The 57,671-nt window shown below is 49.1% G+C and carries 52 protein-coding genes and 2 tRNA genes (1 of these 54 running past the window's edge); 45 read left to right on the top strand and 9 right to left on the bottom strand.

Annotated elements, in window-relative coordinates; genetic code table 11:
- From FGS84_RS16105 to FGS84_RS16050, 12 genes are all read left to right on the top strand, one after another.
- On the top strand, positions 1 to 23 hold the final stretch of the coding sequence (locus FGS84_RS16105; protein ID WP_138309561.1) for a GGDEF domain-containing phosphodiesterase. It extends 1,297 nt beyond the left edge of the window; the window shows 23 of its 1,320 coding nt (coding positions 1,298-1,320); its start codon lies off the left edge, out of view; the stop codon is at positions 21 to 23.
- A gap of 12 nt (positions 24 to 35) precedes the next feature.
- Positions 36 to 548, top strand: a complete 513-nt coding sequence (locus FGS84_RS16100; protein ID WP_138309560.1) for a hypothetical protein — start codon at positions 36 to 38, stop codon at positions 546 to 548.
- Positions 549 to 600: 52 nt separating this feature from the next.
- Complete coding sequence (locus tag FGS84_RS16095; RefSeq protein WP_138309559.1) at positions 601 to 2,004, top strand: sugar transferase; 1,404 nt, start codon at positions 601 to 603, stop codon at positions 2,002 to 2,004.
- Between the two features lie 248 nt (positions 2,005 to 2,252).
- Positions 2,253 to 2,915: a GntR family transcriptional regulator gene (locus FGS84_RS16090; protein ID WP_138309558.1), complete on the top strand. Its 663-nt coding sequence runs from the start codon at positions 2,253 to 2,255 to the stop codon at positions 2,913 to 2,915.
- A gap of 135 nt (positions 2,916 to 3,050) precedes the next feature.
- Positions 3,051 to 4,226 (top strand): mandelate racemase/muconate lactonizing enzyme family protein, encoded by a 1,176-nt coding sequence (locus FGS84_RS16085; RefSeq protein ID WP_138309557.1) that lies wholly within the window; start codon positions 3,051 to 3,053, stop codon positions 4,224 to 4,226.
- 46 nt (positions 4,227 to 4,272) lie between these two features.
- The gene (locus FGS84_RS16080) at positions 4,273 to 5,811 is read left to right on the top strand and encodes a sugar ABC transporter ATP-binding protein (RefSeq protein ID WP_138309556.1); all 1,539 of its coding nucleotides are present in this window, start codon (positions 4,273 to 4,275) and stop codon (positions 5,809 to 5,811) included.
- A complete protein-coding gene (locus FGS84_RS16075) occupies positions 5,804 to 6,733 on the top strand; it encodes an ABC transporter permease (RefSeq protein ID WP_171042651.1) in 930 nt (309 codons plus the stop codon). The genes FGS84_RS16080 and FGS84_RS16075 overlap by 8 nt, the downstream gene beginning before the upstream one ends.
- Position 6,734: 1 nt before the next feature.
- Complete coding sequence (locus FGS84_RS16070; RefSeq protein WP_138309554.1) at positions 6,735 to 7,712, top strand: ABC transporter permease; 978 nt, start codon at positions 6,735 to 6,737, stop codon at positions 7,710 to 7,712.
- A 54-nt stretch (positions 7,713 to 7,766) separates the two neighbouring features.
- Complete coding sequence (locus FGS84_RS16065) at positions 7,767 to 8,897, top strand: ABC transporter substrate-binding protein (protein ID WP_138309553.1); 1,131 nt, start codon at positions 7,767 to 7,769, stop codon at positions 8,895 to 8,897.
- A 52-nt stretch (positions 8,898 to 8,949) separates the two neighbouring features.
- On the top strand, positions 8,950 to 9,729 hold the full coding sequence (locus FGS84_RS16060) for an SDR family NAD(P)-dependent oxidoreductase (protein ID WP_171042650.1): 780 nt from the start codon (positions 8,950 to 8,952) through the stop codon (positions 9,727 to 9,729).
- A 29-nt stretch (positions 9,730 to 9,758) separates the two neighbouring features.
- Complete coding sequence (locus FGS84_RS16055; protein WP_138309551.1) at positions 9,759 to 10,694, top strand: amidohydrolase family protein; 936 nt, start codon at positions 9,759 to 9,761, stop codon at positions 10,692 to 10,694.
- A gap of 1 nt (position 10,695) precedes the next feature.
- Positions 10,696 to 11,142, top strand: coding sequence for an RbsD/FucU domain-containing protein (locus FGS84_RS16050; protein ID WP_138309550.1), 447 nt, complete (start codon positions 10,696 to 10,698; stop codon positions 11,140 to 11,142).
- 126 nt (positions 11,143 to 11,268) lie between these two features.
- Here FGS84_RS16050 and FGS84_RS16045 read toward each other — a convergent pair whose 3' ends face one another.
- Positions 11,269 to 12,621, bottom strand: coding sequence for a nucleobase:cation symporter-2 family protein (locus FGS84_RS16045; protein WP_138309549.1), 1,353 nt, complete (start codon positions 12,619 to 12,621; stop codon positions 11,269 to 11,271).
- 381 nt (positions 12,622 to 13,002) lie between these two features.
- On the opposite strand from FGS84_RS16045, the gene FGS84_RS16040 reads away from it, so the two are divergent.
- The 6 genes from FGS84_RS16040 to FGS84_RS16015 all read left to right on the top strand — a co-directional run bounded on the left by FGS84_RS16040 (position 13,003) and on the right by FGS84_RS16015 (position 19,913).
- Complete coding sequence (locus FGS84_RS16040) at positions 13,003 to 13,977, top strand: LacI family DNA-binding transcriptional regulator (RefSeq protein ID WP_138309548.1); 975 nt, start codon at positions 13,003 to 13,005, stop codon at positions 13,975 to 13,977.
- A gap of 230 nt (positions 13,978 to 14,207) precedes the next feature.
- Complete coding sequence (locus tag FGS84_RS16035; RefSeq protein ID WP_138309547.1) at positions 14,208 to 15,869, top strand: glycoside hydrolase family 32 protein; 1,662 nt, start codon at positions 14,208 to 14,210, stop codon at positions 15,867 to 15,869.
- Between the two features lie 17 nt (positions 15,870 to 15,886).
- Complete coding sequence (locus tag FGS84_RS16030; RefSeq protein WP_138309546.1) at positions 15,887 to 17,185, top strand: sugar ABC transporter substrate-binding protein; 1,299 nt, start codon at positions 15,887 to 15,889, stop codon at positions 17,183 to 17,185.
- Between the two features lie 49 nt (positions 17,186 to 17,234).
- A complete protein-coding gene (locus FGS84_RS16025; RefSeq protein WP_138309545.1) occupies positions 17,235 to 18,122 on the top strand; it encodes a sugar ABC transporter permease in 888 nt (295 codons plus the stop codon).
- Between the two features lie 12 nt (positions 18,123 to 18,134).
- The gene (locus FGS84_RS16020; RefSeq protein WP_138309544.1) at positions 18,135 to 18,977 is read left to right on the top strand and encodes a carbohydrate ABC transporter permease; all 843 of its coding nucleotides are present in this window, start codon (positions 18,135 to 18,137) and stop codon (positions 18,975 to 18,977) included.
- A 96-nt stretch (positions 18,978 to 19,073) separates the two neighbouring features.
- Positions 19,074 to 19,913 carry a CAP domain-containing protein gene (locus FGS84_RS16015; RefSeq protein WP_138309543.1) on the top strand — a complete coding sequence of 280 codons (840 nt, stop codon included), beginning with the start codon at positions 19,074 to 19,076 and terminating at the stop codon, positions 19,911 to 19,913.
- A 79-nt stretch (positions 19,914 to 19,992) separates the two neighbouring features.
- Here the strand turns inward: FGS84_RS16015 and FGS84_RS16010 are convergent, their stop codons facing one another.
- From FGS84_RS16010 to FGS84_RS15995, 4 genes are read right to left on the bottom strand one after another with little or no spacing between them, the layout of a single operon-like run.
- The gene (locus tag FGS84_RS16010; protein WP_138309542.1) at positions 19,993 to 20,556 is read right to left on the bottom strand and encodes a 2-oxoacid:acceptor oxidoreductase family protein; all 564 of its coding nucleotides are present in this window, start codon (positions 20,554 to 20,556) and stop codon (positions 19,993 to 19,995) included.
- 2 nt (positions 20,557 to 20,558) lie between these two features.
- Positions 20,559 to 21,311: a thiamine pyrophosphate-dependent enzyme gene (locus tag FGS84_RS16005; protein ID WP_138309541.1), complete on the bottom strand. Its 753-nt coding sequence runs from the start codon at positions 21,309 to 21,311 to the stop codon at positions 20,559 to 20,561.
- A 1-nt stretch (position 21,312) separates the two neighbouring features.
- A complete protein-coding gene (locus FGS84_RS16000; protein WP_138309540.1) occupies positions 21,313 to 22,374 on the bottom strand; it encodes a 3-methyl-2-oxobutanoate dehydrogenase subunit beta in 1,062 nt (353 codons plus the stop codon).
- A gap of 3 nt (positions 22,375 to 22,377) precedes the next feature.
- Positions 22,378 to 22,596 (bottom strand): 4Fe-4S binding protein, encoded by a 219-nt coding sequence (locus tag FGS84_RS15995; RefSeq protein ID WP_138309539.1) that lies wholly within the window; start codon positions 22,594 to 22,596, stop codon positions 22,378 to 22,380.
- A gap of 319 nt (positions 22,597 to 22,915) precedes the next feature.
- Between FGS84_RS15995 and FGS84_RS15990 the strand changes: the two genes are divergently transcribed.
- The 6 genes from FGS84_RS15990 to FGS84_RS15965 all read left to right on the top strand — a co-directional run bounded on the left by FGS84_RS15990 (position 22,916) and on the right by FGS84_RS15965 (position 30,644).
- A complete protein-coding gene (locus FGS84_RS15990; RefSeq protein ID WP_138309538.1) occupies positions 22,916 to 23,680 on the top strand; it encodes an IclR family transcriptional regulator in 765 nt (254 codons plus the stop codon).
- A gap of 241 nt (positions 23,681 to 23,921) precedes the next feature.
- The gene (gene buk, locus FGS84_RS15985; RefSeq protein WP_138309537.1) at positions 23,922 to 24,983 is read left to right on the top strand and encodes a butyrate kinase; all 1,062 of its coding nucleotides are present in this window, start codon (positions 23,922 to 23,924) and stop codon (positions 24,981 to 24,983) included.
- Positions 24,980 to 26,458: a Na+/H+ antiporter NhaC gene (gene nhaC, locus FGS84_RS15980; protein ID WP_240305295.1), complete on the top strand. Its 1,479-nt coding sequence runs from the start codon at positions 24,980 to 24,982 to the stop codon at positions 26,456 to 26,458. Before buk ends, nhaC begins: the two co-directional genes overlap by 4 nt.
- A gap of 31 nt (positions 26,459 to 26,489) precedes the next feature.
- Complete coding sequence (locus tag FGS84_RS15975; protein ID WP_138309535.1) at positions 26,490 to 27,395, top strand: phosphate acyltransferase; 906 nt, start codon at positions 26,490 to 26,492, stop codon at positions 27,393 to 27,395.
- 49 nt (positions 27,396 to 27,444) lie between these two features.
- Positions 27,445 to 28,770: an MFS transporter gene (locus FGS84_RS15970; protein WP_138309534.1), complete on the top strand. Its 1,326-nt coding sequence runs from the start codon at positions 27,445 to 27,447 to the stop codon at positions 28,768 to 28,770.
- Between the two features lie 380 nt (positions 28,771 to 29,150).
- A complete protein-coding gene (locus tag FGS84_RS15965; protein ID WP_138309533.1) occupies positions 29,151 to 30,644 on the top strand; it encodes a carboxypeptidase M32 in 1,494 nt (497 codons plus the stop codon).
- Between the two features lie 127 nt (positions 30,645 to 30,771).
- Here FGS84_RS15965 and FGS84_RS15960 read toward each other — a convergent pair whose 3' ends face one another.
- Positions 30,772 to 32,700 carry a P-loop NTPase fold protein gene (locus FGS84_RS15960; protein WP_138309532.1) on the bottom strand — a complete coding sequence of 643 codons (1,929 nt, stop codon included), beginning with the start codon at positions 32,698 to 32,700 and terminating at the stop codon, positions 30,772 to 30,774.
- Between the two features lie 201 nt (positions 32,701 to 32,901).
- Here FGS84_RS15960 and FGS84_RS15955 point away from each other — a divergent pair, with 201 nt between their 5' ends.
- The 7 genes from FGS84_RS15955 to FGS84_RS15925 all read left to right on the top strand — a co-directional run bounded on the left by FGS84_RS15955 (position 32,902) and on the right by FGS84_RS15925 (position 42,832).
- Positions 32,902 to 33,942, top strand: coding sequence for a M42 family metallopeptidase (locus FGS84_RS15955; protein WP_138309531.1), 1,041 nt, complete (start codon positions 32,902 to 32,904; stop codon positions 33,940 to 33,942).
- A gap of 164 nt (positions 33,943 to 34,106) precedes the next feature.
- Entirely contained in the window at positions 34,107 to 35,060 is a 954-nt protein-coding gene (locus FGS84_RS15950; protein ID WP_138309530.1) for a SpoIID/LytB domain-containing protein, read from the top strand.
- Between the two features lie 40 nt (positions 35,061 to 35,100).
- Complete coding sequence (locus tag FGS84_RS15945) at positions 35,101 to 35,856, top strand: M23 family metallopeptidase (protein ID WP_138309529.1); 756 nt, start codon at positions 35,101 to 35,103, stop codon at positions 35,854 to 35,856.
- Between the two features lie 316 nt (positions 35,857 to 36,172).
- Positions 36,173 to 37,522, top strand: coding sequence for an ABC transporter substrate-binding protein (locus tag FGS84_RS15940; RefSeq protein WP_243129995.1), 1,350 nt, complete (start codon positions 36,173 to 36,175; stop codon positions 37,520 to 37,522).
- A 141-nt stretch (positions 37,523 to 37,663) separates the two neighbouring features.
- Positions 37,664 to 38,563, top strand: coding sequence for a sugar ABC transporter permease (locus tag FGS84_RS15935; RefSeq protein WP_138309527.1), 900 nt, complete (start codon positions 37,664 to 37,666; stop codon positions 38,561 to 38,563).
- Positions 38,560 to 39,393, top strand: a complete 834-nt coding sequence (locus tag FGS84_RS15930) for a carbohydrate ABC transporter permease (RefSeq protein ID WP_138309526.1) — start codon at positions 38,560 to 38,562, stop codon at positions 39,391 to 39,393. Before FGS84_RS15935 ends, FGS84_RS15930 begins: the two co-directional genes overlap by 4 nt.
- 10 nt (positions 39,394 to 39,403) lie before the next feature.
- The gene (locus tag FGS84_RS15925) at positions 39,404 to 42,832 is read left to right on the top strand and encodes a glycosyl hydrolase (RefSeq protein ID WP_138309525.1); all 3,429 of its coding nucleotides are present in this window, start codon (positions 39,404 to 39,406) and stop codon (positions 42,830 to 42,832) included.
- Here FGS84_RS15925 and FGS84_RS15920 read toward each other — a convergent pair.
- Positions 42,779 to 44,122 carry an MATE family efflux transporter gene (locus FGS84_RS15920; RefSeq protein WP_138309524.1) on the bottom strand — a complete coding sequence of 448 codons (1,344 nt, stop codon included), beginning with the start codon at positions 44,120 to 44,122 and terminating at the stop codon, positions 42,779 to 42,781. The two genes, FGS84_RS15925 and FGS84_RS15920, sit on opposite strands and share 54 nt — an antisense overlap.
- Before the next feature lie 171 nt (positions 44,123 to 44,293).
- Here FGS84_RS15920 and FGS84_RS15915 point away from each other — a divergent pair, with 171 nt between their 5' ends.
- The 6 genes from FGS84_RS15915 to FGS84_RS15890 all read left to right on the top strand — a co-directional run bounded on the left by FGS84_RS15915 (position 44,294) and on the right by FGS84_RS15890 (position 46,708).
- Positions 44,294 to 45,244 carry a LysR family transcriptional regulator gene (locus FGS84_RS15915; RefSeq protein ID WP_138309523.1) on the top strand — a complete coding sequence of 317 codons (951 nt, stop codon included), beginning with the start codon at positions 44,294 to 44,296 and terminating at the stop codon, positions 45,242 to 45,244.
- A complete protein-coding gene (locus FGS84_RS15910) occupies positions 45,231 to 45,692 on the top strand; it encodes a GNAT family N-acetyltransferase (RefSeq protein WP_330640754.1) in 462 nt (153 codons plus the stop codon). The genes FGS84_RS15915 and FGS84_RS15910 overlap by 14 nt, the downstream gene beginning before the upstream one ends.
- Positions 45,693 to 46,072: 380 nt before the next feature.
- Positions 46,073 to 46,145, top strand: a tRNA-His gene (locus FGS84_RS15905).
- 25 nt (positions 46,146 to 46,170) lie between these two features.
- Positions 46,171 to 46,419 carry a helix-turn-helix transcriptional regulator gene (locus FGS84_RS15900; RefSeq protein ID WP_138309522.1) on the top strand — a complete coding sequence of 83 codons (249 nt, stop codon included), beginning with the start codon at positions 46,171 to 46,173 and terminating at the stop codon, positions 46,417 to 46,419.
- A gap of 6 nt (positions 46,420 to 46,425) precedes the next feature.
- Positions 46,426 to 46,498: transfer RNA gene (locus FGS84_RS15895), tRNA-Lys, on the top strand.
- Between the two features lie 12 nt (positions 46,499 to 46,510).
- Positions 46,511 to 46,708 (top strand): hypothetical protein, encoded by a 198-nt coding sequence (locus FGS84_RS15890; RefSeq protein WP_279232816.1) that lies wholly within the window; start codon positions 46,511 to 46,513, stop codon positions 46,706 to 46,708.
- A gap of 80 nt (positions 46,709 to 46,788) precedes the next feature.
- On the opposite strand, the gene FGS84_RS15885 is transcribed toward FGS84_RS15890, so the two are convergent.
- Both FGS84_RS15885 and FGS84_RS15880 read right to left on the bottom strand, forming a co-directional pair.
- On the bottom strand, positions 46,789 to 47,457 hold the full coding sequence (locus FGS84_RS15885) for a hypothetical protein (RefSeq protein WP_138309521.1): 669 nt from the start codon (positions 47,455 to 47,457) through the stop codon (positions 46,789 to 46,791).
- Between the two features lie 19 nt (positions 47,458 to 47,476).
- Positions 47,477 to 48,175: a DUF5058 family protein gene (locus FGS84_RS15880; protein WP_138309520.1), complete on the bottom strand. Its 699-nt coding sequence runs from the start codon at positions 48,173 to 48,175 to the stop codon at positions 47,477 to 47,479.
- Positions 48,176 to 48,693: 518 nt separating this feature from the next.
- Between FGS84_RS15880 and gcvPA the strand changes: the two genes are divergently transcribed.
- The 8 genes from gcvPA to FGS84_RS15840 all read left to right on the top strand — a co-directional run bounded on the left by gcvPA (position 48,694) and on the right by FGS84_RS15840 (position 57,415).
- Entirely contained in the window at positions 48,694 to 50,085 is a 1,392-nt protein-coding gene (gcvPA, locus tag FGS84_RS15875) for an aminomethyl-transferring glycine dehydrogenase subunit GcvPA (protein WP_243129994.1), read from the top strand.
- 128 nt (positions 50,086 to 50,213) lie between these two features.
- Positions 50,214 to 51,782 carry an aminomethyl-transferring glycine dehydrogenase subunit GcvPB gene (gene gcvPB / locus FGS84_RS15870; RefSeq protein WP_243129993.1) on the top strand — a complete coding sequence of 523 codons (1,569 nt, stop codon included), beginning with the start codon at positions 50,214 to 50,216 and terminating at the stop codon, positions 51,780 to 51,782.
- Positions 51,782 to 52,894 (top strand): ATP-NAD kinase family protein, encoded by a 1,113-nt coding sequence (locus FGS84_RS15865; RefSeq protein ID WP_138309519.1) that lies wholly within the window; start codon positions 51,782 to 51,784, stop codon positions 52,892 to 52,894. Before gcvPB ends, FGS84_RS15865 begins: the two co-directional genes overlap by 1 nt.
- A 41-nt stretch (positions 52,895 to 52,935) precedes the next feature.
- Entirely contained in the window at positions 52,936 to 53,829 is an 894-nt protein-coding gene (locus tag FGS84_RS15860; protein WP_171042649.1) for a MerR family transcriptional regulator, read from the top strand.
- Positions 53,830 to 53,849: 20 nt separating this feature from the next.
- Complete coding sequence (locus FGS84_RS15855; RefSeq protein ID WP_138309517.1) at positions 53,850 to 54,560, top strand: DUF5058 family protein; 711 nt, start codon at positions 53,850 to 53,852, stop codon at positions 54,558 to 54,560.
- Positions 54,561 to 54,573: 13 nt separating this feature from the next.
- On the top strand, positions 54,574 to 55,242 hold the full coding sequence (locus FGS84_RS15850) for a hypothetical protein (RefSeq protein ID WP_138309516.1): 669 nt from the start codon (positions 54,574 to 54,576) through the stop codon (positions 55,240 to 55,242).
- A 70-nt stretch (positions 55,243 to 55,312) separates the two neighbouring features.
- On the top strand, positions 55,313 to 56,569 hold the full coding sequence (locus tag FGS84_RS15845) for a peptidase (protein WP_138309515.1): 1,257 nt from the start codon (positions 55,313 to 55,315) through the stop codon (positions 56,567 to 56,569).
- Between the two features lie 261 nt (positions 56,570 to 56,830).
- Complete coding sequence (locus FGS84_RS15840) at positions 56,831 to 57,415, top strand: sugar O-acetyltransferase (protein WP_347563849.1); 585 nt, start codon at positions 56,831 to 56,833, stop codon at positions 57,413 to 57,415.
- Positions 57,416 to 57,671 lie beyond the last annotated feature (256 nt).

Below are 57,671 nucleotides of genomic sequence, written 5' to 3'. Positions count from 1 at the left end.
TTTACAGGGTGAAAAAGAAGTGAGGAGGCCTTCAGATGAGTCGGAATGAAAATAGGAATGATAATGGGGATGCAGTCAGGCAGACAGAGGATTTCATTGTACCGGACCGGGCCAGCACAATGCTGGTCTGTATACACGGAGGCCGGGAGGCAGGCATATATGGGGATATATGCAGCTGCTATCTTAAGGATGCGGTGAAGTTTGAGGGGGCAGGGGATTTGGTATTAAAGCTGGACCGGATATGCAGCTGGCTGGGAGCGCCCTGCTCCAAGGCAGAGCCCCGGTTTCTGAACAGGGATATGGAAAAGCAGTATCAGACCATGGCGGCTGCGCCCCTTGAAATAATCAGGGATAAGCAGATGGGAGGTCTGGACCAGATACCGTTCCATCAGGCCCTTCAGGCCCGGGAAGTGCTGGCGGTATACATAAAATTCAGGGAGAACTCCAGTATACAGGGCAGTATCAGGGGAAGGCTTACCGGTGGTAAAATAGTGAGTTTCAGAAGCGGACTGGAGTTAATGCGCATGCTGTGCATGATACAGACGTGAACTTCCGGGCCATCAGACAGTTCCGGGAGCAGCAGGGAAGAAGGAATAAGGTATGAGGAATGCCAGGACAAAGCATCTGGATTTCATAATAGGCGACATTACGGCCTTGGAGCTGGCCCACGGCCTGGTGGTGATACTGAGCCAGGAGCGGGTGCAGGGGGAATGGTATATCAGCTATGTCCAGCTGGGAATCATGCTGGCGGCCATTACACTGTCGGTAGCCTTTTTTTCAGATGGCTACAGAGGAATCCTGTACAGAGGGTATCTGAAGGAAATGGAAGCAGTATGCAGACATATGGCCGTTACCTTTGCCATAGAGGCGGTATGCCTGTTTGCCTTTCGAATCAGCGGGATTTTCTCAAGGGTGGTCCTGTTTGCCGCCTTTTTTGCGGGAATTCTCTTTATGTATGGGGAACGGCTGCTGGTTAAACGGTACCTGACCAGGAAGTTCCGCAAGATTAAGTATGCCAGGACTCTGCTGGTGATTGCCACTGAGCAGCAGGCAGGCATCTTGCTTGAGCGGCTTTGCGCCCATCCCTTCACGGTTTTCCACATCCAGGGCCTGGCAATAGCTGACCGGGACATGAAGGGAGCAGAAATCCATGGGACAGCCGTGAGCTGCACCATGGACGAGGTGACGGAATATGTGAGGGGCCATATCATTGACGAGGTATTGATAAGCATGCCGGGAAAGCCGGAGGAAGAGGCGAAACTGGCGAAACAATTTCTCTCTGTAGGAATGGTGGTACATATCTATATGGAACAGTATCTGGAGGAAATTCCGCACAAGGAGCTGGAACGGGTCAACGGCATGAATGTGATATCCTGCTTTAACCGGGAGATTCCCATGCAAATGCTGTTCTGCAAGCGGATGCTGGATATAGCGGGAGGACTGGCAGGCTGCGTTATGGCCTTTTTAATTGGAATCATCGTGGGACCGCTTATCTGCATCAGGTCGCCGGGACCTGTCCTGTTTTCCCAGATAAGGGTGGGAAAGAACGGCAGAATGTTCCGCATCTACAAATTCCGTTCCATGGTCAGGGACGCAGAACAGCGGAAGGAGAGCCTGCTGCCCCAGAATAAGGTTAGGGGAAACATGTTTAAAATGGACGATGACCCCAGGGTGATTCCCGGCATTGGACATTTTATCAGAAGGACCAGCCTGGATGAATTCCCGCAGTTTTACAATGTGCTGAAAGGCGATATGAGCCTGGTTGGCACAAGGCCGCCAACGGTTGATGAGTACGAGGCATACAGCTTTGCCCACAAAAAGCGTCTGGCCATGAAGCCGGGAATCACCGGTCTGTGGCAGATTAGCGGAAGAAGTGATATCACGGATTTTGAGGAAGTGGTTAAGCTGGACAGCCAGTATATAGATGAGTGGAATATAGAAATGGACATAAAAATCATACTGAAGACCCTTCTTGTGGTTATGGAGCGCAGAGGGGGAGTGTAGGTACGGAACATGAATCCGTCATGGCATTGGCTGTGGCGGATTCTTTTGTTTTCTGGTATGATATAGAATGGTTTGGAGGGATTTAAATGAATATCCTGGACGAAATTGTGCAATATTCACAAAAACAAAAAAGAAAAACTGGTAAAAGTAAGCATTGATTATGGTTGAAACGAATAGTATACTGATTGTATACAATAAGTAAAACAATTTCGTGTCTGTTATAATATAAATGGAATCAGGAGGAAGGCATGAAGGAATCGAAAAAAGCAATCATATCCAACGAGGTTTATGAGGCAATAAAAGGCAAGATACTGCGTATGGAATTAAAAAGCGGGGAACCTCTGGTGGAGGAGGACCTGGCCAGGGAATTTGATGTCAGCAGGACTCCAATCAGGGACGCCCTGAAGCGGCTGGAGCATGACGGTTTCGTGACCATCATCCCCTACAGAGGGAGCGTTGTCAGGGAAATCACCGAAGGGGATATTGTGGAGATATATACGATTCGCCAGGCTCTTGAGAGCATCTGCGTGAAAAACGCGGTCCCCATCATATCGGAGGCCAATATCCGGCAGATGGAGGATGACTGGAACAAATCCATGGAGGAATTTGAAAGCCGGGATTACCATAAGTCTGCGGACACGGGAAACCAGATTCACCACATGCTGATATGTGTGGGAGGCAGCAGACGGATTCTTCAAATCATCAATAATCTGCGGGAGCAGACACAGCAGCTCAGTATCATGGCCTCATCACTGCCCGGGAGGATGGAGAAATCCAACCAGGAACACAGGGCCATCATTGATGCGGTAAAGGAGCGGGATGCACAGAAGGCGTCCAAGCTAATGGAGGAACATATTTACAGTACGCAGCAGGACATGTTAAGTGCCCTGAGAAATACCAGGTTGTGGTGATTTCCGCAGCCATATCATTTTAATTACCGGTGAAAGGAGGTTTCCATCCTATAAATTGTATACAATCAGTATACTAAAAGTTCTAAAACATGCGGAACCAGTGATTCAGAACAAACATATAAGGGGTAGAACAAGATGAAGATTACAAAAGTGGAGTCAATGATACTGAGGGTGCCTTTGGGCGAAAAACGTTTCTTTTCATCCCAGTGCGGGTTCCCGGAGCGGAACAGCCTTCTGGTAAGAATCGAGACGGACCAAGGCATCTACGGATGGGGGGAGGGAGGCCAGTACGGCCCTCCGGAGCCGGTAAAGGCATGTGTGGACCATGTGCTGGCGCCCATGCTGCTGGGAAGGGACCCCATGGACAAGGGCATATTGTGGGCGGACATGTATAACCACACCAAGGATTTCGGGCAGAAGGGCACCTACATAGAAGCCATCAGCGCGGTGGACATTGCACTGTGGGATATCTGCGGAAAGCGGATGGAGGTATCCGTGGGACAGATGCTGGGGGGACTGAGGCGTACCCATGTGGCGATGTACGCAACCGGATGCTATTACCGGGGAGAGGATTACCTGGGAATGGGCAGAACCCTTGATGAGCTTAGGGAGGAGGCTGCAGGTTATGTTGAACTGGGGTTCCAAAACCTGAAAATCAAGGTGGGCCTGCTGTCTGTTGTTGAGGATGCCCGCAGGGTAAGGGCCATCCGGGAGAGCGTGGGGGACGGGGTAGGGATTTTCGTGGACTGCAACCACGCCTATAACAGTTATACAGCCATCCGTATGGGACGGGTATTGGAGGAGGAGAATATTCTCTTCATGGAGGAGCCGGTCATACCAGAAGACCTGGAGGGTTACAGGGAGGTGCGGAACAAGCTGGATATCGCTATTGCAGGAGGCGAATGCGAGTATACCCTGTATGGATTCAAGAATCTCATTTCCAGGGGATGTATCGACATTGCCCAGCCGGATATCTGTGTCAGCGGCGGGCTGACTGAGTTCCAGCGGATTCATGCCCTGGCCGCCGCCTATGGCATAAATGTGATACCCCATGTGTGGGGGTCCGGCATAGCCCTGGCAACGGCGCTGAACGCGATTTCCGCCCTGCCGCTGTCTCCCCATACCGCCAATCCGGTTCCGTTCCAGAATGAACCCATGGTGGAATATGACCGCAACTTCAATCCGCTGAGAGATGAGCTTTTAAAGGAGCCGATTGCCATTGAGGAAGGCAAGGTAAAGGTGCCGGAGGGATTCGGTCTGGGAGTGGACATCAACGAGGAGGTGCTGGCCAAGTACAGGGCCGACCTATAGAACAGAACGGTATAAGATACGGTATGGAGTACAGGAGGTGAGGGGAATGGAGAAGGTGACAGGCAATCCGGATTATGTGGTCCAGATGTACGGCATAACGAAGAATTTCGCAGGAATAAAGGCTCTGGACCATGTGGATTTTTTCCTGGAGCCGGGTAAGATTAATTGTCTGTGCGGGGAAAACGGGGCAGGAAAATCCACGCTGATTAAAATTCTCTCCGGTGCGTATCAGTGCGACGAGGGAATTATATTCATGGGCGGGGAGCAGGTAAAGCCGGCCAATCCCAAGGCGGCAAGGGCCATGGGTATTAATCCCATTTATCAGGAGCTGGATTTGGTGGACTGCATGTCCATTGCAGAGAACATTTTCCTGGGCAATGAGATAAAGAAAAATGCCTTTCTGATTGACAGGAAGAAGATGATACAGGAAGCGGAAGCCCTTATGGAAGAGCTGGGAATTGAGCTGGATGTGAGAAAACCTGTGGGCCAGCTCAGTGTTGCCCTGAAACAGATGGTGGCCATTGCCAAGGCCCTGTCCATTCAGAGCAAGGTGCTGATTCTGGACGAACCCAGCGATGTGCTGACCGGCAGGGAGCTGGAGGTGCTGTTTAAGACCATTGGGAAAATTAAGGCCAGGGGAGTGGGAATCGTGTATATCTCCCACCGCCTGGAGGAAATATTTGAAATCGGGGATGTGATAACAATTCTCAGGGACGGGATGCTGATTGATGTGATGGATGTCAGGAATACCACCAGAAAGGAACTGATTCAGAAAATGGTGGGCCATGAGGTGGACGAGGACATCACTCCTCAGTATGGCGACCCGTCTAAGCCCGTGGCCCTGGAGGTGGAGGATTTAAACCGCGGTACGGCATTGAACCACATATCCTTCTGCCTGCGTTCCGGGGAGATACTGGGGGTGGCGGGACTGGTAGGCGCAGGCAGGACAGAGCTGGCCCGCGCTGTCATCGGAGCAGACCCCATAGACAGCGGCACTATCAGAGTCTTTGGAAAGGAGGCCAGGGTGGATTCGCCATCCAGGGCGTGTGAATACGGTATTGGCTATATTCCGGAGGACCGAAAGAACGACGGTCTGGTACTGATACAGAGCGTTGGGAACAATGTGATTCTTACGGTGCTGGACAAACTGAGCCGTCTGGGCCTGCTTCAGAGAAAGAGGATAAACAGCACCATAGAGAAGTACATACGGCAGCTGAGCATTAAGTGCAGCAGTCCCGCCCAGCAGGCAAGGAACCTGAGCGGAGGAAACCAGCAGAAAATTGTAGTGGCGAAATGGCTGGCTACCGGTGCCAGGATACTGATTCTGGACGAGCCCACCAGGGGAATCGACGTGGGAGCCAAAACAGAGATATATAACATTATCCGGGAATTTGCAGAACAGGGCCATGCAATTATGCTGATATCCTCTGAGATGAGCGAAATCCTGAATATCAGCGACAGAATCATGGTGATGTCCGAGGGCAGCATAACAAAGGATTTTGACTCCAATCAGGTATCCCAGGAGGAGCTGCTGGAATACGCGCTTCCCAGGTCTTTAAGAAAAGGAGATGGGGCCAATGGTTAGTAAGAAGATACGGGATAATATGATTTATGTGTTCCTGGCAGTGTTTTTCATCGGAGCCTGCGGGGTATCGGAAAATTTCCGCACCATGTCCAACATCATGAACCTGTTCAGTCAGTCCTCCATCATCGGCGTGCTGGCAATCGGCCAGACCATTGTACTGATTACAGGCGGTTTTGACCTGTCCCATGGTTCGTTCCTGGCTCTGGTATCCGTATTGGTGGCCATTCTGATTCCTGTCAGCGCGGCGGGGGCCTTCGGAGCGGCAGCGGCTTCCCTGCTGGTATTGGGACTGGTCAATGCCTTCTTTGTAAACCGGGGAATCTCGCCCTTTGTGGTGACCCTTGGAATGCAGGGAATCGCCAGGACCCTGGCACTGTGGATTTCAGGGGAGAATTCCGTCAATATCTCCTGGCAGCCCATAAACGCCATTGCTTACGGCACCATTTTAGGAATTCCCTGCTGTGTGCTGATTTGGCTCATCCTGACCGTGGCGTTTACCCTGGTGCTGAACCATACGGCAACGGGCAGGCATATATATGCCATTGGCGGCAGCAGTGAGTCCTCCCGCTTATCGGGAATCCATGTGGAGCATGTCCGTTATACAGCCTACGCAATCAGCGCTGTATGCGCTTTTGTAGCCGGAGTTATTTACGTGTCCCGGCTGGGGGTGGGCCTGCCCGACAAGGCCGTGGGCTATGAGATGGATTCCATTGCATGCGCCATCATCGGAGGCACCAGCCTGTTTGGGGGTGTGGGCAAGCTCAGCGATACATTTGCAGGAGTCCTGATTTACGGAATCATAACCAACATACTGAACCTCATGGGAGTTTCCTCCTACTGGCAGAAGGTGGTAAAGGGGCTGATAATCCTGGTGGCTGTTTACTTCAATACCAGGGCAGGCAGAAAGAGGGAGGTGAAGTAGGATGACACAGGAATCAAACAGGAAGGCGCAGGAATCAGACCGGCAGGCGCAGGGGAGAAAGCTGTGGAGCGAATACCGTCTGTTTATTATCCTTTTGCTGATGGCAGCAGTTCTGACTGTCTCCACCAAGGGTCTTTTCCTGCAGAAGAGCAACATCGTAAATCTATTTAACCAGAACGCCATGCTGGGCATCATTGCCATCGGACAGTTCCTGGTTATACTCACCGGCGGTATTGATTTATCCGTTGGTTCGGTGATGATGATGTGTTCCGTGGCCTATGTGCTCTTTCAGGATATAGGGGTGGTGCCGTCCATGGCGCTGTCCGTTTTACTGGGAGCTGCCTTTGGCCTGATAAATGCGGTGCTTACCACCAGGCTGAAAATCAATTCATTTATAACCACCCTGGGAACCATGACCATTGCGGAAGGGCTGGGTTACATATTTGTGGACGGCCATACTGTGTTCAACATTAAAAAGGAGTTTCTGCTTCTGGGAAAGATGAAGATTGCGTCCATATCCATCTATGTGTATTTCTGGATTTTTGCGGCCATTGTCATCATAGCCATCCTTAAATATACATCCTTTGGTGTAAAGCTGTACAGTACAGGCGGAAATGCTTCCGCATCCAGGCTGTCCGGCATCCATACGGACCGCATCATAGGGTCGTCCTATATCATATCAGGGCTGCTGTGCGGCATCGTGGGCATTCTGTACACATCCAGACTGTCGGTGGGGGACCCTTCCGTGTCAGGCACCTTTAACACGGATTCCATTACCGCAGTGGTTATAGGGGGGACATCCATGGCCGGAGGAGAGGGCAGCCTGTTCAATGTGTGCCTGGGAGTACTGATACTGGGTATGCTCAGCAACTTCATGAATACAATCGGTGTGCCAAGCGCCCTCCATGTAGGCTTAAAGGGATGCATCCTGATTGCCACGGTGCTCCTGAACATTTACCAGGGGAAGAACTCAAAGTAACATAAATAATTATATACAGCATTAACAAACACAATCTTATGGAGGTAGAAAACAATGAGAAAAATGTATTCAGCATTACTGGCCGCTGCCATGGTATTATCCCTCGCAGCCTGCGGTTCTTCCGCAAATGAGACAAAGGCGCCTGCAGCGGCGGAAAATGAGACTACTGCTGCAGCCAGGGCAGATGAGTCACAGGCAAAGGGAGAAACCCAGGCACAGGGGAAGACCGGGGCAGCGGAAGCATCCGGGAATGGGGACAGCCATACGGGAACAAAGCTTCTGGCTTTTTCACAGGGGGACAACGGCAACTCCTGGCGTGTGACCAATACAGACGACATGCAGGCACAGGCAGAAGCCAGGGGATATGAGTTTATCTGGGCGGACGCGGGAGCCGACCCCTCCAAACAGCTGTCGGACATCCAGGACTTATTATCCAGAAAGCCGGATATCCTGGTGGTGGCCCCGGTCCAGACAGAGGCCCTGACCCCCTGCGTGGATATGGCTTCCCAGGCAGGCGTTCCCCTTATAACCATTGACAGGGCGGTAGGGGCTGACATTGGCACAGGTACATATGTGGCAAAGATTGAACAGGATTTCACCGAGGTTGGACGCCAGTGCGGCGAGTATGTGGCGGAATTCCTGACAGACAAGTACGGCGAGCCCAAGGGCAAAGTCCTGGAAATCAGCGGAACAGTAGGGGCGTCTGCGTCCATTGACCAGTCAAACGGCATACGGGAAGTATTAAAACAATATCCTGACATCGAAATCGTGGATTCCCAGTCCGGAGACTATTCACGCGCCACAGCCCGTTCCGTTATGGATGACTTCCTGAACAAGTATCCGGAGGGAAGCGTTGATTTTATCATCAGCTACAACGACGAGATGTCCTTTGGCGCAATGCAGGCCATGGAGGACGCAGGCCGTACCGACCTTTTGGGGGCTATCGTTTCCAAGGACGGCATGCGCGACGCTCTGGAAGCCATCACGGAAGGCAGGATTTACGCCTGTGTGCAGTGTACCCCATATTTTGGCGAGACAACCATGGACCTGGTGGAGAAGGTGTTAAAGGGCGAATCCTTTGAGAGCGCCATCAGCGTTCCCTTTACCCGTTTTGACATGACGGTGAACAAGGAAGCAACTGAAAAATATTATCAGTATCTTGTTGACAATGATATGTACTATTAATAGAGTAGATGTATCCGGAAAAATATCACAAAGAATGTATGGAGGTTTTGGCATGGGGTTCTATGAAGGTAAAAAGGTAGTAGTAACAGGGGCCAGCACCGGGCTGGGCCAGTATGTGGCCCAGGATTTCGCAAAAGAGGGTGCCCATGTTGTGCTGGTGGATTTAAAGGACTGCGGCGCCACGTCCAGGGCGGTTGCAGATGGAAAGGGAATAGTACTGGGAAGCGTGATGTGCGATATCTCCAAGGAAGAAGATGTCCGCAGAATGGGGAAGGAGGTTGCGGCCCTTACAGGCGGCCAGGTGGATGTACTGCTAAATGTGGCAGGCATCAATGGCAACAATGCCTGCCTTGTAAAGAATATGGAACTGTCTGACTGGAAAAGGACCATAGACATTAATCTCACAGGAACCATGATGGTGTGCAGGGAGATGATTCCCCTTATGGAGGAAAACGGAGGAGCCATCCTTAATGTTTCCAGCAATGTGGGCAAGAGGGGCCTGCCCTACCGTTCTGATTATGTATGCAGCAAGTGGGCTATTATCGGGCTGACCTGTACCCTGGCCCTGGAACTGGTGGACCATAATATCCGCGTCAATGCCGTGTGCCCGGGCCCCATTGAGGGTGAGCGGATTGGGGATATCCTGAAATGGCATGCAGATGCAGAGCATATTGACCAGGAGGTGTTGTACAAGGATTGGGAAAATGTGCCCATGAAGCGTTTTATGAAACCGGGGGAGGTGTCGGCGGCCATGAAGTTCCTGTGCTCCGACAGCGCCAGCGCCATGACGGGACAGGCACTCAATGTGACCGGCGGGTTCATCATGAGCTGATGGTCAGAGGACAATAAGAGGAAGAAATCATGAAAGCAATCGATATACATGCACATATATTCAGCAGGGTAAACGGACACAACAACAAAGGAACCGTGGTGTCTGAGCATTGGGGCAGAGTGATAAACGGAGGCACAACAGAGCCTTTCATGCCGCCCCTCAGCGACCATACATCCTTTTGCGCTGAAAACCTTCTGGAAATGATGAGGCGGTCAGAGGTGGAAAAGGCTGTATTGCTGCAGAATCCCACCATTGGATGCATCAACGGGGAAATCATGGATGTAGTGGAGCGTTATCCGGATGTGTTTGCCGGGGTGATTCAGGTGGACCCCTTTGGAGCCGGCGCAGTAAGGCAGATGGAGGAACTGGCGGATACGGGCAGGTTCAGGGCGCTGAAACTGGAGATGAGCGACGACTGGGGCTGGCTGGCAGTCCATCCCTGCACCATGTTTCATTATGAAACCATCTATCCCCTGATACGTGCGGCTGCGTCTAAGGGACTCCATGTTATCATTGACACGGGAGCAACCAGGGGAACCGCATATCTGCCGGAAGAGTTTAAGAATATGGTCCGGGAATTTGGAGGAACCTATTTCATATTTGAACATATGGGATATCTGACACCCGGAGGGGACCGGGAAAAGCACAGACAGCTTCTGAAGCTGGGGACCCTGGATAATGTGAGGTTCGGTATATCGGCCATGGGCCAGCTCCTGGCAGAGGAATACCCCTGTCCCACAGCAATCAGCAACCTGAGGGAAGCGTATGAAATAATGGGACCGGATAAGCTTTTGTGGGGAAGCGACTGTCCCACCACGCTGAACCGTTACACGTATCAGCAGATGAAGGACATGGTTGAATTTCACGCCCTTTTCCTGACAGAGGAGGATAAGAAGAAAATCCTGTACCATAACGGGAACAAGCTGTTTTTTGACCATGGGATGAATGGAGAAATGGAGGCATGATATGCTGAAGAATGTACCGAATATATTGTCACCGGAGCTGCTTAAGACCCTGGATGAGATGGGACATGGGGACTGTATCTGCATAGGGGACGGCAATTTTCCAGGAGCCTTCATTGCCAGGGCGCAGGGGGCTGTCTATCTCAGAGCGGACGGACACGGTGTGCCGGCCCTGCTGGATGCAGTGCTGCAGATGATTCCGCTGGACACAAATGTGGAGACGCCGGTCATGCTTATGGATACCATGGAGTGTGACAAGCATCTGGATATAGTTATCTGGAAGGAATATGAAAAAATTGTGGAGGCCCACGACAGCCGGGGAACAGGGGCTATAGGAAAATATGAACGCTCCGAGTTTTATGAACAGGCAAAGAGGGCGTACTGTGTGGTTCAGTCCGGGGAATCGGCTATCTATGGGAATATCATATTGAGGAAGGGGATTGTGTACTGACAGCAGAAATAGTATATCAATCTGAACATTGTGCAGTAAAAGAAACAAAAATGGCTGCGGCCCGTTATGCGTCTTGCATAGCGGGCCGCTTTGAGGTGCAGGACCGGCGTCCGGACCGTATTTGTCCTATGCTTTTCCTGACGTAGTTCCATTCTCCCCAGGGTCCTTTGGAAACACCAGATTAAGGATGATGGCAAGTATGGAGGTGAGGATTACGCTGTTCTCCTCCAGCATGGCGGCGATTCCGGCAGGGAACTGCGCGCTTGCGCCTTTGCAGAACTGGGTGCCCAGGCCAAAGGCAAGGGATACGCCGATAATCAGGCAGTTTCTGTTGGAGTAACCGGCTTTGGCCAGAAGCTTCATGCCTGAGGTTGCAATCATGGCAAACACGACTACGGTGCCGCCGCCAATGACGCAGTTGGGGATGGTTGACAGGACGGCTCCCACCTTGGGGCACAGCCCTGCCAGGAACAGGATGCCGCATCCAACCAGGATGACATAGCGGGAGCACACCTTGGTCAGGGCCACGATACCGGAATTCTGGCTGTAGGTGGCGGTGGGGAAGCTGTTGAAGACAGCGGAAATAATGGATGTGATTCCATTTGCAGTTGCGCCGCCGCCGATTTCGTCCGGAGTGGGTTCACGGTCCAGCCCGCCCATACAAGAAACATTAAAATCACCTATCATCTGTACGGCCACAATGAAGTAGAGCAGGATGAACATGAGGAAATACCCCATATCAAACTTAACGCCAAAGGCCAGGGGCCTGGGGACAGCAAACCATGCAGCTTCTCCAATGCCTGAGAAGCTGACCAGGCCCAGTATAACCGAGAGAATGTAGCCTGCCGTCATGCCGATGAGGATGGCTGCAACCTTGGGAAGGCCCTTGCCGTACACATTAAAGCCCAGGACCACCAGTACCACGAAGCAGCCAACCGCCCAATTCACAGGTGCGCCGAAATCAGGCGAAGAGGTGCCGCCTGCAATGTTTCCAATAGCCAGGTTGAAGATGGATACGCCAACGGTCATGACGATTGTTCCGGTTACCACCGGAGGGAAAAAAGAGGACATTTTTTTGAGCAGCGCGCCATAGCTGACAGCTACGATTCCCGCTGCAATCTGGGCGCCGAATATATAGGCAATGCCCTTGCTGCCGGCAATGGAAAGACAGGCCGGGAGAAACACATATGTAAGTCCCATCATACAGGGGAGTCCGGACCCAATCCGTATGCTGCCGATTTTGATTGGATAGAGCTGAATCACGGTTGAGATGGCTGCCCCCAGCATGCAGCACTGCAGAAGCATGTTTGCGTCACGGGCCGACAGGTTGGCTGCAGATGCAACCAGTATCATGGGAACTATGTTTCCCACGAACATGGCAAGTACATGCTGAAGTCCCAGAGGAACTGCTTCGCCCATTCCCGGCCTGCCGTCCAGTTCGAATTTGGAAGAACTGCTTGTGGTGTTAATTGGTGTCATTTTCTTGTCTCCTTTAAGTCTTTATGATTTTATCAAAAACAACATTTTGTGAAAGGTTGCCAAACTCAAAATAAAAAGAGAGCAGCAGCACTTTGTAAAAGGCTGTCAAACTCTCTGTTTAAACTACTTTATTAAATTAAATATCATTTATTTAATAAACATCTTGTTAATAAAATGACCAACACGTCAATTAGTGTAGCACAAATATTTAATAAATCAATATACGTTTGAAGAAATATTGAGTTTCGCTGAAAGTGACAATCATTTTTGTATAATTTGACCAGAGAGGTGATGAAACACATGGATGGGCCCTTGCGTTTTCCGGTGGCGCCTGTTAAGATACAAGGTAATGAATGCAGAGGACGGAGGACATTGGGAGACATGGCAAGTATCAGAGATGTGGCGAAAAAGGCAGGAGTCGGGGTCGGAACGGTTTCACGCGCTTTGAACGGAACCGGTTATGTGGCGGAAGAGACAAAGACAAAGATTCTTGCTATTGCAGAAGCGCTGGATTACCATCCCAATGAACTGGCCAGGAACCTGTTCCGCAACAGGACCGGTATCATTGGAATCGTAGTTCCGGACATGGAAAATCCATTTTTCAGCAAATTATTGAAGCACATGGAGATACAGCTGTATAAGAACGGGTATAAGGCCATGGTATGCAATACCATTGAAATCAGCAACCGGGAACAGGACTTCATCGACATGCTCCGGCAGAACGTGATGGATGGAATCATTACCGGGGCCCATTCCCTTCAGGACGATGCGTACCGGAACCTGAACAAACCGGTGGTGTCCATGGACCGTGACCTGGGACCGGACATTCCCATGATTCATTCCGACCACAGGGAAGGCGGACAGCTGGCAGCCAGGCTGCTGCTGGACGCAGGATGCCGCAATGTGCTGAATTTCGGAGGCTCCTTCCGGGTCCATACCCCTTCCAATGACAGGCATCATGAGTTTAACCGAATCATGGAGGAGAACGGAGTTGCGGTCAAGACCATTGAAATGGCGTGGAATATGATGGAGTATGACTATTACTGCCGTATCATGGAACAGTATATGGATATTTACCGCAATATAGACGGCGTCTTTACTACGGATATAGGAGCGCTCTACTGTCTGAACATAGCGAACCAGAGAGGGATAAGGGTGCCGGAGCAGCTGCATATCGTGGGGTATGATGCAGTGGACATGACCAGGCTCTTCACGCCGGAGCTGACCAGCATTGCCCAGGATATACCGGGACTGGCCAGGGCCTGTGTGGATACCATGATGGAACTTTTGGATGGAAGGCAGGTGGAAATGGAACAGGTATTGCCTGTTTCCATACAAAGGGGTGGAACGGTATGATGTGTTCCACAACAAGCAGGAGTGAACCATAATTCTGTTTTGGGAAAATATAGGAATGAAAGAATAAATAGTGCACAATATACCGAGCTATGAATTGTATATTGTGCACTATTTTTGTTTAAATTTAAAAACACCATTGACAGATTAAACGAATTATACTATATTGTGAATATGGAACGGGTTCCACATGGACAAAAAGGACAGACAAAACAGTAAAGGTGGTGGCGGGAATGTTGGAATTTGACAGAGGGGGGTATGAATGCATCTGCATATTTGCCCGGAGAACCAGTGAATCAGAGGGATGGATTTGTCTGGAAGGCCCCAGCGGGAAGGAACAGCAGATTCACATGGAGCCGGACTGGTACCGCCGGGTACTGCTTGCATTGCCGGAGGAAGGTATATACCGCATCAGTCAGGAGGGGGTATGTATTGTCCAATTATATTTAAGCGGCGGGCAGGACCTTGGAGAGCGGGGGGTCAGGTTTCTTGACACGGAAGACGGGACACAGACAGACCTGGCAGAATGGTATGACTCCCCTTACAGGGAACAGTATCATTTCGCTCCCTTCATGAACTGGGTAAATGACCCCAACGGGCTCTGCTGGTTTAAGGGATATTATCATTTGTTCTACCAGTCCAATCCCTTTGGCCAGGAATGGAATGATATGTACTGGGGACATGCGGTGAGCAGGGATTTAGTCCGCTGGACCCATATGCCCCATGTACTGGAGCCTCAGCCGTCCCTGTGGAGGGACCGGAAGCGCAAAGGCGGTGCTTTCTCGGGAAGCGCCCAGGTATCGGGAGACAGGATGTATATCTGCCTGACCCGGCACGACGGTCCGCTGGAGGATGGAGAGGATACCAGGGAATGGCAGACAGAGGCTGTCTGCGTGGACGGCATCCATGTGGAGGAGGAATGCCCCTGCATCGCGGAGAAACCAGCCGGCGTGTCCTTTGATTTCAGGGACCCCAAGATACAGAATATGGAAGGGAAGGACTATATGGTACTGGGGGCTGCCCTGGAGGGGGTGCCATCCATTCTGCTCTACGGCAGGGAGAATGGAACATGGCTCTACAAGGGGCCGCTGCTGCAGGAACATGAACCGGGCATAAGGACCTTTGAGTGTCCTGATTTCTTTGAGCTGGACGGAAAACATGTGGCGGCCGGGGCATGGATGTGCCACCGGGACCGGGAAGGCCGGTATCAGATGACACGGTGTTATATCGGAACCTTTGATGGCCGGAGGTTTCAGGCGGAGAGTCAGCAATGGTATGATTTCGGAAGCAATTTTTATGCGGCCCAGACCTTTGAACACAATGGCAGAAGGATTGCAGTGGGGTGGATATCTGATTTTTACGGTGAACACAGGCTGAGGCCGGGAGGGGCGTATGGGAGTTTTTCCCTGCCAAGGGAGCTGCACATCAGGAACAGCCGGCTGTATCAGGAGCCGGTCAGGGAATGTTACGGGCTGGCAAAGGAAAGGATACTGGAAATCAGGAATCAGAACCAGGTGAAGGGGATGGATATACCGGGCAATTCATTTCTTGTTAAGATATGGGTGAAGGGAGAACAGGATTTCCGGGTGATTGCTGCCAGGGAAGGGAAGGATACGCTCTCTCTGGTGCGCAGGAATGGAATTACGGGCCTGGTGTCCACCAGGAAGGAAGTGGAAGGAATCCATTTTCCGTCTGATATAAGGAATGTCCGTTATGTGGAACTGTTTGTGGACCGCAGAGTCACGGAGGTGTATCTGAATCATGGGGAATCCGCAGGAACCAAGCTGTTTTACCAGGAGGGCAGCACCGGATATCTGGAAGCCGAGTTTGAGGAGGGCGGACTGGAGAGACTGGAAGTATGGACCATGGAATCCATATGGAATCATAAAGCATGAAGAGAGGGAGATTATATATGAAGAATAAGAAATTGGCATGTGTTGCATTGGCAGGGGTTATGGCTGTATCTGTACTGGGCGGCTGCGGCGGTTCCAAATCCGGAGGAGGCAGGACAAACAGCGACGGCGCAAAGGTGGTGACAATCTGGAGTCCAACGGATGAACCGGCCATTGAGGAATGGTGGGCTGAAAAAATCAATGCATTTAACGAGGAGCATAAGGGAGCAATCCAGCTTAAAAGGGAGGCCATTGTGCGTGCGGACTCCTATGCTTATGAGGATAAGATTAATGCGGCAGTGACATCCAATGACCTGCCGGACATTCTCTATGTGGACGGTCCCAACATCTCCAATTATGCGGCGGACGGCATCATTGTTCCCATTGACGACTGCTTTACGCAGGAGGATTTGGATGATTTTGTGGAATCCATTAAAATTCAGGGTACATACGACGGAAAGCTGTATGCCATGGGAGCGACGGAGAGCTCCGTGGCGCTGTTTTACAATAAAGACATGACGGATGCAGCAGGCATTGCCATGCCTGATAAGATGGAGGATGCCCTTACCTGGTCTGAGTTTGGGGAGATTGCAGAGAAACTGACAACTGCAGAGGTGGCAGGCACCAACATCATCATGGACAAGGGCGAGGGACTGCCCTATGTGCTGGAGCAGTTCTGGATATCCAATGGCACGGATTTTGTCAGCGAGGACGGCGCGAAGGCGGACGGATATGTGAACAGTGAAAAGGGAATCCAGGCAGCCGGTTTCCTCAACAGCCTGATTCAGAACGGTTATGCCAATGTGGACCCCATGAAGCAGGAATTCCACAACGGAAAATGCGCCACCATGCTGGGAGGCTCCTGGGAAGTGGCAACACTGGAACAGTCATTCCCGGATATGAACTGGGGCGTTACCTATTTTCCTGTGGCTGACAACGGAGGCATCAACGCTTCCCCCACAGGAGACTGGGCAGCCTGCATCACAAAGAATGGGGACCGGGAAGCGGCCGGCGACGTTATATCCTATCTGATGAATAAAGAAAACGTGACCTCCTATGCGCAGGCCATAGCCAAGCTGCCAACCAGGGCTTCCAGCTATGACACACTTACGGAGTACAATGAATATCCGCGTTCCCTTTTTAAAGAGCAGTCTTTGAATACAGGTCATCCAAGGCCGAGGACACCGGGATATACGGTCCTGTCCCCAGGATTTTCCGAGGCAATGATGAACATATTTACAGGTGCGGACGTAAAGGAATCGCTGGACCAGCTGGCGGCTGATTTTGATTCCAATTACCAGAAGAACTATGCAGAGTAATGGATGGGGGATGACATCCCCCTCCCTCTAAGGGGAAAGGAGGCATATCATGAAGTATGGTACAAAGAGCAAGGTCCATGAAAGACATGCAGCGTTCCTGTTTGTCCTTCCGGCAGTGGTGCTCCTGGCAGCATTCCTTATACTGCCGGCCATATCCACTGTGCGCTATGCATTTACGGATTACAATATTCTGAGGCCGGACAAAATTAAATTCTGCGGACTGGATAATTTTGTGGACCTTTTCGGGGACCGGGATTTCAGAAAGTCCCTTGTGAATACAATTTATTTCACGGTTGTGGTGGTTCCCTTCCAGTGTGCCCTGGCTCTTTTGCTGGCAATGCTGATTTCATCCAGAAGAAAGGGGGTATCCATTTTCCGGGCCGCCTATTTCAGCCCTAACATTACATCCATGGTAGTGGTGGCCATTCTGTGGAGCGTACTATATAACCCCAATCCAAGCACCGGACTTCTGAATGCATTTCTTACAAAACTGGGATTTGGCGCCTGCGGATTCCTGACAGACCCAAAGACGGCCATGAACTCCATTATCTTTATGTCCGCCTGGCAGGCGGCAGGATACCAGATGATGATTTTCCTGGCAGGCCTTCAGGCCATTCCGGGGGACCAGTATGAGGCTGCATCCATTGACGGGGCAGGGGCGTGGCAGAAGTTTTTATACGTGACCCTGCCGGGACTCAAAAACGTTATCAAATATGTGGTGATGATAACCATGATTCAGGCGATGAAGCTGTTTACACAGCCATATGTCATGACCCAGGGCGGACCTCAGAATTCTACCAGAACCCTGGTGTATTATATCTACGAGCAGGGATTCCAGAGCCGGAATTTTGGGTATGCCTGCAGCGTGGCCACGGTTTTTTTCATCATTGTGGTAACCATGTCTCTGATGTTAAAGCGCATCATCAAGGCGGATTAAGGAGGGATAATCATGGGGAAAAAAGAGAAAGATACCCTGAAGCGAATCTTGTTTTACGGCGGAAATACAATTGTGGCCCTGATTTTTGTGTCGCCCCTCCTATGGATGATAGCGGCATCCTTAAAGCCTGAGGCACGGATTTTTTCGGATATGAGCACCATTAAGACGTTCTGGCCCACAGCAGCCACCCTGGGCAACTATATTGAGGTATTTACCAGGGTCAATATGCTTAAATTCATCCTGAACAGCCTGTTCTATGTATTTATCATTGTGATTTTGGATTTGGCCGTGAATTCCGTCTGCGGGTATGCTCTGGCAAAGTTCGATTTTCCGGGAAAGGAACTCCTTCTTACGGTGGTCATCAGCCTTATGGTGCTGCCCATGGAGGCCATCATGCTGCCGCTGTATAAGGAAGTGGCAAGTCTGGGCTGGGTGAACACCTGGGCAGGACTCATCATTCCCTTTGTGGGAAAATGCTTTTCCATCTATATGTTCCGCCAGTTCTTCATAGATATACCCGACGACTTACTGGAGGCAGCAGCCATTGACGGGTGCGGTCCTGTTAAAACATTTTTCACCATTGTCATGCCGATTTCAGGCACCGTATATGCCACTATCTTTATTCTGGATTTTGTGGCGCATTGGAATGACTTTATGTGGCCCATGCTGGTGGTGACAGGGGAAGATATGAGGACCATACAGCTGGCCATACAGACCTTTTTTGGTTCAAAGCCCATTCATTACGGCGCTATCATGGCGTCTCTGACCATATCAGCCATTCCTATGCTGCTGATGTTTCTATTTCTGCAAAAATATTATGTGGAGGGAATTGCGTCCACCGGAATCAAAGGATAGGTTTCCAGTTTTTCCCTAATGGCTTACCAAAAATTATGTGCTATTATAGTTTTGTAACAGAAATGTAATAATTATGTAACACATAAGGAGGTAACCATGAGAAAGATATCTATTTACACATTGTCCGCAGCTGCAGCCATGCTTGTATCCACAGCAATGCCGGTGACATCACTGGCGGCCGTATCTACATATCAGATTCCCTTTTCCAATGGAAGCGCATACGTGATTGGAATGGGAGGCCAGAACTGTCTTCCGGACAACTGGGGCCAGAATGGAAACTGGGGCCAGAACAACAACTGGGGCCAGAACAATAACGGGAACCAGAACAATGGCTGGGGCGCAGGCCCCGTGCTGCCGGATAACAGCCTGCCCCAGGTTACGCCGCCGGATTTTGTTTTCCCAACACCGGAGCTGCCGGGACCTGAGCTGCCGGACAGCCCGGACAACATGCTGCCGGACAGACCGGACAACTCACTGCCAGGCGAATCTGACAATCCGGGCACGGCTCCCGAAACTCCGGGTGATACAGTTCCCGGCAAGCCGGATAATGGCGGCAGCCAGGATGCATTTGCAGACGCAGTGGCAGAGCTGGTAAATGCAGAGCGCGCAAAGGCCGGCCTCAGCCCCCTGTCCGTCCATGAAGGTGTGGCAGAAGCGGCAAACACCAGGGCCCGCGAAATCAAGAGTACATTTTCACATACCAGACCGGACGGCAGCAATTTCAGCACAATCCTGACACAGGCAGGCATCAGCTACAGAAGCGTTGGTGAGAATATTGCCTATGGCCAGAATTCACCTGAGGCTGTTATGCAGAGCTGGATGAACAGCTCAGGCCACAGGGCCAACATCCTGAACAAGGATTTTACTTCCATCGGAGTAGGACATTATCAGGATGCCAGCGGAACGGATTATTGGACACAGCTGTTTATAAAATAATGATGTGAGTGAAGGAAAACGGAAAGAGACAGTGTGAAATAGCTGATAGCCATTTCATGCTGTCTCTTACATTTATGTTCTATCTGACGCAGGAATCTCCTGCCAGTGTTTCTACGGCATCATACCCTGCATTGAATGCCTTTGCATTGGCTTCATTGAAGCGGGATTTGCCTTTTTTCTCAAACATGTGGTTCATGGCTGCAATGGCGGCCTCCTTGGTGAAGTCTCCCATGAGCCTGACGATTGCGCCTGTCATGACAATATTTGCGCCCTTGGGATTGTTTAATTCCGTGGAAATCCTTGTGGCCGGAACTCTTACATAAGTTACATCCGTCCTGGCATTACCGGGAATTTCCACCAGGTCGCCAATCACCACTACGCCCCCCGGAGCTACCAGGGGAAGGAATTTGTGGAGGGACGGATTATTCATGGCCAGAAGCAGGTCGGGCTGTTCCTGGGATGGGTTGTAGATGGTGTTCTCGCAGTATTTTACGGTGCAGTTGGCTGTGCCGCCCCGCATGGCGGAGCCATAGGAGGGAACCCATGTCACATTGATGCCTTCTGTGGCGGCAATATCAGAGATAATTAGTCCGGCTGTCAACACGCCCTGGCCGCCGGAGCCTGCAAATACAATTTCCTTCATGTTTAATGCACCTCTCTTTTCTTGAATTCACCTAATGGATAGTAGGGAATTAACTTATTTTCAATGCGCTCCATTGCCTTTACCGGAGAGAGTCCCCAGTTGACGGGACAGGGGGAAAGTACTTCGATGACGGAATAGCCCTCATGGTTCATCTGGGCCTTAAGTCCGTTTTTGATATAACCCTTCAGCTGGTTGATTTTGGCTGGGCTGGTGACGGTTCCTCTGGCAGCATAGGCGGAGCCGGGGAATTCCCTGGCAACCATCTCCGGGAAACGAAGGGGATAACCGGTAACGCTGCAGTCGCGGCCATGGACGCTGGTGGAGGTTTTCTGCCCCTCCATGGTGGTGAGGCTCATCTGGCCGCCGGTCATGCCGAAATTGGTGTTGTTTACAACAATGACCGTGATGTTTTCATTCCGGTAAGCGGCGTTGAAGGTCTCGGCGATTCCTATGTTATATGCGTCGCCGTCACCCTGGTAGGAGACAACCAGCACATCCGGATTAACCCGTTTCATGCCCGTTGCCACGGCGCCGGCGCGGCCGTGGGAGCAGTGGAGGCGGTCGCATTCAAGGCCTGCCCCCAGGTTGGAGGAACACCCCACTCCGATGGGGAATATGATATTGTTATTTTGTTCCAGTTCGTCCAGGCATTCCATAATCAGCCTGCTGATGATTCCGTGACCGCATCCGGGACAGAAGTCCATTGGTTTATCTACCAGAACGGGAACCTTTTTTTCTTTCTTGGAAGCTGACATATTAATATACCTCCTTTTTACTGCCTGATTTTACTTCAAAATAGTCTTTTTTGATATTCCGTATTGTAGGTGTGCCAAACACATAGGTAAGGGCATATGCCGGTACATTGCGTTCCTTCAGCGCCTTTTTGGTGTATAGGGCAGCGTCATCCACCAGCTGGCCCGTTGCATTGGCTTCCACAGTGATGATTCCCTTGACCTCAGGATTGATTTTGCGGAACGCCTTTTCCGGGAATGGCCATACTGTAATGGGACGGATGATTCCCACCTTCTCTCCCTGGGCCCGCAGCTCGCGGACAGCTCCCAGGGTGCTGCGGCCCGGAACACCGTATGATACGAAAACATAATCCGCATCCTCCAGTCCCTCATCTTCCCAGCGCTGCTCATTTTCTTTGATGGTGTTGTACTTTTCCACCAGCTCCACGGCTTCCTTCATGGAGTCACGTTGGAATATGCCGATTTTCTTATATGTATAATGTCCGTTTAAAGCCCAGGGAGTCCGCTCTGCCTCCACGAAATCGGGAAGGGTAACCGGCTCCATCATTTGTCCCAGAGTAGCTTCGCCCATCATGACGGATACCACCCGGTACTTTTCTGCCAGCTCATAAGCAGGACGCATCAGGTCCACAAATTCCTGTACGGAAGCAGGGGCAAATACCAGACAGCGGTAATCACCGTGGCCGCCGCCTCTTGTCTCGCGGTTATAGTCGCACTGGGCTGAAAGCAGGGTTCCAAGCCCGTTTCCGTAGCGTACCTGGGTGATAACCACAGCAGACAGGCCCTCGTCGGACAGTGTGGATACACCTTCCTGCTTCAGGGAAATGCCTGGCCCGGAAGATGCCGTCAGAGCCCTGACTCCGGATGCTGCTGCGCCGATTACCATGTTGATGCCTGCAAGTTCGCTTTCAGCCTGCACGAAACTGCCGCCTACCTCAGGAAGACGCCAGGATAAGTATTCCATGATTTCGCTGGACGGCGTAATGGGATAACCTGCATAGAATTTCACTCCAGCCCTGATGGCTGCCTCTGCAATGGCTTCATTGCCTTTCATCATCTCTGCCATGAATCATTCAACCTCCCCTTCTGTTTCACCTAATATGTGGAATACGCCGTCCGGACATGTGGTATAGCACATTCCGCAGGCTATGCACGCTTCGTCGTCCACCTGGACGGGGTAATAACCGTTGGCATTCAGGGTATCACATTTGCTGATAGCCTGTTTTGGACAGTGGTGAATACATAATCCACATTCCTTGCAGCGGTCTTTATTTACTTTGACCTTCATAAATAATCCTCCTGTCAATACTTATTGTTGTTCTGCTGTATAGAACAATGTTCCGTTACATGGAATTATATATCCGCTGCTTTACAAATGTCAAGCAGAGGATGTTTGATTTTTACACAAAATTAAAATTGAAAATATGTTAATAATGCACAACCGGTAGGGGCCGGTTGTTGGGAAGTCATGCCGCGGCCGGGCCGCGGGCTGTTGCGGACAACGTGTTTATCCTTGACACTCTGAAAAAAATGGTATTTAATTACTACTATACAGAAGAACAGCAATACTCACAGGTTTGTGGCTGTGATACAGGAGGGGACGAGAAATGGCTGATACGATTCAGGCGTTGGACCGGGCATTGGAATTATTGATTTATCTGAACAGACAGGGGAAGGAAGTGGGTATTACCCAGATTGCTTCTGATATGGGAGTATATAAAAGCACGGTGCACCGTACATTATCCACGCTGGAGGCAAGGGGGTTCGTCAGCAGGAATCCTGAGACAGAGAAATACTGGCTGGGCAGCCAGCTGTTTGTATTGGGAAAGAGCGTGGAAAATAAGATGGGTATCCAGGAGGTCATCCGGCCCTATGCCCGCAGACTGCACCAGAGATTCCATGAGGTGGTGAATGTATCCATCCTGGAGCATAATCCAGGTGATGTGTATCACAGCGTTATCATATTGAAGGAGATGAGCGACCAGCAGCTGCTGACGGTTAATCCGCCGGTGGGGTCCCTCAGCGAGTGCCATTGCTCTGCAGTGGGTAAATGCCTTTTGGCCTTTGGCGACCATATTGACCTAACCCCTTATGAGGGGCGGGAACTGACCCGTTATACGGTGAATACCATAACTTCTCTGGAGGAGCTGAGGGAGGAGATTGATAAGGTCCGGCGCAGGGGATATGCCATGGACCATGAGGAACAGGAATTGGGACTGACCTGCATTGGCGCCCCCATACTTGACAGGAGCAAAAAGGCCATTGCAGCCATCAGCCTATCCGGGCCTACCAGCCGCATGAATTCCTCTGACATAGAAGACAGGATAGAGGCTGTATGCAATGCTGCCCGGGATATTTCCGGAAATTTTTAGGAATATCTACAGGGACTGTCCGGGAGGGGCAAAAGGAAAAAGTTAAAATGCACAAAAAATATTTGACAACAGATTAAAGCTATGCTATTATGCTGACTATAACCATTGCTGTATGTGATTAAATACAGGAAAGGGAAAGGAACAAGATATGTTTCCTTTCTTTTTTACCTCTTTTACAGAACGGTGTTCCGTACAATAGAACAACAAATAAACCACCAGACGGAAAGAGGGGATATTTTTTATGAAACTATTAATCATCAATCCTGGAGGGACATCCACGAAAATTGCTGTATTCGAGGATGAGGAGCAGATACTGAAACGGAACATCACCCATACCCAGGAAGAGTTAAGCGCCTTTAAGCATGTATTTGACCAGTTCGGCTATAGAAAGAAACTGATACTGGAAGCCCTTGAGGAGGAAGGCATTGATATCCGCCAGCTGTCAGGGGTGGCAGGAAGGGGAGGTCTTATGAATCCCATACCCGGCGGAACCTATAGGGTCAATGAGCGGATGCTGGAGGACCTGAGACGTGCAGTCCACGGTGAGCATCCTTCCAATCTGGGGTCGGCCCTGGCCAAGAGCATTGGGGATGAGGTTGGTGTTCCGTCCTTTGTAGTGGACCCGGTGTCCGTGGATGAACTGATGCCTAAGGCCAGGATTTCCGGCATCGCTGAATTGGAGCGTCCCAGCTGGTTCCATGCGCTGAACCATAAGGCGGTAGCCAGATGGGCGGCAGAGCGTATCGGAAAACAATACGAGGAATGCAGTCTGATTATAGCGCATCTGGGTTCCGGCAATTCCATTGCGGCCCATAAAAATGGACGGATGATAGACGGAAGCGGAGGCAGAACCAATGGTCCTTTTTCACCGGAACGCAGCGGCGGACTTCCCACATATCCGCTGGTGGAGCTGTGTTATTCAGGAAAATATACCTATGAAGAGATGGTGGCTAAAATCAGCAGTACCGGAGGCATGTATGACTACCTGGGCACCAAGGATGCCGGGGAAGTGGAACAGCGGATGAGGCAGGGAGATGGGAAGGCGAAATTGGTCTATGAGGCATTTGTGTACATGGTTGCAAAGGAAATTTGTTCCTATGCCGCTGTGTTTGAGGGAAAGGTGGACTGCATTGTACTTACCGGCGGGATTGCCCATTCGCAGTATGTGGTGGATGAAATCAGCCGCATGACAGGCTTCCTGGCCCCGGTGGAAGTGGTGGCAGGGGAATTTGAGATGACAGCCCTTGCTCTTGGGGCCTTAAGGGTGCTCAGGGGAGAAGAGGCGCCCAGGGAATATGAATGAGCTGGCCATATGAGAGGAAGAGGGTGTATTCATTGATTAAGGAGCAGAAAGAAAAGAAACTGCCCGGAGCAGGCATGTCCTTCATGGTGTTTGGGGCTGCTATTGCAGTATTGCTGGCAGGCGTGGTCATACTGGACTATGACATACATATAGTGCTGCTGTGCGCCCTGGCCGTGGTGTGCATGGCGTCAGCGGCTTTGGGATACAGTTTCCCTGATTTGGTGGACTGCATGAAAAAGTCCCTGGGCCAGGCCCTGGCGGCCATGATTATATTCTTGTTTATCGGTATTATTATCAGCTCGCTGATATTTTCCGGGACAGTGCCGGCGCTGATTTATTACGGACTGCAGTATATCATTCCCAATTATTTTCTGCCTATCGGCCTGCTCCTTTGCAGCCTTACTTCAATTTCCATCGGTACATCATGGGGGACGGTGGGCACCATGGGGCTGGCTATGATGGGAATTGGGGCAGGAATGGGGATTCCGGCCCCGCTGACAGCTGGAATGGTGATTTCCGGGGCATTTTTCGGCGATAAGATGTCCTCTATTTCAGACAGTACCAATCTGGCTCCGGCTGCAGCAGGAACAACTCTGTATGCCCATATAGGCGCCATGTGGAAGACCACATTTCCTTCCTATATCATTACGTTAGTGATATTTACCATCCTGGGACTTTCCTACCACGGTGCAAATTTCAGCATGGATACCGTGAACCTGTTCCTGGACGCCATCGGAGGGAGGTTCCGCATCAGCCCTCTGGTACTGGTACCCATGGCGGTCCTTCTGGTGCTTAACCTGATGAAATTTCCGGCTGTTCCCAGTATGGCCATCGGTACGGTGCTGGCAGTTATGGTGGCGGTATTTTACCAGGGATATCCTCTCAGGGAGGTAATGGAAGGATTAAACTACGGTTATGTGGAACCAACCGGGGTGGAGCTGGTGGATAAGCTGCTGCTAAGAGGCGGGATACAGAGCATGATGTATACATTTTCCTTGTCCTGCATTGCCATTGCGTTCGGAGGCGTCATGGAGCATGTGGGATACCTGCCACAGATTGTAAAGGTCATCATAAAGAAGGTTAAGAGCGACCGTATGATGGTACCGGTGGTCATTGCCAGCACCACCTTCGGTACGTTGACCATGGGGGAGGTATTCCTGTCCATCGTGGTGAACGGAAGCCTCTACAAGGAAGCCTTTAAGGAGAGGGGGCTTCGTCCGGAAATGCTTTCCCGCCTCCTGGAAGAGGGCGGCACACTGACACAGGTGTTTATTCCCTGGTCAACCAGCGGCGTGTTTATTCTGTCCACACTTGGAGTAGGCGTGTCCCAGTATTGGAAATACGCTGTATTAAATTATGTAAATCCGATTTTGTCCATTGTACTGGCCATGTTCGGTGTCTATGTGCTGCGGGAAGGTGAGGAGAATAAAAAAGGAATCTGCCACAGATTGGCCCACAGCCATAAATTAAGTTAGATGTTATGGAAGATATGAGGAGAATCAAATCATGATAAAGAATTTTAAGGAATTACAGGAAAGGGTCCGGTCCGGGAAACCATTGGTGGTAAGCGTGGCCCAGGCGGCTGACCAGGAACTGCTTTTATCGGTAAAGGCTGCGGCAGACCATGGCTTCATCCGCCCTGTTCTTACGGGAAATAAAGAAAAGATTGCAGAGATATGCGGTCATATCGGACTGTGTCCCCTGGAAATATTGCAGGCGGATACAGAGGAGGAGGCAGTGGAAAAGGCTGTCAGGGAAGTACATGATGGAAAGGCTCAGGTACTGATGAAGGGGCTTGTGAATACCAGCATCTACATGAGGGGAATCCTGAACAGAGAGTGGGGGCTGCGTACCGGACGCCTTCTGTCCATGATGGCTGTCTATGAGGCGCCTAATTACCATAAGCTGCTGTTTTGTTCTGACAGCGGAATCAATGTGGCTCCCGGCCTGGAACAGAAGAAGGATATCCTTAAGAACCTGCTGTATGCAGTGGACAACATGGGAATCCACAACCCTAAGGTGGCGGTTCTCACAGCCAATGAGATGGTGGATTCAAAGGTGGTATCCACCACGGACGCGGCAGGGTTAGTGGAGGCAGCCATGAATGAGGAAGGCTTTCTTCCGTGTATCATAGAAGGTCCTATTGCATTTGATGTGGCATTTGACCCTAAAGCAGCGGCCCATAAAAAGATTGACAGCAAAATTACAGGGGACGTGGATTTGGTGGTGTTTCCCAATATAGAAGCCGGCAACATCATGGGGAAGTCATGGATACATCTCTGCCGCAGCCCATGGGCCGGAATCGTGCTGGGAGCTTCCAATCCGGTAATACTGGGGTCACGTTCAGATACAGCGGAAATCAAACTGAACTCCATTGCATTGGCCTGCCTGGCAGCCCAATCAGGAAGATAACAGGAAATGAATTATGAACCGCTGCATGGGCAGCGTAGAGGAGGGTTTTATGTCTAATTCAAAGGTCTCAATCACCGGCAGGCAGCTTTTGATTGTGTTTTTCATGGGTCTTGCATTTGCGGTTGTATATGCAACGCCTTTTGTACAGTATGTATTTTACGATGACCTGGCAGGCGCGCTCCATGCCAGTAATACGCAGCTTGGTCTTCTGATTGCCATATTCGGCATAGGTAACCTGCTGGCGCCTTTTGGAGGAGCGCTGAGCGATAAGTTTAACACGAAAAAGGTCTATCTTTTGGGCATGTTTATTACGTGCGCCCTGAATTTCCTGCTGGCCATGAACATGAGCTATGGGTTTGCCATCTTTATCTGGGCCGGGCTGGCTGTTGCAGGTCTGATTCTCTATTTTCCGGCTCATACGAAGCTGGTGCGTCTGGTGGGAGATGAGGAAAGCCAGGGTACCATATTCGGCTTTACGGAGTCGGCCTGCGGTCTGGCAAGCGTAATCATCAACTTCATTGCACTGGGACTTTACGCCAGGGTGGCTGTTGGAGCCATGGGCGGTGTGGCAGGACTGAAGGCAGTCATTATAAGCTATGGCACGGTGGGACTCATAGCTACCATTGCCCTGGTGTTCCTGCTGCCTGACCCTGAGAAAGCGGGAACCGCCGGGGATGGCGCAGCCGGCAGGGACCTTGGTGACGGCATGGCGGAATCAAAGCTATCCCTGAAGGAATGGATGGGAGTATTTAAAGACCCGCGCACCTGGTTTGCGGGCATTGCAGTATTTGCAACCTATTCCACATACCAGACCCTGTCCTACTTTACCCCATATTTTACCAATGTATTGGGAGCCACTGTGGTGGGGTCAGGCGCTATTGCCATCATCAGGACCTACGGAATCCGTATTGTTGGGGCTCCTTTGGGCGGGTACATGGGGGACCGGATTCATTCCGTGTCATCCGTCATAGCCACTGTGCTGTCCTGCGGTGCAGTCATCACCCTGATTTTCATGTTCATGCCTGCAGGAGTTCCCTCAGTGCTCCTTACTGTTATGACGCTGGTGATTGGATTCATGGTACATATTGCCAGAGGCGCCATGTTTGCAGTGCCCTCTGAAGTAAAAATCCCCCGGCGTTATGCAGCCTCCACGGCAGGCGTTGTATGCGCCATCGGATTCTGCCCTGATTTGTTTCAGGCGGCCATGTATGGCCATTGGCTGGATACCTGCGGAAATGCAGGATATACCAGAATATTTATCTATATCATTGTGATTATGGCAGTAGGGGTTATCAACGGCGTGGCAACCGTGGTTTATAAGAAAAAATATGTTGCCACAGGACGGGTTCCGGTGGAGGGCCAAAGCCAGGGCTGATTAATATCCCAAAAGCCGGGAAGGCGTTGTAAGACAGCGGTCGCGAAGCTGGTTTACAGCGCCTTCTGTTTTTGTGTCATGAGCCTCCCTGAGGGACAAGGGTCCGCACTTCACATAGGGACCGCAGGACCCGGCCTTTTTCCGGACATAGAATGAAGGCCCAAAGAAAAAATAAGAATTGCATCAAATGGCAGGATATGGTAGCGTTATAATTGGGTCCGTGCCTTTGTATAAGAAGCATACGGTCAGGGGAAACTCAATTAGATGGATTGTCCTTTTAAGAGACATGAATCAGCATGACGGAAGGATAAAATAGGAAAAGCTTCAAAGAACAGACAAAACATAACAGAACATAAACTATGGAAAGAGAGGAAAAGACAATGAGCAAAGCATATGACCAGCTACGAACATACATGGATAAAGCCATGGCCATCAAGACAGCCATGACATTGTTCGAGTGGGACAACGAGACGCTGGCGCCTAAGGAGGCAGGAGAGCTGACATCCAAGGTGATTGGAGTGCTGTCAGGAGAGTATTTTCAGGCAGTGACCTGCAGCGGGATGAAAGAGCTGCTGGATAAATGCAGCGGGGACAAGGAGCTGACAGAGGCGGAGGCTGCCAATGTCAGGGAACTGCTAAAGGAGCGGGAACAGATATGTCCCATACCTCAGGAGGAATACCAGGAATTTGCCCGCCTCACAGCCAGGGCAACCAGTGTTTGGGCCAAGGCAAAAAAGGACCGGGATTTTGAAGCATTTGCCCCTACCCTTAAAAAGGTAATTGAGTTTCAGAAGAAGTTCGCAGGCTACAGGGCAAAGGATGGCAGGAAGCTGTATGATGTGATGCTGGATGACTATGAAAATGGATTTTCCATGGAGAATCTGGACCGGTTTTTCAGCATCCTGAAAAAGGAACTGGTGCCGTTTCTCAAAAAGGTGATGGAGGAGGGAAAGAAAATAGATGATTCCTTCCTGACAGGCAGCTACCCGGAGGAGAAGCAGGAGGAGCTGGGGCGGTTTCTGGCGGAATATGTGGGATTTGACTTTGACCGGGGCGTCATGGCAGTCAGCGCCCATCCATTTACAACCAATCTGCACAATAAGGATGTGCGCATTACCACCCATTACACTGACAGCGTGGACAGCTCCCTGTTTTCCGTTATCCATGAGGCAGGCCATGCCATCTATGAGCTGGGTATCCGTGACGACCTGACACTGACGCCCGTTGGACAGGGAGCCAGCATGGGCATGCACGAATCCCAGTCACGTTTTTTTGAGAACATCATTGGGCGCAGCCGTTCCTTCTGGGAGCCTGTGTACGCCAGGGTGCAGGAGATGTTCCCGGAACAGCTGGGGAAGGCGGACCTGGACCAGTTTGTGGAGGCAGTCAACAAAGTCACGCCCGGATTAATCCGCACGGAAGCAGATGAACTGAGCTACAGCCTTCATGTACTGATTCGGTATGAAATTGAAAAAATGCTGATAGAGGAAGATTTGGACGTGGAAAAACTGCCTGAGATATGGGCTGATAAATACGAGGAATATCTGGGGGTACGCCCGGAGAATCCGGCAGAGGGAGTGCTTCAGGACATCCACTGGTCCCAGGGGTCCTTTGGATATTTTCCGTCCTATGCATTGGGAAGCGCTTTCGGCGCCCAGCTGTACTATCATATGAAGGAAATCATGGATTTTGACGGCCTGCTGAAGGAAGGAAAGGTGGATGTAATTCGTGATTATCTGAGAGAACACATCCATCAGTACGGAAAACTGAAGGACAGCCGCCGGATACTGAAGGACGTGACCGGGGAAGATTTCAATCCGGAGTACTATGTCAGGTATCTGAAAGAAAAATATAGCAGGATTTATGGATTATAGTAGTGAAAAGTCAGATATTATGTATACAATGAAAATATAAAACGGTAGGCATTTAAGTTAGAACCCCGTAGATAAAGTCAAAAAAGCGCTGGTTCAATTGGATGAGCCAGCGCTTTTTAAAGTAATCCTATAAAATTTTATACTTGAAAATACTGGATTCTTTAAAATAGCGGGCCAGGTTATTGATATAATTAACCATCTGTTTCAAATCCAGTGATGCTCCCAAAAATGCTGTCATGTTCCCTATCTCCAGGACTTTACCCCGGCGGAATTTAGTTACTGCTTGTCCCGGCGTGTTTGTGGGAAGTGTTCTAGCAGATGCATTTTTCATGATATATTGTTCCAGCTCTTTTATATCATCCAGGTTTACTTCACTTGCTGGCAAACAGCTATAATCGTAAAAACAATCCACTTGGGAATACATGTCAGACAGCGATTCTTTGTCCAGTTGGGATGCATTCTCCTCAAGTATCCGTTCCATAACATATAAATACATCTCTTTTGCGGACTCTGCATGCAGACTCTCACCATATATTTCATACTCTATGGACAGATTCTTTTTAGAGAGTGTATTTTTCGGTATTTCATAAGATGAAATTTTTGATAATTTCAATATATCCTGAAATATCTGCAAGGTTTCAGGTGAAATGGCATCATCGTCTCTGTTTTTAAGAAGTATTGTGAAGGATGATAGTATCTCACATAACTCCATCCATTCTTCTGAGATTCCTGACCGTTTTAATTGTTCTTTCAGCAAATAAAATTCGTTTGTGAGCGGGGAGGTATCGCCATCTGGCCTTAGAGATTCTCCCTCCTTTGTCTGGGGCCTGCATAATTCAATGACATCCGTTTCGTCCATCTCTTCATTCAGATATGCTGGACTGGAGAGATAAGCCATGAGGCACATGGACTTGCCTTTGACCATCATTGTGAGAAATTGGTGGTTGGTAAGGATGAAATCATAAAGCTTGGAGTAGGAAAGTTGAATGCCCAGTATGCCCAGTAACAGGACATCTCTTAAATTCTGTGTTTCACTGTTTTTCACTGCTCCGTTGACCATACGATTCAGGGCATAGACATTCAAGAGTCTCTTTATAGCTCGAGGATTGTTGGCAGTACATAATTTCATTAACTCAAATAAATTTTTATGTATTTTAGAATCTTGAATGGAAAGGCCGAGTCCGTTTAACAAATTTTCTACATAGTGTTCCACATTGTAATAATTGACTGGCACCATGAAAGGAAGTTGGATGATTTTTTCAAAAAAGCTTCGTGCTTTGCTTTCCTGGGTTTCACCAAATTTATCTTTCACGCCGCGGACTACTACATCATAATCTATGGCCAGTATGAAAATGCAATATTCGCAGTCTAGAAAATTTTTCATAATTTCCATTAGTTCTACGGCCCGGTATGGAGCAATCCGGTCCAAATCGTCGATGAAAAAAACAATCCGGTCATAGCCATATTGTTTACAGCAGTATTCCACATATGCTCCGAATGTCTTTTTGAAATCTCTCATGGCTTGGGATTCAGTATGCAGATATTTTTGATAATCCCATTGGCCATCCTGGGCTGAGGCTCCTTTCATGGAATTTTTTACAGTTTCCGTAAAATCCTTTAAACCTATTTTTTCATCGGCAACCTTATCAATATAGCTGTTGGTGATTACTTTCATGACCTTGCTCATCGCCTCTACAGGCTTAGCATTTTTAAGGTTCTGTGTACTGCTTTTATCTTTATCTTCAAAAAGCTGTTCGATTAAATCAGTAATAAACATCACATTTAATCTGGAGACAGAATCAAACTGGGCATATTGCCAAGTATTAAACCATACGGCCTTATATTTAAGACCTGTGGTGTTGTTTAACTGGTTTTTGACCATGTTCATGATGCTTGTTTTGCCACTTCCCCATTCACCCTGGATTGCTATAGTTAATGGGGTTTCACAGCTTTTGATGAAATTGGCCAGACCATTTATATATGGGGTTATTTCAAACTCATCTTTGTATGCAGGTAAGTCAGTAACGGAAATTAATGTTTTATCATTCGCACTCATTGACAATATTCCTTCCATATGTAGTTAATGATGTATGAACACGGCATCATTTTATGAATTATACTACAGGTCAGAGTTTATGGCTATGTTTTTAAGTAATTATCAAGGTTTTCGTAGAACCGGACAGCCTGCTTGTAATACCGCAGTTTTTCTGGTAGAATGACTCTGAGTAAGTAATACCAACAACAAAGGAGAACGGATATGTCTGACTGCAGAAAATATGTGGACTACATAATGGAACAGACCCAGAAGCTTCTGGCCATTGACAGCCCTTCCGGCTATGGCAGGGAAGTGACCGGGTACCTGTTAAAGGAACTGGAGGCATTGGGGGTACCGGCTCACCGTACTGAAAAGGGAGGCGTGATTGCTGATTTCGGCGGGAAGAACAAGGCGGACGGAATTCTGCTGGAGGCCCACTGCGACACCCTGGGCGGTATGGTTACCCAGATTAAGGACAACGGAAGGCTGAAGCTGACTAATATAGGAGGCATGAAACCGGCTAATGCCGAGACTGAGAATGTGCGGATTGTCACCAAAGCGGACGGAATCTATGAGGGAACCTGCCAGCTGGCGGACGCCTCCGTGCATGTAAACGGCAGCTATGAGAAGACAGAGCGCACCTGGGATACGGTGGAGGTGCTGATTGATGAGGATGTGAAGTGCAGGGAGGACGCTGTTAAGCTGGGCATCATGCCGGGAGATTATGTGTGTTTTGAGCCCCGGACCAGGATTACCCCATCCGGTTACATCAAGAGCCGCTTTCTGGATGACAAGCTGTCCGCCGCCATTTTAATGGGCTATGCAAAATATCTTAAGGATGAGGCAGTGACCCCTGAACGCCGGGTCTATGCCCACTTTACCATCTATGAAGAGGTGGGCCACGGCGGTTCCTCCTCAGTTCCGGACGGTGTAACCGAAGCATGGTCCGTGGACATGGGCTGCGTGGGAGAGGGTCTTCAGTGCACGGAGCGCCAGGTGTCCATCTGTGCAAAGGACAGCGGAGGACCTTACAATTATGACATTGTATGCCGCCTTGTGGAACTGGCAAAGGAGCATGGAATCAGCTATGCCGTGGACGTATACCCCCATTACGGCTCCGACGTAGAGACTACCCTGAAAGCAGGTTACGATGTACGCCACGCCCTCATTGGTCCCGGAGTTTACGCATCCCATGGCTATGAGAGAAGCCATAAGGAAGGCGCAGAGAATACCTTCAGACTGATTCAGGCATATATCGGGTAAGTCTGGGAAAATATCATATAATAACCTAAATATCGCCCGCCGGCATTAGAACGGTGCGGCGATATTTTTTGTGCGGCAAAATCCCTGAAACATAGGGCTGTCCCCGGATTCATATATTAGTTGTAAGGGGATTACCCTGATACGGGAAGGAGGGATTGGATTTTGTGAATAAACGCATCATATGGGCGGCCCTCACCGGGCTTATGGTGCCTTATGTAGGAACCCTTGCATGGACAGGCACAATCCGGGGAGAGGAGCTGCGCTATGAGCAGCAGAAGGAGGTGTCCGGCAGGCGCAGGATTCTTTTGGACCGGACCAGCGGCTCCTATTATATGGATATGGAGGAATACCTGCCGGGAGTCATTGCCAGGCAGATGCCGGTGGAGTACGAGCCGGAAGCACTGAAGGCACAGGCCATCATTGCCAGGACATACATATGCAGGCAGATGGAAGGCTTGGGGGACGGGGAAGAGATAGCAGAATCCGCCCTGGACATGGATTATCTGGAGGCGGACCAGCTGAAAAAGCTGTGGGGGTCCAGCCGGTTTCCGGATTACTACAAAAAACTGGAGGATGCGGTTAAGGCCACGTCCGGCATTGTCATGACCTACGAGGGTAAATGCATTGACCCCATGTACTGCAGGGCCACGGCCGGAATGACCAGACAGGGGGATTTTACCCATCCGTATCTTCAGACCGTGGACTGCCCCGGGGATGTGGAGGCAGAGGGATACATGCAGATGCTCTCCTTTTCCAGGGATTCGTTTACGGCGGCCATCAACAGCATTCCGGCCGGGGAATCCGGCTCCAGGACCATTGAAGCCTCCCAGGTGCCGGACACCATACAGATTGTGTCCAGGGATGAAGCCGGGTATGTGGATGACGTCCAGATTGGCAATGCAGGATACACCGGCGAGGAGGTGCAGTACGCTCTGGGCCTGGCTTCCTCCTGTTTTGTGCTGGAGCCGTATGAGGACGGCATCAGGGCGGTGGTGAAGGGCATCGGGCACGGCTACGGGCTGAGTCAGGCCACTGCCAATGAGAAAGCAAAGGAGGGATGGAAGGCCGAAGATATCCTTGGATATTTTTATAAAAATATTGCTTTCATTTCTGAATAAGTAGCCTTGGTTTGGTAAGAATAGTACCGAGGTGATAAACGTGAAAGAGAAAGTAAACCAGATGTTCAAGGATAAGCTGTTTCTTGTCATGCTAGTGTTAGGCCTGCTGACTATAGTAGCCGCAGCAGGAGTGATTACCGTACAAAGAGGAAAAGGTAATGAGACAAATCCATACCTTGAAGTGCCCCAGCCAGAAATGATTGCCCAGGAGACAGCACCGGAAATGCCCCAGGTGGCAGGTGCCTCTGACGCGGCAAAAGAGACACAGAAGAGTGAACCGGCTCCCACCCAGGCAGCGGTTGCCCAGAATGCCAACCAGGGAAATGACCTGGCGGCGGAAGCAGGCGCAGGCAGGGATGCAGCTGATGCACTGGTACTCAATTTTACAGATACCAGTAAGATGGTGTGGCCTGTAAAGGGAAATGTACTTCTGGACTACAGTATGGACCAGACCATTTATTTCCCCACCCTGGACCAGTACAAATGCAATCCCGGCCTTGTGATTCAGTCCGATGTCAGCACACCGGTGGAAGCCCCGGCCAATGCCAGAATCCTGGAAGTGGGTTCCAATGAGGAAATCGGAAATTATGTTGTCATGGACCTGGGCAACGAGTACACAGCAACCTGCGGCCAGCTGAAGGAAGTCTGCGCGGCAGAGGGCGAGTACCTTAAAAAGGGACAGACCCTGGGCTACGTGTCCGAGCCTACCAAGTATTATTCCGTGGAAGGCGTCAATGTATTCTTTGAGCTGAAGCACCAGGATAAGACGGTGGACCCTCTGGATTATATGGAATAGGGTTCATAAAAGTATGGACAAAACGTAAATATCAGGAAGAGATTCCGGAAGAGCAGAAAGCAGAGCCATGTTTTCTGCCCTTCTTTTTTTACATAAAACAGGGGAAAAACTGCCTGACAACATGAAAATACCATGCCGGAATGAAAGTACACCCCGGAAAAACATGAAAGTATTCCTCCTGCATTGATTGCAAATTGACTAAAAACAGCTGTATAATGTATGATTGGGTTGTACAAAATGAACATGCAAGCTTGCAGCAAATAAAAAATGGAAGAAAAATAGGATAAGAAGAAAAAACAGAGTGTATAGGAGGATTATGATGAATAAGAGATTGATTGCGCTTTTAACCTGTGCGGCCATGTCCGCGTCAGCCATGACAGGCTGCGGCTCTTCAAATACGGGAGTGTCCGGTGAGGGAAATACGGCTGCATCAGGGGACGGCAGCCAAAAGGTTACCATAAAGGTGCTGGATAATTACGGAGGAATGGTGGAAGAAATGATTTCCGTATATGAAGAGCTTAACCCGGACGTCAACATTGAATATGAATATGTGCCCTCCGATTCCTACTATTCTAAATTTACAGCGCTGAATGTGGCAAATGAGCTGCCGGACGTGGTCATGACCAACTCCCAGTTCATTGGGGACCAGGTGCAGAGCGGCCTGCTGGTGGACCTGACCAGCGCAGTGGAAAACGGACAGAATTATGAGAAGGACGCAAACTGGGGAGAGACAATCAATCCGACCCTGCTGAGCAACTGCAAGGCCACCCTTAAGGCAATCGGCTCCGACTACGCGGACAAGCTGTACGGTGTGCCATTTACCATGACCACTGTGGCTGTTATCTATGACAAGAACGTATATAAGGAACTGGGACTGAGTGTTCCCGCTACATGGGAGGAATTTGAGAAAAACTGCGAGGCCATAAAAGCAGCCGGAAAGATTCCCGTATCCATGCAGCAGCAGAACATGGACTGGTGGCCGCGAATCTTCTGGGACCAGTACTGCCGTGAGGAGCTGGATGCCAATCCCAATGCCTTTGAGGACGGTTCCATGACCTTCTCATCTGAGAGTGTCAGGAAGGGCCTTGAAAAATTTAAATATATGTGGGACCAGGGGTGGTTCCCGGAATCCGGCCTTACGGGCAACCGGGAGACCATGCAGCAGCTCTTTGTACAGAAGGAGCTGGTTCAGGTCATGCTTCAGCCAAACTATCTTTCCTATCTGACTGAGAACGTGCCGGAGGGAGTGGAGCTGGCTTCCTATGCCCTGCCGGGTGTGGAGGGAAAGCCTGCCAGATGCCTGGGCGGTTCCAGCAGTATCTGGGCAGTGACCAATTCCTCCAAACACCAGGAGGAAGCCATTGAGTTCGTGAAGTTCATGACGTCCAAGACTGCATTTTCAGAGGATTATGCGAAATTCATCAACCCCGGACTTACCAACTTTGAGCTGACCAGCGACAACGAGGCCATGCAGGGATACATTGACGCAGGTAAAAATGGCTTTATTCCTGATATCTATGTGCCAGTGAACATAACAACGGAAATCCAGAACACATTCCTGACAGACCTGGAGCCCAATTACCTGTTAGGCACCTACGACATAGATTATGTGACGGACCAGCTGAACCAGCTCTATGAGGAGACCTATCTGTCCAACCTGAACTGATGCCGGGCGTCGTGACAGGCAGCATCATCAGACATGTTTCAGAAATAAAGCAGTAAGAAAAACGGCGCAGGAACAGGCACAGGTTCCTGCGCCGCATCTGACAGAACAGCCGATGTTATGGCCCGCCGAGAGGAGATAAAAATGAAATCATCCCAAACATTAAAAGAAAGGAAGGAAATGATGACAGCGCTGGCGCTGATTGCCCCCACCATCATTGTCATGGTCATTTTCCTTTACATACCGTTTGTCAATGCATTGCAGACCAGCTTCTATAAATACAACGGACTTGGAGCCCTGGAACATTTTGTGGGTTTTAAAAATTATGCCAAGGTTCTGGCGGACCCCAAGTTCGTGCGCTCCCTGTGGAATACATTTTACCTTATTCTGGTCAGCTTCCTGGCCATTCCCATTGGGTTCGTGTTTGCCTATGTACTGTATGTGGGCGTGCCGGGCAAGAAAATTTTCAATGCGGGTTTGTTCATACCCTACCTGATATCCATGGTGGTGGTGGGCTGCATATGGAGAATTATCTATGACCCCACCATCGGGCCAGTGGACCAGTTCCTTAAGATGGCGGGACTGGGGAAGTATGCAAAGGCATGGCTCAGCCGTCCGGAGACAGCCCTCTGGGCCATTGCAATTACCTGGATATGGCGTTCACAGCCCTTTAATATGCTGATTATGTACGCCAATATCACCAAGATGCCGGAGGATTTCCTGGAGGCAGCCCAGATTGACGGCGCCAATTTCTGGCAGAAGCTGTTTTACATCATCATTCCTTACTTAAAGCCTACCTTTGCAGTGCTGGCCATGCTGACCGTGACCAACGGACTCAGGCTCTTTGACCTGATATGGGTCATGACCCAGGGCGGGCCGGGAGGCGCTTCCGACGTGATGACATCCTACATTTACACAAAGGCATTTACCAACCGGGACTTCGGCGCAGGCACGGCCGCATCCGTCATACTGATGCTTATCATGGTGGCGATTATGGCAGTTAAAACCATTGTCCAGAAGAAAAGGGCAGGGAGGGCTTCATGATGAATAAGAAAAATGTATGTAAATGGTTTTTGTTTCTCTTTATGCTGCTGGCATTTTTTATATCCGTGTATCCCCTTTTGTGGGTGGTCATCCAGTCCCTGAAAACAGAGACAGAGTTTTTGGAAAGCATCTGGACCCTGCCGGCCAGGCTTAATTTCCAGAACTACGCAACGGCCTGGAACGATGCAGGCATGTCCAGGTATTTCATGAACAGCGTGGTGGTTACCCTGGTTACCACTGCCGTAAACCTGGTGTTCGTTACCTGCGCCGGATATGCTTTTGCAAAGCTTGCATTTCCGGGTAAGACCTTCTTTTATTATATGATTATCTTCAACCTGCTGATACCCACGGCCATCATCCTGCTGCCCATGTTTACCATGGTGAACCGGATGCATCTGGTCAATACCCTTCCGGCCCTGGTATTTCCGTATTTCCAGGGATTTGCCCCTATGGGTCTGATTATCTGCCGGAACTATTTTGAGGATTTGCCCGATGAGCTGATGGAGGCGGGAAAGCTGGACGGATGCAGCAACATGCAGGTATTCAGGAAAATCATGCTGCCCCTGGCAAAGCCCATCCTGGCCACCATGGCCATCCTGTCAGCCATGCAGGTGTGGAATGAGTATTTGTGGGCCCTGACCTCCATCACGGACGAGAGCAAATACACCCTTTCCGTGGGCGTGGCCCTGTTTAATAAAAAGACGGAGACCGTAGGCTATACGCCTGTGTTTGCGGCCCTGTCCATCAGCGCCCTTGTGATTGTGGTGGTGTATCTGTGCATGCAGAAAAATTTCGTAAAGTCCATTGCTGCCGGGGCAGTGAAGGGATAGGAGGAAGGGTATGGATTTGATTCATGATTTTAAGGACCCGGGAAGGGAATACAGTGTGCTGGCCTTCTGGTTCTTAAACGGAGAACTGGAAAAGGAGCGTCTGGCCTGGCAGATTGACCAGATGGTGGAGAAGGGCGTATACGGCGGTTTCATGCATCCCAGGGCCTACCTTAAAACGCCTTACCTGGAGAAGCCATGGTGGGATGCCATTGGCGCCTGCGTGGAGGAGGCCAGAAAACAGGGATTTACCCCCTGGCTCTACGACGAGTATGCATGGCCCAGCGGCACCGCGGGCAGCACCTTTGAATACGGGTTCCAGAAGCCCTCCAGAATTCTGTCCCGTGGAAGGGACAATATGGCAAAGGGGCTTTATGCGGTGAAGAGAAAGGCGGATGAAAAGCCCGGGACCGGGCCGTACCATATCGTTCGAAAGGGCGGTTTTGTCTATGAGTTTTACGAAAAGGTATTTGAAAAGGCAGTGGACTATCTGAATCCTGAAACCATTGCCTCCTTCATAAAACTGACCCATGAGGAGTACAGAAAGCGGTGGGGAGAGGATTTCGGAAAACTGATACCAGGCATTTTTTTTGACGAAATCTATATGATGGGAAATCCTCTGCCCTGGACAGACCGTCTGCCGGGATGTTTCCGGGACACATACGGCTATGACATCCTTGAGGAGCTTCCCTCTCTTGTGGACGGGAGTGATGACAGGGATAAGCAGGTCCGCAGGGACTATTATTCCCTCATAACCGCCATGTACGAGGAGGCTTTTTTTAAACAGATATCGGATTGGTGCCGCAGGTACGGCCTGCAGCTTACAGGCCACACAGAGGAGTTTTTGTGGGAGCATCCCAGAAGACAGGGGGATTATTTTAAGACCATGCGCCACCTTATGGTGCCCGGCTCGGACTGCCATGATTACCGGTACCGGTATCCCAGACGGATTACATACTGCGAGCCGAAATATTCCGTGTCCGTGGCCAGGCTCTACGGAAAGGAAAGAGCCATGTCGGAAGCCCTGGGAGGCGCAGGATGGAACTGCAGCATGGAGGAGTTCAAACAAGGAATCAACACCCTGGCAGCCATGGGAACCAGCATGTTTATCCTCCATGGGTTCTATTATGAATGCGGACACCAGGGTTCCCAGAGCGACTGGCCCACCAGCTTTTTCTACCAGAATCCGTACTGGGACTATTTTAAGATATTTGCCGACTATATAAGGCGTCTGTCCTATATGAACAGCCAGGGAAGGCCTGCGGTGGATTACGCCATTCTTTACCCTATAGGCACCATGGATGAAAATATGGAGAACGGAGAGGAAAATGCAGTTGGAAGGGCTGTCAGCGACGGATTCCATCAGGCCCTTAATATCATGATTGAGCACCAGCTGGATACGGACATGGTGGACGAGGAATCCATCATAAACTCCCATATCCATGAGGGAAGGCTGTGCATGGGGCAGCAGCGATTTCAGGTACTGCTTCTTCCGGAAGGGGGAAGCCTGATGGATGAAACCGCGGAAAAGCTGAAAGCATGGACAAAGGCCGGAGGCAGCCTGCTGTTTTACCGGACCGGGCCGGAGGACAGGGAAAATGCAAATGAAAGGGCGGACGCAGTGTTAAATGGAACGGTCTGCAGCATCAGCCGCCTTCCTGAGGCAGCAGCCAGCCTGGCACCGCCATCCGCATCCGTGATTTACGGAAACCGCGGCAGCCTTTTTTTGAATCACAGAAAGGCAGGGGATTTTGACTATTATCTGGTGGTCAACAGCAGCGGCGAGAAGCACAGTCCGGTGCTGTTCTTCCGCCACGCTTCGGCGCCCGTGCTTTTGGATATTGAAAAAGGAGCTATGGCGCAGGCCAGGTATAAACAGGTGAATGACGGTATCCGTCTCTATATGGATTTGGAGCCGGGAGAAGCTGTCTATGTACTATTTGGCCTGGACCGACATACAATCAGCCAGGCCAGACCGGCCCTTCCCGAGGGGACCCGGCGGGAGGAAGAGTGGATTACAGGAAAATGGGATTTTCTTCCTCTTTCCGCGTCCTGCCGGAGCCGGGAAAAGGGGATATCAGATACAGACAGCACGGAGCTGGAAATCCCCATTGCGGGATTCACCTCTGATTTGTCCTCTGAGACAGAGACTATCCGAATCTGCAATTGTTCCGGGGAGGAAGGGACGTGCGGCCGCCATCTGAGCCTGTGGAGCGGACGGTGGATTACACGCAGGCGCAGCTGGAACGACCAGCTTGACGCAACCGACCTGTATTTCAGAAAGACGGTTTTCCTGGAAGACATGCCTGAAAGAGCGGAGTTCTGCGTGGCTGCAGTGGATTCCTTTGAATGCTATATTAACGGCGCAATGGTATACAGGGGAGCCAGCGGTGGAGAGCCTGTGGTATTTGCGGATAGGGGCATGCTGGCGCAGGGAGAAAATACTCTGGCCATTCATGTGACAAACCATAAACCGCTTCAGGATGTATATGTCTGTTCTGCGGAGGAGCTGCCTGCAGACCGGTTTATTTCCCTTCTTATGGAGGGGACCATTGTCTGCAAAACCAGCGAAATAACGGTGAAAAGCGACAGCACCTGGATAGTAACCGACAGCCTGTGGGAAGGATGGGAACAGCCGGATTCGGACAGGCGGTTTACGGCAGCTGATTTTGATGTACAGAAGGTAAAAAACTTTAATTATCCGGGACTGGAGCATGTGTGGCTGAAAGCATGGGAACGGGGAAGACCGCCCATGAAACCGTGGGGGGACCTGCCGCTGTTCGGCCGGACCATGGCCTATCCGAGAAAGCTCTATTATACAATCACAATACCTGCCGGAACAACGGTTATTTATGAACCGGCTGCAGCCGGGACCACGGTCTGCCTGCTGGACGGCAAGGAAATGGAGTGGGAAAATGGGGCGTACAGACTTCCTGACAATGAACGCATTCATATACTCACCATTCAGATAACAGCAGGCAGCTGCGGGGACGGCCTGAAACAGCCGGTCCGCGTATCCGTGAAGGCGGTCAGGACCAATCTTCAGGACTGGCGTATGCTGGGACTTCCGTGGTTTTCAGGAAGGGGCAGGTATACAAACACATGGGTTGCGGACAAAAAGAAAGGCACCTGTGTGCTGGAGCTTGGCCAAGTCAATCACTGTGCGGAAATATGGGTTAACGGCAGGCTGGCGGACACAAGGCTGTGGCATCCCTACAGGGCGGACATCACGGACCTGCTCCGCCAGGGGGAAAATGAGATTACCATAGTGGTATCCAACCTGGCGTCCAATGAACGGCGCCACATGCTGGTGGACCAGGGAATGGCCCTGGGATGGAACCGCTATTGGAACGAGGACAATATGGACCGGGACAGCCGGAACTATGTATCAGGCCTCCTGGGCCCGGTAAGGCTTCTTCACATGGTTGCTCCGGAACCATAATATCCACCAGAACGCCACCACCATGGCCCAGCCCGTGCCGGTAGCGGCCGCCACGGCAGGAAGCCCGTATCCGGGGGCCAGTATATAGGACAGGACAACCCGCAGGGTGATGTGGCCCGTGGCTCCTATGACCGGTATGAGTATTCTGCCGCGGCCCTCGAAGTATCCGACCAGGGCATTGCCCATGAAGCAGAAGGTGTAGAACAGCGATATGACTCTCAGGTAAAGGATGCACTGGGGAAGGGCACCGGGTCCTGTGCCTTTCAGCACAAAGGCAGCGGCGGGACGGGCCAGGCAGAATAAGAGCAGGGAGGAGAGGACTCCCAGGGATGTCAGCAGGATGGTACCTGCGGCAAATCCCTGGCGGGCCCTCTTTTTATGTGTGTCCCCGCTGTTCTGGGCCAGAAACACACAGAGGGCGGCGCTGCCGCTGTCGCCAAAGGAGTTGGCAAAGCCCTCCAGCCGTCCGGCCGCCGTATAAGCGGCGATAACACTGGTTCCAAGGGAGTTTACCGCGCCCTGGACCAGCAGTTTACCGATGTACAGGTTGGACTGGTGCAGGGCGGTGACAAAGCAGTACCTGCAGGTGCATTTCAGCAGGGACAGGTCCGCTACCATGTCCTTCCGGGTAAATATAAGCTCTGGCGCCTTACACCGCATGTAGACCAGGCAGAGGACAGCGGAGAACAGCTGGGAGATTAGGGTGGCCCAGGCAGCCCCCGCAATACCCAGTCCCAGGCCGGCCACCAGCACCAAATCCAGCGCCAGGTTGGAACAGATGGCCGCTGCCAGGAAAATAAGGGCAGCAGCCGTATCGCCCGCAGCCCGCAGGACAGCGCTGCAGAAATTGTACAGGTAGGAAGCCCCAAGCCCCAGGAAGATAATGGTCAGGTAAGTACGGGCAGGCCCGGCCACCTGGTCCGGCGTCTGAATCAGGCGCAGCAGGGGAGATAAGGCCGCCAGGCCGCCCAGGCTCAGGAACACAGTGAAAATACTGCCCGCTGCCAGGGATACAAAATATTCACGCCTGAAATTCTTCCAGTCCCTGCACCCATAAAAACCAGCCAGCAGGATGGAGATTCCGGTACAGAAACCATTGATGACAAAAATAAACAGGTTCATGACAGTCCCAGCCACTCCGATGGCAGCAAAGGCAGCGCCGCCTGCGTACCGGCCCACCACCATGGCGTCTATGGTATTGTAGAACTGCTGAAGGATGTTGCCTATTATCATGGGAAAGGCCAGGGAAATCAGCTGTGCGGGAATGGGTCCGGAGGTCAGGTTTTTCATGGATGTCATTATCCTTTCCAGATATAATTGGATGTAACAGTTCAGGCAGATGGAAAATGACTGTCCGGACTGTTACATGTTCATAGGTAACTATAGCTGGAAAATTAATGATTGTAAAATGCTTATATTTGCCTTAATATATAAATAAATAGTTATATTATGAGGTGCACAATGACGGAGCTGGAGATAGAGGCATTTTTGGCAATTGTAAAAAGCGGCAGTATTTCAGCGGCAGCCCAGGAACTGTATGTGACACAGCCGGCTCTCAGCAGGCGGATTGGCGCCCTGGAGCAGGAGCTGGGTTACTGCCTCATGAACCGGAAAAAAGGAGTCAGGAACATAGAGCTGACACGGGAAGGCAGGGCATTTATAGCCCTGGCTGAAAAATGGAGGGAGATGTGGAACGAGACAAGGCAGATTGGCGTTCTTGGAAGCAGGCAGAGCCTGTACATCGGCTCTGTGGGAAGTATAAGCACATACCTGCTCCCGGAGGTCCTGGCCGGGTTCATGGAACAGAACCCGGACTGTCCGCTGGTATTCCACCAGTATCATTCCTGGGAAAGCTATGAACATGTGGAGAAGGAGGAGGTGGACCTTGCCCTTATATCGGACCACATGTTCTCCCAGTCCGTGGACACTATTCCTTTATTCTCCGGGAAAATGGTGCTGCTGGCCACGGATTGGGCGGACCGAGCCGTCCATCCGTCTGAGCTGGATTCCCAAAGGGAAATACGCCTTCCCTGGAACCCGGAATATGATAGGTGGCACGATTACTGGTTTGGGCCCGGCGCCAGAGCCAGGGTGCTGCTGGACCAGATGTCCCTTATGGAATATTTCCTGCGGGAAAGGGGCACCTGGGTTATCCTGCCGGACTATATAGCCAGGTCCCTTTCCCTGGGACCGGGGTGGAAGATACACGAAATGGAGGAAGGCCCTCCGGATACGGTCATATATTATTTGATGAAGAAAAACAGCAGGGGGAAGTACGTATCCCAGTTCCTTGATATTATGAGGCGGGTGCTGAGGGAAAGGGACGGGGTAAAACTGCTGCCGGATGAGGGAAATTTGAATAGGGAACATATACAGGGAAGTGAAAGGGAGGTACGCAATGATGCGTTTTGAGAAAGCGGGCAGGGAACAGATGGAGGAACTGGTTAAGACCAGAATCCAGGTCCTCAGGGCGGCAAACCAGCTGTCGGCTGCTGCGGATATGGGACAGACAGAACAGGAATCGCGGTCCTACTACGAAAAAAGCCTGAGGGATGGCAGCCATGTGGCCTATCTGGTATATGAGGGGGACCGGATTATCGGGACAGGTGGAATCAGTTTTTACCAGGTCATGCCCACATACCATAATCCAACCGGGATGAAGGCATATATCATGAACATGTATACAGACCCGGAGTACAGGAGAAAAGGCATTGCCATGAAGACATTGGATTTGCTGGTGCAGGAGGCCAGGGAACGGGGCATTCATTTTATTGCACTGGAGGCCACCAGCATGGGGCGGCCTCTGTATGAGCGGTATGGGTTTTGCAGGATGGAGGACGAGATGTATCTGCCGGAGTGACCCGCAGGAAGCCGGAACCATCTGCCGGAGTGACCTGCGGGTAGCCGGAACCATCTGCCGGTACAGCTGTTTTTTTACCGGCTCTATACCACAGGTATATAGACAGCAGGCAGAATCCGTGCTAGAATCAAGACATGAAATAAAACATGAAACAAGACAGGAAATGAGAAAGGGAGGAAATGACATGTTCCGTTTATACGCACAGAAAAGCCATAAGCACCATGCACAGAAATACGCTCACAAACAGCGTTTTGTTTGGATGCCCTTATGGTATGCGCTTATTCAGGAACAATAGGTTCAGATGATTCATCTTCCGAATTCCTTTAGCCGCTTATCCGTATTGGGTAGGCGGTTTTTTAGTATCTAAAAAAAGGAAAATGGCGGCTGTGGCAGAAATGGTAATGCACCGGATTGTGGTTCCGGGCCATGCGGGTTCAAATCCCGTCAGCCACCCTTCGCAAAGAAAGGGAGGAAGAAGATGAACTATCCAATTATAAACCCCGCGGCAACAGGAGAACGGATTAATGCATTGAGAAAGGCAAAGGGACTGAGCGTACCGTACCTCAGGGACTATTTCGGGTTTTCCACCACCAACGCTATCTACAAGTGGCTGAGAGGTGACGCACTGCCCAGCCTTGACAATATGTTTGCACTGAGTCTGCTTTTGGGGGTGTCGGTCAACGACATCCTGGTGGCTGAGTGGGGCGGTGAAAGTCCGGCGTGTTAAAAGGAAGTGTCTGTAGCTCAGCTGGAAGAGCAACCGGCCTTTAACCGGTAGGTCCTGGGTTCGAACCCCAGCAGGCGCATGATGGGATTTTGTGCTGAGTGTGCCCCTGGCTCTGGTGCTTCCGGCCTTCTTGGGAGTCACAGGAACCCTGTATTCGGGCCCTGCTGCAGATGGGGTGTCCCTTGGAACAGACATGCTGTTCATGACAGCTGTATTCAGCAAGCTGAACCGCCTGGAGGACAGGGAAGCGGCCCTGCCAGGCGCGGCGGCAGGGAAACTGGCGGTGTAAATGGATAAAAAAGACTGGTAAGAGTGAGTGCTTTCGCAACGCTTTACCAGTCTTTTTATGTTTAATAATATCAAAAATACTTAATCATCTTCTTTTTTGTTTTTGTGCATCAGAATACAGATAAAGATAGTGCTGAAGATAACTGCGGGGAATTGTATAAATGTTGGCGGATTAAAAAGTACGATAGTAACACTCATTAAAAGCGCGAAAAGGAATGCTTTGAAATTCATAGTAGCAACCATACTGATTAACGACCCCATGATGGCCGGGGTTACATAATTGAAAGATTGCACTACGAAGTCCGGTAGGATATTTAGTAGGGGTTCCCCTACAATTGCTGTAACAGTGGTGCAGATAATGCCAACAAAAACTGAACCGCCCATTGCAATAGTACCAATTATCTCTGCCTTTTGAGAACCCTGCTGGGTGTTTAGTGCTTCTTGGGCAGTAAGCATTACAGGCAGCCGGACACCAGACATGTTTCCAGACAGGTAGCCAAGATAGATACCAGAGAGTCCGGTCGTAGGAAAAAAGGCAATCATATCAGTAAAATAAGAAATGCCAAACATGGAAAGTATAATTAAATAACCGGCAATCAGGTTTTTTACAGGAGGAAAGATGCCATACTTTAAGTAAATAAATAATGGGGGACCCAGGCAGAATAAAACTGCAAGCGAGGCGGTGAGCCGACCTGTTCGGATAATGTTTTTTGTGTAAAGATTTTCAAAGGAGTTGTCTGTATGATTCATTCTCTATACCTCCTGCATCTCAAGAACCAAAGATAAACTGTGCGGTAAACATGGAGATTACCATGGATATACCAACTGCATATTCCTTTAGTTTGGTATTCTTTTTCCCCAATTGGTTAAGTCCAAGCATTACAATAGAAGACATGATAACGGTGAAAGCGCTTCCTATACTATTTTTTGCCTGTCCAACACCAAGCATTGTAATGACTCCAATGAGAGCGCCTGAACCTATGATGGTAAGCAGCATGGAATCTTTTCCTGCCAATTTCTTTTTTACCCCTTCCATTTTGTGCAGCACAAGAATAACTGCAATCATGAAGTTGCACCCATGAAGTGTCATCATCCAAACAGAGGTAGCAAATACCGCGGGGGTGTAATTATCAGCGCCAATGGTCGTGTGAAATAAATCAGCGCCGATGGTTGCCATCATCATCTCCTGCTGTGCGTTTCCGACAATAGAAAGACGTAACCATGGGATTGGGGTTCCTAATATGGCCATCATTCCTAACAGAACAGTTACGACTCCAAGTGATGGTCCAATGGCGCAGACACACCCGATTCGAAAGCTTCTTTTGCATTCATCCAGGGTCAGTCCAACCGCAGAGGACGCTTTGACTGAATATCGGATGAAAAAAGAAGCCTGAATCAATACCATAATAACGGGAGGTAGACATACAAACCAAAGCTGGGGGTCACGTGCAATCTGTAAATAATCCATAAAAAGCCACTTCCTTTCTTATTTATTTTAAATACCAACCATCTATTAATAGTGTAAAGGTTTCCGCAAGAGGAATGTCAAGATGGGGCATTGTATAAAAAAGACATACTGATTTTGTGAAATATGACTGAAATCTAAAATAATATATCAGAGTGTAAGGACAAAGTAATCTGAGCTGGATTTGATTAATGGTATGGTACGGTAAGTTTATAATGGACATACGGATGGAGGGGGGAAGGATTAGCAGCCATAAAAACATTCCCCTTGGGGTAACGCAAAACTAAATGGAAGATGCACAAATTTTATAATAATTATGTGTAAAATATACAAAATGCGAATGAAATATATTAAAAAAATCAAGTGATTTTCTACAATGAGCCTATATTGACCTTTACCTACGTGAATGGTCCATAATGAGAGTAACAGGAGGATGTATCAAATATATCCATACCTAAAAAGGTCTCAGAGGAATGTTTGGGATAAGCATTGATAACAAAATTATGAAGGAGGTATCGCAATTGGAGAGTCATAGTGTTCATCCATATATGCCAAACAGTGTAGAGGATGTCCGGAAAGAGATGTTAGAGGCAATTGGTGAAGAGAGCATTGAGGCTGTATATCATGGAATCATACCAAATGAGCTGAGATTTCAGGGAAAGCTGAAACTTCCTTATCCAATCAGGTCGGAAAAGGAGCTCAAACAGCATGTATCAAGTTTGTTAAATCGAAACAGCTCTTGTGAGGATTACATTAATTTTTTGGGAGCCGGCTGTTATCAGCGCTATGTTCCTGCTATATGTGATGAGATTGCAGGCCGTGCAGAATTTTTGACGGCATATTGTGGTGATACATATTCTGACCATGGTAAGATGCAGGCTATTTTTGAGTATGCCAGTATGATGGCAGAATTACTGGATACAGATGTTGTAAGCTATACCTTGTATGATGCCGGGCAGGCAGTGAGTTCAGCTATGAGAATGGCCTTGAGAATTAAGAAAAAAAGATATAGAATTTTAATTCCTTCAACCATGAATCCAGAGCTATACAGTCAAGCAAAGGCCTACTGTTGGGGATTTGGCGAACTCATTAAAGTTGATGCGAAAAATGGATTGATGGATATGGATGATTACAGAAGTAAAATTACGGATGAAACAGCAGCCGTATTTATTGAGAATCCAACGTTCCTTGGTAGCTTTGAAGTTAATGCACAGGAGATTATCCGCATTGCACATGAGCATGAAGCTCTGGCTGTTGTAATGCCGTCTCTTACTGCTCTTGGACTTGTAGAGGCGCCCGCAAATTATGGGGCGGATATTACCTGTGGGGATATCCAGGAACTTGGAATACATATGAATTACGGCGGTGGATGCGGTGGATTTATTGCTTCCAGCATGGAAGATGAAATTGTAGGACAGTACCCTACTTATTTATATGGAATTGCCAAGACCGCAGATGAGGGGCGCTACGGATGGGGAAGAGCTTTGAATTATCGTTGCAGCCATGAATCCAGAGAGAATGCAAATGAATATTTTGGGACGGAGGCCGGGCTTTGGGCCATTATGGCGGGGGTATATCTGGCTGTCATGGGGCCACAGGGAATGAGAGATACCGCCCGGCTAATCATCAGCCGGGCAGCCTATGCAGAACAGCAATTGAAAAAAATATCACAATTGGATGTCAATCCATGGGGAAACCAGTATTTCCAGGAATTTATTATAGATTTCAATAGAACAGGAATGAGTGTGGCAGAGATTAACCGTCGATTGAGGAATGAAGGGATTTTTGGTGGTAAGGACCTTTCGGATTGGTTCCCGGAATATGGACAATGCGCCCTGTATTGCTTTGGTGAAATGACAGATGCGGCAGATATAGATAAACTTTGTCATGCGCTGAATGTTATATTGGAATAACGCTGAGTTATGTTTAAGTAAGAATTAGATGTAATATGGAAGAAATCGGTTTGAACCAGATTGCGACAAGGCTATATAGGAACAATTCCGCAGGGGACTTGATGGATTGTGTGTTATAGCAGAAAGGTATGGTTATAGAAATGAAAAGATTCAGGGAATTCCATGAAGCGCGTTGGAGTGAGCCTATTATTTTTGAATTAGGCCGCAGAGGAGAGAGGGGCATTTTGGTAGAACAGCCTGAGGACCGGGTTGCCAAGATGGCAGGAGAACCAACAACACATATACCGGCCGAATATTTGAGAAGAAAGGCGCCTGCATTGCCGGAAATAGCCCAGCCTCAGGTTTTAAGACATTTCTTACGGCTGTCCCAGGAGACAATCGGAGCAGATTTGAATATTGATATAGGACTTGGTACATGCACGATGAAATATAATCCAAAGATTCATGAGAAGTTTGCCAATAGTCCTAAAATTACGGAGCTTCATCCATATCAGGATGAGGATACGGTCCAAGGAATATTGGAAATCATATATCATACGCAGGAATATTTAAAAGAAATATCCGGTATGGACTATGTGGGATTGAACGCCGGAGGCGGAAGCCAGGCTATATTTTCCAATGTCTCTATCATCAGGGCGTATCATGAGTCCAGAGGTGAAGGAAATCAAAGAAATGAAATTATCACAACCATTCTTTCCCATCCTGGAAATGCAGGGGCGGCAGCGACGCTTGGCTATAAAGTGATAACGCTTTATCCTGATGTGACGGGCTGTCCTGATTTGGAAGCCCTGAGGTCCTGTGTCAGTGAACATACGGCTGGTTTGCTTATTACCAATCCAGAGGACACAGGTATATACAATGAACGAATAAAGGAGTATGTTGATATTGTTCATGATGCGGGCGGTTTGTGTGTGTATGACCAGGCAAATCTGAATGGCTTGTTCGGCCTGACACGTGCAAAGGATGCTGGATTTGATATGTGTCATTTCAACCTACATAAATCATTTTCATCTCCGCATGGCTGCCAGGGGCCAGCAGCGGGTGCCCAATGTGTGAGGGCTGATTTGGCCAGATTTCTTCCGGTACCCATTGTTTTATTTGATGGTAAAAGATATTACTTACAATATGACAGAAAGGATAGTATAGGTAAGATACGAAAGTACCAGGGAGTTCCATCAGTTGTGTTAAGAGCCTATGCATATATCAGAAGTATGGGGGCAGATGGACTCAAACAGGTTGCTGAACTGTCCATCCTCAATAATAATTATTTACTCAAACGATTGGAAGAAGTGAAAGGACTATCGTTACCGTGGGCAGAAGGGAAGAGGCGTTTGGAACAAGCCAGGCTTAGCTGGAAGGAACTTACACATGATACCGGAGTCACGACAGACGATATTGACCGGCGTGTTGTGGACTACGGTTTTAACAGTTATTTTTCAAGTCATCATCCGAGAATCATCCCGGAACCAATTACACCAGAAGCCTGCGAGACGTTTTCAAAACAGGATATTGATGATTATGCTGATGCACTAAAGACAATTGCGCAGGAAGCATATACAAATCCTGAGGCAGTGAAGACAGCTCCACATAATGCAGCATTGAAATCCCGGATTTCAGAAGATATGTTAATAAAACCGGAATTATTTGCATGTACCTGGAGAGCATTTCAAAAATACGTTAAGGAAATAGAGATTTAATGAAAAGGATAGGTGTTATTATTAATCCAATTGCTGGTGTAGGCGGGCAGGCTGGTTATAAGGGAAGCGACGATGCTGAAATGAGACGAAGGGCTATGGACGCAGGTTATAAAAAAAACGCTGCATTACGGGCTGCTGAGTGTCTGCAGGTACTGAAAAATCTGAATGGTTATCATGTGATTGCTCCGGTGGGAGAAATGGGCGGGGATATGCTTTCGTCTCTGGGGATAGAATATGAGGGGCTGGAGTGCTGCCAAAGAGTGACCACATGTGAGGATACCAAGCGTTGTGCCGGTATATATAAGAAACTGGGTGTTGACCTTGTTGTTTTTTGCGGTGGAGATGGAACCGCACGGGATATCTGTGAGGTACTCTCGAATCAGATTCCAGTGTTGGGGGTTCCTGCGGGAGTTAAGATGTATTCTGCCTGTTTTTCCATTAATCCTTATCTGGCAGGAGAAATATTAAGGGATTATATATTAGGTCATCCATTCTCCTGCGAAATGCGCGAGGTGATGGATATAGATGAAAAACAGTTGGGGATTTATTGTATCAGTCCGCATCTGTATGGATACCTTCTGGTTTTGAATGCCAGAGCTCGTTTGCAGATGGCCAAGTCTGTTTCAACAGCGAGTCCGGATGAGACGGATGCAATGGCTTCGTATTTTGCCTCAGAGATGGGGAATAATATCCTCTATATTGTTGGACCAGGTAGTACAACTTATAAAATCAAGCAAAAATGCTGTGGAACAGGTAGCCTTTTAGGTGTGGATGCTATTATAAATGGTAAAATGGTGGCCAAGGATACAAATGAAAATACACTTTTTTCACTTGTAGAAAAAATGGAGCAGGCTGTAATTATAGTTACCTGCATAGGCGGAGCTGGTTTTGTATTCGGCAGGGGAAACCAGCAGATAAGTCCCAGAATCATTCGCAAGGTTACGAAAGGTAATATATGGCTTGCAGTAACAAAGGAAAAGTTAGCAGAACTCATGGGAAGGCCAATGTTGGTTGATACAGGGGAACCGGCAACAGATAGGTACCTTAGCGGATACTATATTGTGAAATTTAACAGTCATGAGGCAGCCACATATAAAATTGATGCCATATAAAAACTGAAGTCGTATCTATATAATTTTAAATGAGGCTTACAATGAGAAACGAAGAAGAGAAATATACAATCGGGCAGATAGCAGAAATTTGCGGTATCTCAAAAAAAGTTTTACGTTATTATGACAGGAATGGTATCTTGGTGCCTGCCTATAGAGGGGAATCTTCCAATTACAGATATTATATTGAAAGTCAGATTGCAGAAATCCTTCTCTTAAAGGAACTTCGTGAACTGAAATTTCCAGTAAAAGTAATTTGGAAATTGTTTTCAGACAGAAACCTCAAAGGACTTGAAGAAGAATTGGAGAGGTGGATGGGAGAACTGCGGGTTGAACAGGATGAATTACAGAAGAGATATGATAAAACACTGGAATTTTTTCTTAGGGTGGTCCGGGGAGGTATTTCTATTAAGAAGGAGAAGGGTACGAATTCTGTCATTGAATCTGACTCAATTCAAATCATACGATTTCACAAAAGACATGTGGTATACACCCGTTATCGGAGCTTCCTGAATGCAAAAAAGCTTTTCATATCCCGCAGAGCAGAGTTATTGAGAATAGCAACAGAAAATAAATATGAAGTTATCGGGGCCAATATGGCAGTATTTCATTCGGGATACCTTAAGCAGTTTAACGATACAGAGGAGGATAATTATGGAGATTTAGAGGTGTTCATTGAAGTGAAGGAAGGGAACGAAAGTGAGTATTGTAGGGAGATAGGAGATTTCGATGCGGTATCCGGTGTATTTGTAGGTCCATATCAGGAGATGAAAGGATTTTATGAGAGATTGGAAAGCTATGCAAAACGCCACAGAATTGAATTAGAGGGAATTTCTGTGGAAGAGTATTTGGTTGGGGCAACAATGACCAATACATCGAATGATTTTGTAACGAGAATCTATCTCCCGTTTAAGGGACAATTCTACAAAGGGGAATAAAAGAAAAGGAGGATGAATTGATGGCTGATTTAAGTACAATTATTAATGACCCTTTCCTGTGGATTGCAGGAATACCACCAATCGTTGTAATCATTGCAATGGCTGGGATGTTTACAAGACAGGCATTTCGGGTCGCACCGTTAGTAAAGGTTAGTAAGAAACAGTGCCATGACAGCATTAGAATTGGAATCGTCAGTGCTGTTGGACCGTCGTTCTCAATTGTTACCGTTATGCTGGCATTAATGGCGACTTTAGGTACTGCAACTACATGGTCCAGGATGTCAATGGTAGGGAATGCGCCCCAAAAAGTAATGATGGCAGAGGTGGGGGCCAATCTCTTTAATGTAGCCTTTGGCGGAGAGGCATATGGGCCAGACGCTTTTGCTACATCTATATGGCTGATGACATTACATGGCTGTAATTTTATGCTGGCTGTCTTTCTGTTGTTACATCGTATGGATAAGGTTAATACTAGACTGGGGAGCAAAAATGAGGCTCTGATGCCTGTAATCGGCGCAGGGGCATTGGCTGGCATTATTGCAATTCTAGGACTCAATGCATCATATGGGAATACCAGTAAAATCTTTTCCTACGTGTTTGCTTTTGTCTTGGCATTGGGCATTGGACAGATTGCAAAAAAGATTAAAGGACTGGCTGAATATAAGGTCGGATTGGCTATGTTGATTTCTATGTTAGTGACCCAGTATCTATTTCGGGTTATCATAAAGTAGCAGGAGGATTTTTATGGAACAAGAGTACAATGAGCAATTCTCAAAAAAGATAATAAAATACGGCAGGTTGTTTTCATTGTTTGGAATTTTAGGTGCTTTGATACTTCCTATTTATCTATATTTACGCTATGGCGCAGCTCCGTCACCCGGACAATTATTGGCAGGCTACATAACCGTTCTCTCCATGTTTGGGGTTGCATATGTATCGGATATGATTGCATTCTATCCCACTACCGGTGCTGTGGGAATATATATGGGATATATGGCAGGAAATATGTCGGCTGTAAGATTACCCTGTATGTTAGCTGCACAGGAAGCTTCTGGGTTGAAACATGGAACCAGAGAGGGAGAAATTGTTGGAACAATCGCAATGAGTGCTTCTGTTTTTGTCAGCTTGGCATGTACAACACTGACAGCCCTTATTGGCGCTCGTATTCTTGAGATTCTGCCAAGTTTCGTTTTGCAATCATTTGATTATGTTACCCCTGCTATTATGGGAGCCATGGGCTGTGTGGTTGCACAACAGGATAAAAAGGCATTTGCCATTGCATTGGTAATCAGTGTTATTGTTCTTTTTATCAAGCCTCCTTCATTTCTGCTATTTCCACTCGTTATATTAGGTTCTATTTTAGCTTGCGTTTATTTATATAAAAAGAAGACATTACCGAAGGAAGAAAATTAAATATTATTGGGCGCGGTATATGGGCGTTAGGGATATATGAAATGTAAAATTATTAGGGAAGGGAACAATTATGGATGATTTAAAAATGAAGGTGTGTCAGTATATAGATGGCCACAAGGATGAGTTGGTTGAATTTTTACAGGAAATGGTCAGGTTTGACAGCGTATATCTCAAGGAGGAAGGAATTCAAAATTATCTGGCTGATTGTTTCAAGCGTGCGGGTTGGAAGGTGGATTTATGGAAACCTAATCTTGATGAGGTATCCGGGCATGAGGCCTACTCCGGCAAACGTGAGAATTTTGAGACAAGTCCCTTGCTGGTAGGTACAATTAATGGGAGCGGAGGTGGAAAATCACTAATATTGAATGGTCATATTGATGTGGTACCTGAGGGAGATAATTGGAACTATAAGCCCTACGAAGGAATCATAGAAGACGGAAGAATTATTGGCAGAGGTGCCAATGATATGAAGGGCGGTCTTGCTGCGGGTATTATGGCATTAAAATTTTTGAGTGAAATGGGGATAAAATTAAAAGGTGATGTCATGATTGAGAGTGTCATAGACGAAGAGGTGGGGAGTGCGGGTTCTCTGGCAGTAGCGTTGCGGGGATACAAGGCAGATGGCGCCATCATACCTGAACCTTCTAAGTACGCGGTGGTACCAGCCTGTCAGGGTTCTACTTTTTTCCGGATTAGCGTTCCAGGGAAGACTGCTCATGGAGCTTATCATTATCTTGGGATAAATGCTATTAAAAAGGCCCAATTCCTGATGGATAAACTGGATGAATTGGAAGAGAAGAGGCAAAAAGAATTCTTTAATGACCTTTTTTCCTGTTATCCCATTCAGTGTCCTATTGCAGTGGGGAAACTGAATTCTGGTGCATGGCCCTCCATGTCTCCTGATTTAGCTGTGTTTGAAGGAAGATATGGGGTTACATATAAGGAAACAGTGGCAGAGGCAAAGGCGTACTTTATGGATTTTATGGAGAGAGCATGGCAGGAGGATGAATGGCTTAAGGAAAATCCGCCCAAGGTAGAGTGGCTGGAGTTCTGGAATTCAGGTATAACGGATATTGAGCATGAAATTGTTAAAACCGCTGTCCGGATACATGAGGAATTTGAAGGAAAAAAACCTGAGGTCAAAGGATATGCTGCTCCAGTGGACCTTGCTATTTTGACCAGGTATGCAGATACACCTACAATTGTTTACGGTCCGGGGAATGACTCGCTTCATCAATCGGATGAGTATATAGAGATTGATGATATTGTAAAATATGCAAAGCATTTTTCGGCTATTGTGATGGATTGGTGCGGTGTTGAAGAATAAGGATTATTTGGAGTTCCGTATCTTTATATCATAACTGAATATAAAACCAGCTGAAATATAGTTTGGCTGCAGCATAACGCGGAATCCCAAAAGGATGCCGTGTTTCTGCTTTTCATTGTCCATATAATATAGTACAATCATTCCAATAGCAAAGAGACATGAAATCGGAGGAATGTTTGGATGGAAATGGACAAAAGTCAGCAGGAATACCGGTACAAAGGAGGGGACGGAACAGAAGAAATTAACAGTGCAAGAAAACGCATGGAGGAAGGCCGCCTGTATTTTCCGGGGGATGAGGGGATTATGAAGGAACAGACAGACTGCCTGGAGCTTCTCTATGAGTACAATGCAACCAGGCCAAAGGAAGGCGCCAGGCGTGCCGGACTGCTGGGACAGATGTTTGCCTCGGTTGGGCGGGATTGTTATATAGAGCCGCCTCTTCACAGCAACTGGGGAGGCAGGCATGTGCATTTGGGGGACCATGTTTATGCCAACTTTAATCTGACTCTGGTGGATGACGGCGAGATTTATATTGGCTCCCACTGTATGATTGGACCGAATGTGACCATTGCCACGGCGGGCCATCCCGTGGAGCCTGGGCTTCGCAGGGAGGGAATCCAGTTCAATATGCCTGTGCATATCGGTGAGAATGTGTGGATTGGAGCCGGCGCCGTGGTGGTGCCGGGTGTTTCCATTGGGGACAATTCCGTTATTGGCGCAGGGAGCGTGGTTACCAGGGATATACCTGCCAATGTGGTGGCAGTGGGAAATCCCTGCCGTGTGCTAAGGGAGATTGGGGAACGGGACAGGATGTATTATTATAGGGACCGGGAGATTGATATTTGATAAAACACCCTGCATCGGGAAGAACGTTCCGCGCCCAAAAGGAGGTACGCATCTGAGCTGTTTATGAGCCGGAGGTCTGCAGCAGAAAGCCGGAGTGCTGCAGCAGAAAGCCGGGTTGCTGCCGGAGATGAGTGTATGAAAATTTTTCTGTAAATAGGTATTAGCCAAAGGTCTTCTATGATAAAATAAAAAATCATAGGAGGCCTTTTATTATGGCAAGAGAAAAGAAACCGGTACACCAGGTACAAATGACAGA

The organism is Clostridium sp. 1001271st1 H5, from assembly GCF_005845215.1.
GTDB lineage: Bacteria > Bacillota > Clostridia > Lachnospirales > Lachnospiraceae > Enterocloster.
The sequence above is the reverse complement of the archived record's forward strand: the minus strand, read 5'-3'. Positions and strand labels throughout refer to the sequence as shown.

What these genes read in the sequence shown, in the direction of transcription:
- FGS84_RS16045 (WP_138309549.1), bottom strand. Translation starts at nt 12,621, where the DNA reads ATGACACCAATTAACACCACAAGCAGTTCTTCCAAATTCGAACTGGAC.
- FGS84_RS16080 (WP_138309556.1), top strand. Translation starts at nt 4,273, where the DNA reads ATGGAGAAGGTGACAGGCAATCCGGATTATGTGGTCCAGATGTACGGC.
- FGS84_RS15955 (WP_138309531.1), top strand. Translation starts at nt 32,902, where the DNA reads ATGTCTGACTGCAGAAAATATGTGGACTACATAATGGAACAGACCCAG.
- FGS84_RS15935 (WP_138309527.1), top strand. Translation starts at nt 37,664, where the DNA reads ATGAAATCATCCCAAACATTAAAAGAAAGGAAGGAAATGATGACAGCG.
- FGS84_RS15970 (WP_138309534.1), top strand. Translation starts at nt 27,445, where the DNA reads ATGTCTAATTCAAAGGTCTCAATCACCGGCAGGCAGCTTTTGATTGTG.
- FGS84_RS15885 (WP_138309521.1), bottom strand. Translation starts at nt 47,457, where the DNA reads ATGAATCATACAGACAACTCCTTTGAAAATCTTTACACAAAAAACATT.
- FGS84_RS15960 (WP_138309532.1), bottom strand. Translation starts at nt 32,700, where the DNA reads ATGAGTGCGAATGATAAAACATTAATTTCCGTTACTGACTTACCTGCA.
- FGS84_RS16095 (WP_138309559.1), top strand. Translation starts at nt 601, where the DNA reads ATGAGGAATGCCAGGACAAAGCATCTGGATTTCATAATAGGCGACATT.
- FGS84_RS16000 (WP_138309540.1), bottom strand. Translation starts at nt 22,374, where the DNA reads ATGGCAGAGATGATGAAAGGCAATGAAGCCATTGCAGAGGCAGCCATC.
- FGS84_RS16090 (WP_138309558.1), top strand. Translation starts at nt 2,253, where the DNA reads ATGAAGGAATCGAAAAAAGCAATCATATCCAACGAGGTTTATGAGGCA.
- FGS84_RS16075 (WP_171042651.1), top strand. Translation starts at nt 5,804, where the DNA reads ATGGTTAGTAAGAAGATACGGGATAATATGATTTATGTGTTCCTGGCA.
- FGS84_RS16040 (WP_138309548.1), top strand. Translation starts at nt 13,003, where the DNA reads ATGGCAAGTATCAGAGATGTGGCGAAAAAGGCAGGAGTCGGGGTCGGA.
- FGS84_RS16030 (WP_138309546.1), top strand. Translation starts at nt 15,887, where the DNA reads ATGAAGAATAAGAAATTGGCATGTGTTGCATTGGCAGGGGTTATGGCT.
- FGS84_RS16065 (WP_138309553.1), top strand. Translation starts at nt 7,767, where the DNA reads ATGAGAAAAATGTATTCAGCATTACTGGCCGCTGCCATGGTATTATCC.
- FGS84_RS16020 (WP_138309544.1), top strand. Translation starts at nt 18,135, where the DNA reads ATGGGGAAAAAAGAGAAAGATACCCTGAAGCGAATCTTGTTTTACGGC.
- FGS84_RS15850 (WP_138309516.1), top strand. Translation starts at nt 54,574, where the DNA reads ATGGAACAAGAGTACAATGAGCAATTCTCAAAAAAGATAATAAAATAC.
- FGS84_RS15915 (WP_138309523.1), top strand. Translation starts at nt 44,294, where the DNA reads ATGACGGAGCTGGAGATAGAGGCATTTTTGGCAATTGTAAAAAGCGGC.
- FGS84_RS15865 (WP_138309519.1), top strand. Translation starts at nt 51,782, where the DNA reads ATGAAAAGGATAGGTGTTATTATTAATCCAATTGCTGGTGTAGGCGGG.
- FGS84_RS15910 (WP_330640754.1), top strand. Translation starts at nt 45,231, where the DNA reads ATGATGCGTTTTGAGAAAGCGGGCAGGGAACAGATGGAGGAACTGGTT.
- FGS84_RS16055 (WP_138309551.1), top strand. Translation starts at nt 9,759, where the DNA reads ATGAAAGCAATCGATATACATGCACATATATTCAGCAGGGTAAACGGA.
- FGS84_RS16035 (WP_138309547.1), top strand. Translation starts at nt 14,208, where the DNA reads ATGTTGGAATTTGACAGAGGGGGGTATGAATGCATCTGCATATTTGCC.
- FGS84_RS15975 (WP_138309535.1), top strand. Translation starts at nt 26,490, where the DNA reads ATGATAAAGAATTTTAAGGAATTACAGGAAAGGGTCCGGTCCGGGAAA.
- FGS84_RS16015 (WP_138309543.1), top strand. Translation starts at nt 19,074, where the DNA reads ATGAGAAAGATATCTATTTACACATTGTCCGCAGCTGCAGCCATGCTT.
- FGS84_RS15860 (WP_171042649.1), top strand. Translation starts at nt 52,936, where the DNA reads ATGAGAAACGAAGAAGAGAAATATACAATCGGGCAGATAGCAGAAATT.
- FGS84_RS16085 (WP_138309557.1), top strand. Translation starts at nt 3,051, where the DNA reads ATGAAGATTACAAAAGTGGAGTCAATGATACTGAGGGTGCCTTTGGGC.
- FGS84_RS16100 (WP_138309560.1), top strand. Translation starts at nt 36, where the DNA reads ATGAGTCGGAATGAAAATAGGAATGATAATGGGGATGCAGTCAGGCAG.
- FGS84_RS15900 (WP_138309522.1), top strand. Translation starts at nt 46,171, where the DNA reads ATGAACTATCCAATTATAAACCCCGCGGCAACAGGAGAACGGATTAAT.
- FGS84_RS15925 (WP_138309525.1), top strand. Translation starts at nt 39,404, where the DNA reads ATGGATTTGATTCATGATTTTAAGGACCCGGGAAGGGAATACAGTGTG.
- FGS84_RS16060 (WP_171042650.1), top strand. Translation starts at nt 8,950, where the DNA reads ATGGGGTTCTATGAAGGTAAAAAGGTAGTAGTAACAGGGGCCAGCACC.
- buk (WP_138309537.1), top strand. Translation starts at nt 23,922, where the DNA reads ATGAAACTATTAATCATCAATCCTGGAGGGACATCCACGAAAATTGCT.
- FGS84_RS15840 (WP_347563849.1), top strand. Translation starts at nt 56,831, where the DNA reads ATGGAGGAAGGCCGCCTGTATTTTCCGGGGGATGAGGGGATTATGAAG.
- FGS84_RS15880 (WP_138309520.1), bottom strand. Translation starts at nt 48,175, where the DNA reads ATGGATTATTTACAGATTGCACGTGACCCCCAGCTTTGGTTTGTATGT.
- FGS84_RS15995 (WP_138309539.1), bottom strand. Translation starts at nt 22,596, where the DNA reads ATGAAGGTCAAAGTAAATAAAGACCGCTGCAAGGAATGTGGATTATGT.
- FGS84_RS15965 (WP_138309533.1), top strand. Translation starts at nt 29,151, where the DNA reads ATGAGCAAAGCATATGACCAGCTACGAACATACATGGATAAAGCCATG.
- FGS84_RS15855 (WP_138309517.1), top strand. Translation starts at nt 53,850, where the DNA reads ATGGCTGATTTAAGTACAATTATTAATGACCCTTTCCTGTGGATTGCA.
- FGS84_RS15940 (WP_243129995.1), top strand. Translation starts at nt 36,173, where the DNA reads ATGATGAATAAGAGATTGATTGCGCTTTTAACCTGTGCGGCCATGTCC.
- FGS84_RS16005 (WP_138309541.1), bottom strand. Translation starts at nt 21,311, where the DNA reads ATGTCAGCTTCCAAGAAAGAAAAAAAGGTTCCCGTTCTGGTAGATAAA.
- FGS84_RS15845 (WP_138309515.1), top strand. Translation starts at nt 55,313, where the DNA reads ATGGATGATTTAAAAATGAAGGTGTGTCAGTATATAGATGGCCACAAG.
- nhaC (WP_240305295.1), top strand. Translation starts at nt 24,980, where the DNA reads ATGAGCTGGCCATATGAGAGGAAGAGGGTGTATTCATTGATTAAGGAG.
- FGS84_RS16070 (WP_138309554.1), top strand. Translation starts at nt 6,735, where the DNA reads ATGACACAGGAATCAAACAGGAAGGCGCAGGAATCAGACCGGCAGGCG.
- FGS84_RS16050 (WP_138309550.1), top strand. Translation starts at nt 10,696, where the DNA reads ATGCTGAAGAATGTACCGAATATATTGTCACCGGAGCTGCTTAAGACC.
- gcvPB (WP_243129993.1), top strand. Translation starts at nt 50,214, where the DNA reads ATGGTTATAGAAATGAAAAGATTCAGGGAATTCCATGAAGCGCGTTGG.
- FGS84_RS15920 (WP_138309524.1), bottom strand. Translation starts at nt 44,122, where the DNA reads ATGAAAAACCTGACCTCCGGACCCATTCCCGCACAGCTGATTTCCCTG.
- FGS84_RS16025 (WP_138309545.1), top strand. Translation starts at nt 17,235, where the DNA reads ATGAAGTATGGTACAAAGAGCAAGGTCCATGAAAGACATGCAGCGTTC.
- FGS84_RS16010 (WP_138309542.1), bottom strand. Translation starts at nt 20,556, where the DNA reads ATGAAGGAAATTGTATTTGCAGGCTCCGGCGGCCAGGGCGTGTTGACA.
- FGS84_RS15930 (WP_138309526.1), top strand. Translation starts at nt 38,560, where the DNA reads ATGATGAATAAGAAAAATGTATGTAAATGGTTTTTGTTTCTCTTTATG.
- FGS84_RS15990 (WP_138309538.1), top strand. Translation starts at nt 22,916, where the DNA reads ATGGCTGATACGATTCAGGCGTTGGACCGGGCATTGGAATTATTGATT.